Here is a 55,899-nt window from a genome sequence, read left to right on the forward strand (position 1 = left end):
ACCACACGAGGCTGACCGCGCTCGGCACCAGCAGGACGCCGGTGACGAACTGGCGGATGGTCCGGCCGCGGCTGATCCGGGCGAGGAAGACGCCGACGAACGGCGTCCAGGAGATCCACCAGGCCCAGTAGAAGACCGTCCAGCCGCGCAGCCACGTCGCCGTCGCCTCGCCGCCGCTGGCCTCGGTGCGGGCGGCCATCCGGGCCAGGTCCGCGGCATAGCTGCCGACCGCGCCGGGGACCAGGTTGAGGATCAGCACGGTCGGCCCCGCCACGAAGACGAACACGGCGAGGACCAGGGCCAGCACCATGTTGACGTTGGACAGCCACTGGATGCCCCGGGCGACGCCGGAGACCGCGGACGCGACGAACGCGGCGGTCAGCACGGCGATGATCCCGACCAGGACGCCGTTGCCGACGTCCCCGGCCCAACCCAGGATCTCCACGCCGCTGCCGATCTGCAGGGCGCCGAGGCCGAGGGAGGCCGCCGACCCGAACAGCGTCGCGAAGATGGCCAGGACGTCGACCACCCGGCCGGCCCAGCCCTCGGTGCGGCGCCGGCCGAACAGCGGCTCGAACGCCGCGCTGACCAGCTGCCGGCGGCCGCGGCGGAACACGCCGTAGGCGATGGCCAGCCCGACCACCGCGTAGATCGCCCACGGGTGCAGCGACCAGTGGAACAGCGTCGTGGCCATGGCGGTCTGCACCGCCTCGGGCGTCTCGGCGGCCACCGTGCGCGGCGGCGGTGAGACGTAGTGCGCGAGCGGCTCGGCGACGCCGTAGAACATCAGCCCGATGCCCATCCCGGCGCTGAACATCATCGCGATCCACGAGACGGTGCGGAACTCCGGCGCCTCGTCGTCGCGGCCGAGCGGGATGCGGCCGTACCGGCTGGCCGCCAGCCACAGCACGAAGACGACGAACGCCGAGGCGAGGGTGACGAACAGCCACCCGAGGTTCGACTCGATCCAGACCAGCGCGGTGCTGCTGGCCGAGCCCAGGCCGGCCGGGCTGACGAACCCCCAGGCGAGGAAGGCGAGGGCCAGGACCGCGGCGACGGCGAACACGGCGCGGTCGAGCCGGCCCCGCGCGTCGGCCGCCGGGGGTGGCGGCTCGGCGATGGCGGGGTGCGGGTCTGCGGAGGACGGGACGAGGGCCGGTCCGGCCGCCGCGCCGTCGGGGTGTCCGGGTGGGGTGGAGCTCACTGGTACCCGTCCGCGCGCAGGCGCGGGCGAACCTCCGTTCGGTGTGCGGTGGGGGGACGGCGTCCCCGGCGGGAGCGGTGTGCGGTGGGGGGACGGCGTCCCCGGCGGGAGAGGTGTGCGCACACGGTCAGCACGCGAGCCCCGCGGAACCAGGGTCGGCGCGATCCGGCGGTCGCGCAAACGGGCCGGTGGCCCGGCCGCCCCGCGTCCACCGGTCGGAGGACGCGCGGCCGCGCCGGGATGACGCGGACCGGCCGCCGGGTTGTTGAACCTGCAAGCACATCGTCCGCACGAGGAGAGCGCCCGCATGACCACCTACGCCGTCACCGGAGCCACCGGCCACCTCGGCCGCCGCGCCGTCGAGGAGCTGCTCGACCGCGGCGTCCCGGCGTCCGACGTCGTCGCCGTCGTCCGCCGTCCCGAGGCCGCCGCCGACCTGGCCGGCCGCGGCGTCCAGGTCCGCCACGGCGACTACTCGCGGCCGGACACCCTGCCCGCGGCCCTGGCCGGCGTCGACCGGCTGCTGCTGGTCTCCGGCAGCGAGCCGGGGCAGCGGGTCGCCCAGCACGAGGCCGTCGTCGAGGCGGCGGTCGCCGCCGGGGTGCAGCGGATCGTCTACACGTCGATCGCGCGGGCCGACACCTCGGCCAACCCGCTCGCCCCCGAGCACCGCGGGACCGAGGCGGTGCTGCTGAAGGCGGACGTCCCGGTGACCGTCCTGCGCAACAGCTGGTACCTCGAGAACTACACCGCGCAGCTGGACCGGTACCTCGCCACCGGCGAGATCGTCGGCGCCGCGGGGGAGGGCCGGGTGTCGATCGCCCCGCGCGCGGACTACGCCGTCGCCGCCGCGGCCGCGCTGCTGGCCGACGAGGAGGGCACCGTCGTCCTCGAGGTCGGCGGCCCGGGCGTGACCCTCGCCGAGCTCGCGGCCGCCGTCACCGAGGCCACCGGGACGACGGTCCGCTACCGCGACCTGCCGGCCGACGAGCTCGTCGCGACCCTGCAGGGCGCCGGCCTCGACGCCGGCACCGCCGGGTTCGTCGCCGCCATCGACACCTCGATCGCGAACGGCGAGCTCGACACCGGCGACGCCGACCTCGCCGCGCTGCTCGGCCGGCCGGTGACCCCGCTGGCCGACGCCGTCCGCGCCGCCCGCCCCTGAGCCCCGCGGCCGCGCGCCGACGACTCGATGGTCATCGGATGTGTGCACGCGTCGCAGGCGTGTCCGCGCGTGTCCCGTGCACGCAGGCGATGATCGACTCCTGACGGCGCCGGCTGACCCGGTCCTCAGTCCGCGGGCACCGAGTGGTGCTCGTGGGTGACCAGCCAGCGCCCGCCCACCCGGCGCAGCCCCACGGTCAGCCGCACCTCGAAGCCCTCGGTGCCGGCCGCGCCGACCCGGAGCAGGCCGTGCGCGAAGGCGACGCCGTCCCCGGCGACCACGGTCAGCCCGGAGACGTCGAACAGGCCCTCGCCCTGCGCGTCCCAGAACAGCCGCCACTGCCGCAGGTAGTCGTCGATCCCGGTCACCACCATCGGCGGCGGGACGTCGAACAGCACGACGTCGCCGGTGTGCACGGCGGTCACCGCGTCGACGTCGGCGCGCCGCACGGCCTGCGCCCACGCCGCCAGCACCCGGCGGACCTGCACCTCGTCGGAGTCCATGCAGGGCGGACCGCCGGCGAGCCCGGATCTCATCCCCCCGGGTGGGGTCCGCCGCCCGGCTGCACCCCGTCCGCGCCGGTGCCGATGACCGGGGGCGTGAACCCGATCGCGTGCCGCGCCGTGGCGCAGGCCGGCCTGGTCGCGGCCACCGCCTCGGCCGACGACGAGCGCGCCTGGCCGCTGCTGCTGGTGGCCGGCCGGCACACCACCGCCGCCGACCTCGTCCTGTCCGACGCCCGCCTGGCCGCCGAACTCGCCGCCCTGCCGGTCTGACCGTGTCCCGGCCCCGCCGGGGTCGTTGAGCCTCCCGTGATCCCGGACAGCGCCCGCACGGCCGCCCGCCGCGCCGAGGACGTGCTGGCCTGGGCGCCGAGCGGCCGGATCGCCGTCCCGCTCATCGTCGCGCTGGTCGTCGTCGCCGACCTGGTCGGCGTCGGCACCGTCACCCTGCTGCTGCTCGGCGTCTCCGACGACGGGGACGACGCCGGCCGCGGCCCCACGCTGCTCGCCGCGCTGGCCTACCTGCTCGTCGCGCTGCCCGCCGCCACCCTCGCCGGGCTGCGCCGCCAGCGGGCCACCACCGCCTGGCTGCTCGCCGGCCGCGACCCCACCCCGGCCGAGGCCGCCCGCGCGCTGCGGCTGCCGGTGGACGCCGCGCTGATCGCCGCCGTGGTGTGGCTGGCCGGCGCGGTCCTCGCCGGCGCCGTCGCGGCGGTCACCTTCCCCGACCCGCTGGTCGGCCTGCGGGTCGGCGTCGTCGCGCTGCTCGGCGGCGCGGTCACCGCCGGCGTGGTCTACCTGCTCGTCGCCCGCGCCGCCCGCGCGCTCACCACCCGCGCGCTGGCCGCGCACCCGCCGGCCGGCCGGCTGGCCCTCGGCGTCCGCCCGCGCCTGCTGCTCACCTGGGGCCTGACCAGCGCGGTCCCGCTGCTCGGCGTCGTGCTGCTGTTCGCCGACCCGAGCAACCCCGGCGGCCCCGGCCGCACCGCCGTCGTCTTCCTCGCCGTCGTCGCCGTGCTCGTCGGCGGGCTGGCCACCCTGCTCACCGCCCGCGCGGTCGGGCAGCCGCTGCGCGACCTGCGGCAGGTGGTGCAGCGGGTCGGCGCCGGGGACTACACCGCGAGCGTCACCGTCGACGACGCCGGCGAGATCGGCCTGCTGCAGGAGGGCGTCAACACGATGGCCGCCGGCCTGGCCGAGCGGGAGCGGCTGCGCGACCTGTTCGGCCGGCACGTCGGGACGACGGTCGCCGCGCGGGCGCTGGCCGAGGGCGCCTCGCTGGGCGGGGAGCTGCGGCCGGTGGCGGCGCTGTTCGTCGACGTCGTCGGGTCGACCGCGCTCGTGCGGCGCACCGGCCCGGAGGGGATGGTCGGCCTGCTCAACCGGTTCTTCGCCGTGGTCGTCGCCGCGGTCGAGGCCGAGGGCGGGCTGGTGGACAAGTTCGAGGGCGACGCCGCGCTGTGCGTGTTCGGCGCGCCCACCGCGCACCCGGACGCCTCCGGTGCCGCGCTGCGCGCCGCCCGCCGGATCTGCGCCGACGTCGCGCGCGCCGGGGAGGTCGACGTCGGCGTCGGCGTGGCCTGCGGGCCGGCGTGGGCCGGGCAGGTGGGCACCGCCAGCCGGCTGGAGTACACCGTCATCGGCGACCCGGTGAACGAGGCCGCCCGGCTCACCGAGCTGGCCAAGGACCGGCCGGGGCGGGCGGTGGCCAGCGAGGCCGCCGTCCGGGCCGCCGGCGGCGGCGAGGCCGCGCACTGGGTGCCCGACGCGGAGGTGGAGCTGCGCGGCCGCGGTGAGCCGACCCGCACCTACGTGCGCGCGAACACCTGACCGTCGGGGCCGTGCGAGCGGACGACGACGAGCACGTCCTCGCTCTGCAGCGTGCCGATCAGCGGGTCGTCGAAGCGCAGCGTGCGCCCGCCGCGGGTCACCGACAGCACGATGTCGCGCAGGTCGCGCGGGCCCAGGCCGACCTCGCCGGAGGAGACCACGCGCTGGGAGAGGTCCAGGCCCTGCCCGCCGGTGAGCAGGTCCTCGACCACCGAGACCACCCGCGGGCTGTCGGTGGACAGGCCCAGCAGCCGGCCCGACGTCGCCGAGGTGGTGATGACGGTGTCGGCGCCGGACTGGCGCAGCAGCTGCGCGTTCTCCTCCTCGCGCACGGAGGTGGTGATCGGCACGCTCGGGTTGAGCTGGCGCACGGTGAGGGTGATGAGCACCGAGGCGTCGTCGCGGTTGGCCGCCACGATCACCGCGCGGGCCCGCTCGACGTGCGCGCGGCGCAGCACGTCGGTGCGCCCGGCGTCGCCGACGATGCCGGTCAGGCCGATCGAGTTGGCCTCGTCGATGGCCCGCTGGTCGCCGTCGACGATGACGATGTTCTCCAGCGGCGTGCCGGTGGCCCGCAGCGAGCGGACGGCGCTGCGGCCCTTGGTGCCGTAGCCGCACACGATGACGTGCTGACGCACGCGGGACCTCCAGCGTCGGATGCGGAACTCCTCGCGCGAGCGCGCGGTGAGCGCCTCGAGCGTGGTGCCGATGAGGACGATCAGGAACATGACGCGCAGCGGCGTGATGAACAGGATGTTCACCAGCCGCGCGCCCTCGGTGATCGGCGTGATGTCGCCGTAGCCGGTGGTCGAGAGGGTGACCGTGGAGTAGTAGATCGCGTCGAGCAGCGAGATGCCGACCTCGTCGCCGTCGCGGTAGGAGTCGCGGTCCAGCCAGACGATGAACACGGTCAGGGCGAGGAAGAACGCCGCCAGCACGACCCGCTGCCACACCTGGCGGACCGGGGACTGCTCGACGTGCGCGATCTGCACCCCGGTGTGCGGGTCCTCGCCCGGCCCGTGTCCGCCCATCACGTCCGGCGACGATAGCGAGCGGGGGCGGTGCGCACCGGGATGCCGGCGCGCACCGCCCCGATCGGGTCAGCCGCCGGCCACCGCCTCGCGCTCGCGGGCGGCCAGCTCCCGCTTGAGCACCTTGCCCGCCGCCGACACGGGGATGGCGTCGATGAAGACGACGTCGCGCAGCCGCTTGTAGTGGGTGACCCGGTCGTTGACCGCGGCCATCACCGACTCGGCGGTCAGCGCCGCCCCGGCGTCGTCGGCCCTGCGGACGACGTAGGCCACCGGCAGCTCCCCGGCCGCCTCGTCGGGCCGGCCGACGACCGCGGCGCCGGCCACGCCCGGCACGCCGAAGAGGATCTCCTCCAGCTCGCGCGGGAACACGTTGTAGCCCTTGTAGAGCAGCATGTCCTTGGTGCGGTCGACGATCGCCAGGAAGCCGTCCTCGTCGAGGATGCCGACGTCGCCGCTGTGGAACCAGCCGTCGGCGTCGATCGCCTCCGCGGTGGCCTCGGGCCGGTGCGCGTAGCCGCGCATGACCTGCGGGCCGCGGATGCACACCTCGCCGCGCTCGCCGGCGGGCAGCGGGTCGCCGCCGCCGAGGGGCCGGATGGTGATCTCGGTGTCGAAGATCGGCACGCCGACCGTGCCGGCCTTGCGGGTGCCCGAGCGGAACGTCGGGTTGCCGGTGGCCATCATCGTGACCTCGGTCAGGCCGTAGCCCTCGCCGATGACCGCGTTGGGCAGCAGCGCCTGCAGCCGCTCGATGAGCGACACCGGCAGCGGCGCGGCGCCGCTGGAGACGCCGCGGACGTGCGACCAGTCCTGCTCGGCGAAGCCGGGCACCTGCAGCAGCGCGACGAACACCGGCGGGGCGCCGCCGATGCTGGTCACCCGGTAGCGCTTGGCGTCCTCGACGTACCTCACCGGGTCGAAGCGCATGTGGATCACGGTGGTGGTGCCGCCCATGACCATGCCGTTGAGGTAGCCGATCGCGCCCATGGCGTGGAACCACGGCGTGAGGTTGATCAGCACGGCCTCGCCGAGCCGGGTCGGGCACTCGTCCTCGCCGAGCACCTGGCGGATCGTGACGTCCCCGGCCTCGTCGAGCTCGGGCAGCGACCCGGAGGTCCAGCACGAGGACTGCAGCACGTTGGTGACCACGTTGCGGTGCGGCAGCTCCACGCCCTTGCTCACCCCGGTCGTGCCGCCGGTGTAGGCCAGGTGCGCGAGGTCGGCGGCGGGGTCGAGCCCGGCGTCGAGGTGCCGGTCGGTGGGGTCGGCGGCCAGCAGGTCGGCCAGGTCGACGTCGGTGGCCTGCAGGCCCTCGAGCCGGGCGGCGAAGTCGAGGGCGTGCCCCTCCCCGGTGACGACGACGGTCTGCACCGGCGTGGCCTCGAGCGCGCCGCGGACGAACGGCAGCACCTGGTCCCAGGTGACCAGGACCTTGGCGCCGGCGTCGGTGAGCTGGGCGGCGAGGTCGGCGGCGGGCAGCAGCGGGTTGGTGGGGGAGAAGACGGCGCCGGCCATCACCACGCCGTAGTAGACGGCCGGGTACTGGCGGCAGTTCGGGATGTGCACCGCGACGACGTCGCCGCGGCCCACGCCGTGGTCGGCCAGCCAGTTGGCGACCGCGGCGGCCCGCGCGCCGAGCTCCTCGAAGGTCAGCTCGACGTCGTGGTCGACGAACGCCGTCCGCGTGCCCCAGCGGCGCACCGCGGCGCGCAGGATCGACCCGACCGGCACCGGCGGGTACTCCAGCGAGCGGGGCAGGCCCGGCGGCCAGCTGGCGGCGGGCTCCTGCGCGGCGTCAGTGGGCGCAGGGTGCGTGGCGGTCATGCGTGTCCTTCCGTCCGGAACAGGGCCTCGTCAGCGTGGTACAGCTCACATCCGCTGTCACGCAGCGTTGTGCACACCGGCGGCTGTGCACACCGCACAGCTCGGCGTCAGACGGCGGGGTCGGAGACCAGCGAGCCGGCGCGGTGCTCCTCGCGCAGCGCGGTCTTGAGCACCTTGCCGCTGGGGTTGCGCGGCAGCGCGGACACGACCGAGTACTCGCGCGGGTGCTTGTAGCGGGCCAGCCGCTCGCCGCACCAGGCCGACAGCTCGGCGGGGGTGGGCGGGTTCTCCGGGTCCCGCGGCGCGATCACCGCCAGCGGCGCCTCGCCCCAGCGCGGGTCGGGCACCCCGATGAGCGCGACCTCGGCGACGCCGGGGTGCGCGGCCAGCGCGTCCTCCACCTCGGCGCAGTACACGTTCTCGCCGCCGGTGATGATCATGTCCTTCTTGCGGTCGACGACGTAGAGGTAGCCGTCCTCGTCCTCGCGCACGAGGTCGCCCGAGTGGAACCAGCCGCCGGCGAACGCCTCCGCCGTCGCCTCGGGCTTGCCCCAGTACTCCTCCATCACCATCGGGCTGCGGTAGACGATCTCGCCCACCTCGCCGCGCGGCACGTCCTGCATGGCGTCGTCCACGACGCGGACCTCGACGTTGAGCATCGGCGTCCCGACCGAGCCGATCTTGCGGATCGAGTCCTCGCCGCGGAGCAGGCAGGTGACCGGGCTGCACTCGGTCTGGCCGAAGGCGGTGACCACCTCGGCCTGCGGGAACGTGTCGATCATCGCCCGCAGCAGGGTGGTCGACGCCGGCGCCGCGCCCCAGGAGATCCGCTTGAGGCAGGACAGGTCGCGCTCGGCGATCCCCGGCACCGCGACCACCGCCGCCCACATCGCGGGCACGAGGAAGAGGTTGGAGATCCGCTCCCGCTCGATGAGGTCGAGCACCGCCACCGGGTCGAAGCCGCCCGAGGCGAGGATGACGTGGGTGCCGCCGAGCAGCAGGGGCGGCAGCCCGCCGGCCAGCCCGGCGATGTGGAACAGCGGCGCCCCGGGCGCCCCCACCCGGTCGTCCGGGCCCACCCCGAGGGTGGCCACCTGGCTGAACACGTGCATCAGCAGGTTGTGGTGGGTGAGGACGGCGCCCTTGGGCCGGCCGGTGGTGCCGGAGGTGTACATGATGAAGGCGGGCGCCGCCTCGTCGACCTCGACGTCGAGCGGCTCGGCGGACGCCGCCGCGAGCGCGTCCTCGTAGTCCTGGCCGATGGTCAGGACGGTGTGCACGCCGGGTGCCTGCTCGCGCGCCTTCGCCGCGACGCCGGCCAGCGCGGGATCGACCACCAGGGCGGCCGCCCCGCTGTCGGTGAGCACGTAGGCCACCTCGTCGGCGACCAGGCGGAAGTTGACCGGGACGACGATCGCGCCCAGCCGCACTCCGGCGAGGTAGGACTCCCAGACCTCGATCCCGTTGAGCCCGAGCACGGCCACCCGGTCGCCCCCGGCCACGCCCCGGTCGGCCAGCGCCCGCGCCAGCCGGGTGACCCGCTCGTCGAGCTCGGCGTAGGTGCGGCCGGTGCCCGAGAAGCGCACGGCCACCGCGTCGGGAGTGCGCCGGGCCCAGCGGGCGAGCTGGTCGGCGATCGTCATGCCGCGCCCCTGCAGCCGGGGGGTCGGGTCGTCCACGGGTTCCTCCTGCGCCGCCGCCGGGTGTGACCTGCGTCATGCTGGCGGGGCGGCGGGGGGCGGTCAACCCTGACCGTCAGGGCACCCGGGCGACCGCCCCGACGAGCATCGGGTTGACCAGGACGGCGTCCGCGGCGGCGGCCTCGGCGCGCAGCCGCCGCTCGAAGTCCTGCGGTCCCACCTCGGCGGCGGTGGCCGTGCCGGTGCGCTCGAGGACCGGAAGCAGGCTGGTGACGTCGCCGGCGACGATCGCCCACCCGGCCGCGTCGCCGCCCCGCTCCAGCGGCTGGGCGGAGGTGAGCACGGGGTCGGGCAGCCCGGCGGCGCGGAAGACGCCGGTCAGCCGCAGGCCGGCGTCCAGGGGGACGCCGGAGCGGCCGAGCGCGGTGCGCAGCCACCCGTCGTAGGTGGTCAGCAGCGGCAGCGGCGGGTGCGCGGCCCGGCTGGTGAGGACGACGTCCTGGAAGGCGACCACCCCGCCCGGGCGCACCAGCGCGGCCGTGCGGGCGACCAGCGCGACCGGGTCGGGCAGGTGCAGCAGCACCAGCCGCCCGAGGACCGCGTCCACCGGCGCGTCCGGGGACCAGGTCGTGACGTCGGCCCGCACGAACTCGACGTGGGCGGAGCCGGCCTCCGCCGCCCGCCGCCGGGCCACCGCCAGGTGGCGGTCCGAGGCGTCGACGCCGACCACCCGGCCCGTGGGTCCCACCCGCTCCGCGGCGGCCAGCGCGGCCACCCCGGGGCCGCAGCCGAGGTCGACGACCGACGCGCCCGGGGCCAGGCCGGCGCCGTCCAGCCACGCGGCGGTGGCCGGGGCGTAGAGGCGGGCGAGCACGTCGAGCCGGGCCAGCTCGGGGTCGGTGTCGCCGAGGACGTAGCCGGTGCCGGGTCCGTCGCGGGTGCCGCTCGTCATGCACCCGCATGGTGGCCCGGGCGCGGCCGCGCCGTCAGCCCTCCGCGGGCGGCGTCAGCATCCGCGCGGCGAGCCCCTTCCAGAGCGTGAGGTGCGGGTCGGTGGCGGCGGGCCGCTCCTCGAAGGCGTACACGCAGGCCACCCCGCGCATGCTGGTGAACAGCAGCTCGCACACCTCGGCGTAGCGGGGGGCCGAGGCGATCCGCGGGCCCCAGATCCCGTCGGCCACCCGGCGGATCGCCGCGCGCAGCCGGCGCTCCTCGACCCGCAGCGCCGCCCGCAGCTGCGGGTCGGTGCGGGCGGCCACCCACAGCTCCATCGCCGCCCAGAACGGCGGCTCCTGGAACGTCGCCCACATGAGGTCGATCGCCCGGTCGATCCGCTCGGGCCCGGCCGGCTCGTCGGCCATCACCGCCGCCGCGCGCTCCTCCACCCCGGCCAGCAGCGTGCTCGACAGGTGCCCGGCGGCGGCGACCAGGAGCTCGGCGCGGGAGGGGAAGTGGTGCAGCAGCCGGCCGCGGGACACCCCGGCCCGGGCCTGCACGGCCAGGGTGGAGGCGCCGGCGTACCCGGACTCGACCAGGCACGCGACGGCGGCGTCGAGGATCAGCGCCCGGCTGTCGGCCGTGCGGGTCGACCGGCTGCGCGGGCCGTCGTCCGGGAGGGGGTCGGCGCTCACTCGCCGCAGGCTAGGGCCCCGGCGCGCCGCTGAACAGTCACCGTTGACCGTCGAGGGTGACCGCTGTCACGCTGCGGCCCGTACTGCTCGACGACGAGGAGGTACCGGGTGGACTTCGACGACACCCCCGAGGAGGCGTCCTACCGGGCGCACGTCCGCACCGTGCTCGACGGGCACGCGTCCGAGCTGCTGCACGTCTCGCCGGGGGAGCCGGTCGACGCGCGCTCCCGCGAGGCGGAGCTGCGGGCCACCCAGCGGGTGCTGGCCGAGGCGGGGCTGGTCGGCGTCACGTGGCCGCGGGAGTACGGCGGGCAGGGCGGCACGCTGGTGCAGCAGGCGATCGTGGTGCAGGAGCTGGCCCGCGCCCGGGTGCCCACGCTGATCAACCACATCGGCATCGGCATGTGCGGGCCCACGGTCATCGCGCACGGCAGCGACGACCAGCGCTCCCGCTACCTGGCCCGGCTGCTGCGCGCCGACGACGTCTGGTGCCAGCTGTTCAGCGAGCCGGGCTCCGGCTCGGACCTCGCGGCGCTGCGCACCTCCGCCGTCCGCGACGGCGACGACTGGGTGGTCAACGGCCAGAAGGTGTGGACGACGCTCGCGCACGTCGCCGACTTCGGCATCCTGCTCACCCGCACCGACCCGGCCCGGCCCAAGCACGCCGGGCTGACGATGTTCGTCGTCGACATGCACGCCCCGGGCGTGACCGTCCGGCCACTGCGCCAGATGAGCGGCGGCGCGGACTTCAACGAGGTCTTCTTCGACGACGTCCGCATCCCCGACGCCGAGCGGCTCGGCGAGCCCGGCGAGGGCTGGCGGGTCGCGCTCACCACGCTGATGAACGAGCGGGTCGCGATCGGCGGCGCCGGCAGCGACATCGGCCCGGCGCCGGAGTCGCTGGCCGCCCACGCCCGCGACCGGCTGCCCGCGCTCGACCCCGCGCGGCAGGCGCTGGCCCGGCAGGCGGTGGGGAAGGCGCTGGTCGCGTCGCTGGCCGCCCGCTACACCGGTTACCGGCGGTTCACCACGCTGTCCCAGGGCGGCGTGCCCGGCCCGGAGGCCAGCGCCGGCAAGCTCGGCGGCACCGCCGCGGCCCGGCTGGTCGCCGACGCCGGCGTCCGGCTGCTCGGCGACGACGCCGTGTACGGCGCCACGGCCGACGGCGACGACACCTGGCAGCGCGCGCAGGCCTACGTGCCGGGCATCGCGATCGCCGGCGGCACCGACCAGGTGCTGCGCAACATCCTCGGCGAGCGGGTGCTCGGCCTGCCGCCGGAACCCCGCACCGACAAGACCGCGCCGTTCTCCGGAGGTGCCCGGTGAACTTCGACCTGTCCGACGACCAGCGCGCGGCCGCCGCCGGCGCGCGCGAGTTCTTCACCGGCTCGGTCACCCCGGCCGCCGCCCGCGCGGCGCTCGAGGGCGCCGGCGTCCCGGGGCCGGGGCGCAAGGCGCTGGCCGACATCGGCTTCCTCGGCATCACGGTGCCGGAGTCCGCGGGGGGCGCGGGCGGGAGCGTGCTCGACCTCGCCGTCGTCGCCGAGCAGGCCGGCGCGGTGCTGGCCGGGCCCTCGCTGGTCACCGCCGCGCGCGCCGCGGTGCTGCTGGAGTCCGCGCCCGACCTGGCCGCGCAGCTGGCCGACGGGTCGGCCGCGCTCGCCGTCCTCGACGGGCCGGTCACCGGCTCCGCGCCCTCGCTGGACGCCGCCGACGCCACGCTGTTCCTCGGTCTCGACGACGGCGCGCTCGTCGCCGGCGAGGGCGAGGTGACCCCGGGCCGGCCGATGGACGCCAGCCGCGGGTTGGCCTCGGTGCGGATGACCTCCCGCCGGGTGCTCGCCGAGGACGCCGGGCAGCTGTGGGCGCGGGCCCGCCAGGTGGGCGCGGTGGTCCTGGCCGCCGAGGACCTCGGCGCCGCCGACCGCGCGGTGCAGATGGCCGTGGAGTACGCCCGCCAGCGCGAGGCGTTCGGCCGGGTCATCGGCTCCTACCAGGCGGTCAAGCACATGCTGGTCGACGCGTGGGTGGGCGTGGACCAGCTGCGCTCGCTGGTGTGGTGGGCGGCGTGGGCGGCGGACTCCTCGCCGGCCGAGCTCCCGCTGGCCGCGGCCGCGGCCGCGGCCTACGCCGCCGAGGTCGCCGAGCGGGCCACCGAGACGGCGATCCAGGTCCACGGCGGCATCGGGTTCACCTGGGAGCACGACGCGCACCTGTACTGGCGCCGCGCCAAGGTGGACCGGCTGCTGCTCGGGGACGCCGCCGAGCACCTCGACACCGTCGCCCGGCTGGCCGAGGCCGGCGCCCTGGGATGACGTTCGAGCAGCTCCGGTACGAGGTCGCCGACCGCGTCGCCACGATCACGCTGGCGCGGCCCGACCGGCTCAACGCCTTCACGCCCGTGATGGCCGCCGAGCTGGGCCGGGCCGCGGCGGCCGCGGACGCCGACGAGGCGGTGCGGGTCGTCGTCGTCACCGGGGAGGGGCGGGCGTTCTGCGCCGGCGCCGACCTGGGCGCGGGCTCGGGGACCTTCGCCGACCGCGACCACGGCGAGGGGCCACCGGTGCAGGGCACGGTCGACGGCGTCGCGCGGGACTGGGGCGGGGTCGCGTCGCTGCCGTTCGCCGCGCTGCGCAAGCCGGTGATCGCCGCGGTCAACGGCCCGGCGGTCGGCATCGGCGCGACGATGGTGCTGCCGATGGACGTGCGGATCGCCGCGGAGTCCGCCCGGTTCGGCTTCGTCTTCGCCCGGCGCGGCATCACCCCGGAGGCGGCGTCGACGTGGTTCCTGCCGCGGGTGGTCGGCATCAGCCAGGCGGTGGAGTGGGTGGCCACCGGCCGGGTGTTCGGCGCCGCCGAGGCGCTGCGCGGCGGGCTGGTCAGCCGGGTGGTCCCCGATGCCGGCCTGCTGCCCGCCGCGCTCGGCCTGGCCCGGGAGATCGCCGACAACACCTCCGGGGTGGCGGTCGCCGCGGCCCGGCAGATGCTGTGGTCGATGCTCGGAGCGCCCTCGCCGTGGGACGCGCACCGGCTCGAGTCGCGGGTGCTGGCCGAGCTCGGCCGCGGTCCCGACGCCGCCGAGGGCGTGGCCGCGTTCCTGGCCAAGCGCCCGCCGGCGTTCGCCACGCCGCTGGGGGAGGGCCCGCCGGCCGGCGTCCCGCCCTGGCCCGCACCGCCCGACGACGTCCGCCCCTGACCCGAGGTCCCCGCGATCACGGCGACGGGGGCGGTGCGGGCCGCGCGCCGGGCGGGCAGCACCGAGGACAGCAGCCCGGCCAGCGTCGCGACGACGACGATCCCGCCGACCTGCAGCCACGGCACCGCGACCACGACGTCGCCGGCCATACCCAGCACCGACGCGGTGCCGCTCACCCCGTAGACCCCGCCGAGGACGACGCCGAGCACCGCGGCCACCCCCGAGACCAGCACCGCCTCCCACGCGAGCAGCCGGCGCAGCTGGCCGCGGGTCAGCCCCATCGCGCGCAGCAGGCCGTTCTCCTGCCGCCGCTCCACCACCGACAGCGCCAGCGTGTTGCCCACGCCGATCAACGCGATGACCACCGCGACGCCGAGCAGGCCGGTGACCACCAGCAGCAGCACGTCGAGCACCCGGTCCATCTGCTGGCGCAGGCTCACGACGCCGGTCACCTGCGCGTCGGGCACCGCCGTCCCGACCGTGTCGGTCACGGTGTCGACGACGGCGGCCTGCGCGTCGGCGCCGGCGTCGTCCAGCCGCAGCCACAGCCGGCCGACGGCGGCGTCCGGGGCGAGGGCGGCGAGGTCGGCGCCGTCGAGCAGCAGCGGCGCGTCCCCGTCCACGACCTCCGCGCGCAGCGTCAGCGCGCGGCCGTCGAGGGACAGCCGCACCGGGTCGCCCGTGCCGACCGACCAGGAGTCGGCCAGCCACTGCGGGACGAGCGCCTCGCCCGGCCTCGGTAGCCGCAGGTCGGCCGTCGACCGCAGCGCCGGGACGGCGGTCGCGGCGTCCACGCCGTAGGACCGCAACGGCTGCCCGTCGGGCCCGACGGGCTCGGCGGTGGTGAGCGCGGTGCCGGTCGCGACGCCGTCCAGGTCCCCGAGCCGGTCCAGCAGGGACGCCGGCAGCTCCCCGCCCAGCCCCTCGACGACGACGTCGGCGGGGTAGGCGGCGGCCAGCCCGGCGGTCGCCGTCGCCCGGGTGGACGCGGTGCCCACCACCATCGCGGTGGTCAGCGTGACGCCGATGAGCAGCGCGGTCGCCGTCGCGGCCGTGCGGCGGGGGTTGCGCGTGGCGTTCCCGGCGGCCAGCCGGGCCGGCACCCCGCCGACGCGGGACACCAGGCGTCCCGCCGCGCGGACCACCGGCGGCACCCCGCGCTGGGCGAGCAGGACCACGCCCAGGAAGCTCGCCACGCCGCCGGGCAGCGCGAGGAACACCGTGGACACCGCCACGCCCAGCGCGAGCAGCCCCGCCCCGGGCACGAGCAGCAGCAGCCCGAGCACCAGGCGCAGCACGCCCGGGCGGGAGCGCAGGGGTGCGGGGTCGAGGGGGCGCAGCGCGGCCAGCGGCGCCACCCGGGTCGCCGCGTGGGCCGGGGCGAGCGCGGCCAGCAGGGTGGTCAGCGTGCCGACGGCCAGCCCCGCGAGGACCGCGGTGAGCGGCACCGCGAGCCCGGACAGCGGCACGGGGGAGTCCACGCCGCCGGCGAGCGCGGAGACCGCGGCGGCCAGCCCCACGCCGGCCCCGACGCCGACCGCCGAGGCGCCCAGCCCGGTGACCGTGGCCTCGGCCAGCACGCCGCGGCGCACCTGCCGGGCGGTGGCGCCGACGCAGCGCAGCAGGGCCAGCTCGCGGCTCCGCTGGGCGAGCAGCACGGCGAAGGTGTTGGCGATGACCAGCCCCGCGACGACGACCGCGACGGTGCCGAACACCAGCAGCACGGCGGCCAGCGCGGTGGCGTTGCCGAGCATCGACGCCGCGCGGTCCTCGGCCTGCCCGGTGCCGGTGCGCACGGTCAGCGCCTGCCCGGCGAGCGCGTCGCGCACCGCGGCGGCCAGGGCGTCGGCGTCGGTGCCCGGGGCGCCGGCGACCCGCAGCTCGACCGGGTCGGCCGCGCCCCAGTCCCGGACCTGCGCGGGGGTGGCCCAGGCGCGGCCGTGGAGGCCGGCCTCGGGGTCGCCGCCGAGGTCGACGACGCCGGTGACGGTCACGGGCGTGGCGGTCGGCGTGCCGTCCGGGGCGGTGCCGGTCACCTGCAGCACGTCGCCGACGTCCGCGCCGACGCGCTCGCTGACGGCCACCTCGCCGGGCCGGTCGGGCAGCGCGCCGTCGGCCAGCCGCTGCCAGCGCAGCGCCGGGTCGTCGGCGACCGCGCCGACCAGCAGGTACTGCGCGCCGGTGCGGCCGGGCGCGACCGCCTGCACCGAGGTCTCCCACTCCAGCGCCACGGCGCGGACGCCGTCCAGGGCGGTGAGCGCGGGGACGTCGTCGAGCAGCGGGCCGCCGTCGTCGGAGGTGACCACGGCGTCGGCGCCGAGGTAGCGGGCGCCGGCGGCGGTGAGCACGGTGCTGCGGGTGGTCTCGTTGAGCACGAGCGTGGCGACCACGAAGGCGACCGCGAGGACCACGGCCAGGCAGGACGCGACCAGCCGCGGCAGGTGCGCGCGCAGGCTCGCGAGGGTGGTGGACAGCACGGTCAGCCGCCGAGCCCGCGGAGCGCCTCGAGCACGGACGCGGCGGTGGGCCGCTCGACCTCCCCGGCGGGGCGGCCGTCGGCGAGCAGCACGACCCGGTCGGCGTAGGAGGCCGCGGTCGGGTCGTGGGTGACCATGACGACGGTCTGGCCGGTCTCGCGGACGCTGCTGCGCAGCAGGTCGAGCACCTCGGCGCCGGCGCGCGAGTCGAGGTTGCCGGTGGGCTCGTCGGCGAAGACGACGTCGGGGCGGGGGAGCAGCGCCCGGGCGATGGCCACCCGCTGCTGCTGGCCGCCGGAGAGCTCCGAGGGGCGGTGCCGCAGCCGCTCGCGCAGGCCCAGCCGGGCGATCACGGCGTCGAACCAGGCCGGGTCGGGGCGGCGGCCGGCCAGCTGCATCGGCAGCACGACGTTCTCCCGCGCGTCGAGCACCGGCAGCAGGTTGAAGGCCTGGAAGACGAAGCCGATCCGGTCGCGGCGCAGCCGGGTCAGCGCGTCGTCGCGCAGGCGGGTCAGCTCGGTGTCGCCGAGGAACACCTGGCCGGAGGTGGCGGTGTCCAGGCCGGCGAGGCAGTGCATGAGCGTGGACTTGCCCGAGCCGGACGGGCCCATGATGGCCGTGAACCCGCCCCGGGCGAACGCGACGTCGACGCCGTCCAGCGCGCGGACGGAGGTCTCGCCGGAGCCGTAGACCTTGGTCAGGCCGGTGGTGCGGACGGCGGCGGACGACACCGACGCCGGCGGCTCGCCGGGGACGGTCATGACGGGGACGGACACGGGGGACCTCCGGGGATCGCTTCTGGGGACGACGGAGACCCTCGCGGTCGGCGCCGTCGTCCCGCGTCGTCGTCAGCGGTGATCCCGCGTCCGCCGTCCCTGCCCCCGCGGGCGGACCCCGGCGTCGTCCCCCGGTCGTGCGTCCCCGTGCCCCGGCGGCAGAAATGGCCATTTCCGCCGCCCCCGGGACGGGCCTCAGGCGTCGCGGAGCAGGTCGGCGGGGGAGACCAGCCCGGTGCGGTAGGCGAGGACGACGGCCTGCACGCGGTCGCGCGAGCCGGTCTTCGCCAGCACCCGCCCGACGTGCGTCTTCACCGTCGCCTCGCTGACGAACAGCCGCTGCGCGATCTCGGTGTTGGTGGCGCCGAGCGCCATCTGCACGAGCACCTCGCGCTCGCGCGGCGTCAGCTCGCTCAGCCCGGTCGCCGGCGCGGGGGCCGCCCCGGCGCCGCGGAGCATCGGCGCCACGTGCTGCAGCAGCCGCCGGGTGGAGCTGGCCGCGATCACCGAGTCGCCGGCGTGCACCGTGCGGACGGCGGCGAGCATCTCCTCCGGCGGCGCGTCCTTGAGCAGGAAGCCGCTGGCCCCGGCGCCGATCGCGGCGACGACGTACTCGTCGAGGTCGAAGGTGGTCAGCACGACCACCCGCGGCGGGTCGGGCAGCGCGGTCACCTGCCGGGTCGCCTCGATGCCGTCGGTGCCGGGCATGCGGACGTCCATCAGCACGACGTCGGCCGCCGTGGCGCGCAGCAGGTCCACCGCGGCGGCGCCGTCGCCGGCCTCCCCGACGACGGTCAGGTCGGGCTGGGAGTCGATGACCATGCGGAACCCGGCGCGGACCATCTGCTGGTCGTCCACCAGCGCCACCCGGATCACCGCGCACCCCCGAGCGGCAGGACCGCGTGCACCCGCCAGCCGCCGCCGGCGCGCGGGCCGGCCTCCAGCCGCCCGCGGTGCAGCTGCGCCCGCTCGTGCATGCCGCGCAGCCCCTGCCCGTGCCCGTCGCCCTCGGCCAGGGCCGCCGCGGCGCCGCGGCCGTCGTCGAGCACCGACAGCTCGAGGGAGTCCGGGCGCCAGTGCAGCCGCACCCACGCCCGCCCGTTCGGCCCGGCGTGCTTGAGCACGTTGGTCAGCGACTCCTGGACGATGCGGTAGGCGGCCAGCTGCGGACCGGCCGCCATCGGCCGCGGTTCGCCCTCCACCAGCAGGTCGACGTCGAGCCCGCTGGCCCGGACGTCGTCGACGAGGACCGGGACCGCGGCGACGTCGGGCTGCGGCGCGTACTCCTCCGCCCGGTCCTCCCGCAGCACCCCGAGCAGGGCGCGCATGTCGGTGAGCGCCTGGCGGCCGGTGGCGGCGATCGCCTCCAGCGCGCCGGTGGCCGCGGCGGGGTCGGTGCGCCCGGCGTAGCGGCCGCCGTCGGCCTGGGCGATGACCACCGACAGGGAGTGCGCCACGACGTCGTGCATCTCGCGGGCGATCCGGGCCCGCTCGGCGGTGGCGGCCAGCCGCATCTCCTGGTCCCGCTCGATCTCCAGCAGCCGCGCGCGCTCGGCCAGGCCGGCGATCTCGCCGAGCCGGGAGCGGCGCAGCCGGCCCAGCGCCCAGGCCGCGACGACGGCGACGCCGATCGCGCCCACCGTGACCAGCAGCGCGTCGTCGGCGCCCGAGGACCACCAGCGCAGCGAGGCGAGGACGGCGCCGGCCAGGCCGAGGGCGAGCCCCGCCCGCGCCGCCCAGCGCGGCGCGTAGGCGGCCAGCGCGTGGACCATGAGCAGCGCGGCGACGTTGGCGGGCAGGAACTCGGTGCCCGCGACCAGCTCGAGCAGCCCCGCGCCGGTGACGACGGCGGCCGCCGGGACCGGGGCGCGGCGGCGCCAGGCCAGCGGGGCGACCAGCAGCACGCCGAGGAGGAACGCGACGCCCTGGGACGGCCCGGAGTACTGCGCGGGCACGACGACGGTGACCAGGCCGACCAGCGCGGCGAAGGCGGCGTCGACGGCGAACGGCCGGTCGCGCAGCGTCGCCGCCAGCTGCTCGAGGGGTGCGCGCTCGTCCATCGCGCCGAATCTAGGCAGCCCGGCACCCCGCGTCGTCCACCCGGGGGAGGACCCGCCCGTCGGACCGCAGGGGGAGGTGCTCAGTCCTCGTTCAGGTGCCGCAGCAGCGTCTCGCCGATGTCCCGCATCGCCGCGACCTGCTCGGGGGTGAGCTGGTCGAACAGGTGGGTGCGCACGCCCTCGACGTGGATCGGCGCGGCGCCCTCCAGGGCGGCGAAGCCCTCGTCGGTGAGGACGGCGAGCAGCCCGCGCCCGTCCTCGGCGCAGACCTGGCGGCGCACCCACCCGCGCTCCTCGAGCCGGGACACCGCGTGCGACAGCCGGCTCCGGGAGGACAGGCAGCGGTCGGCGAGCTCGCTCATCCGCATCTGCCGGCCGGGCGTCTCCGACAGCTGGACGAGGATCTCGTAGTAGGCGTGCGGGATGCCGGTGGCCCGCATGAGCTCGCGGTCGAGCCGGTCGTTGAGCAGCTGGGTGCTGTAGAGCCAGGCCCGCCAGGCCTTCTGTTCCTCGGCGTCGAGCCAGCGCGGCTCCCCGGCGGCGGCCCCCGCTCCGGGTGACACCTGTGTCGTCATGTCCGTCAGGGTACTGGCGGAATAGTCAAGCGCTCAACTACGCTACGGACCGCGGAAGCTCAATCGCTCAACCACCGAGAGGTCCCTCCCATGACCAGCACCACCGCCGTCCAGATCCCCGGCTACGTCGCCGGCACCTGGGACATCGACGCCACCCACTCCACCGTCGGCTTCTCCGTCCGCCACATGATGGTGAGCAAGGTCCGCGGCTACTTCACCCAGTTCTCCGGCGAGATCGTCACCGCCGAGGACCCGGCCGCCTCCTCGGTGACCGCCACCGTCGACATGGACTCGATCGACACCCGCCAGGAGCAGCGCGACGCGCACATCCGCTCCGCCGACTTCTTCGACGTGGGCAACCACACCGTCATGACCTTCCGCTCGACCGGCGTCGTCGCCGACGGCGAGGACTGGACCGTCCAGGGCGACCTGACCATCAAGGGCATCACCAAGCCGGTCACGCTGGCCCTCGAGCTCAACGGCTTCGGCCCCGACGCCTACGGCGGCTACCGCGCCGGCTTCAGCGCCAAGACCTCCATCTCCCGCAAGGCCTTCGGCGTCGACATCGACATGCCGATGGACGGCGGCGGCGTCGTCGTCGGCGACAAGATCGACGTCGAGCTCGAGATCGAGGCCGTCCTCCGCACCGCCTGACGGAGGACCTCCCTGCCCCCACCGCTCGCGGGCTCGCGGCGGGCCCCTGCAGGGAGGCCGTTGCAGCACGTCGCGAGGGCCCCGGACGCATATCCGTGCGTCCGGGGCCCTCGCGCGTCCGGGCACACCTCCGTGCGTCCTGGCTCACCGCCCGCGGTCGGCCAGGACGCCGCACGATCAGCCCACCTGATCGTGCGGTGCCCCTCCGGGGACACTGGGGTCATGACGACGTCCGTGCTCACCCGCGCCCGCACCCGGCTGTCCTCCGCCGCCCTCGTCGCCGTCGGGCTGGCGGCCGGCTTCGGCGTCGCGCAGGGCACCGGCGTCCGGGTGCTGGGCGGGGCGGTGTTCCTCGCCGGCGGGCTGGGCGCGGCCTGGCTGTGGGTGCAGCGCCGCGGCGTGGCGGTCGCCCTCGGGCTCGGCGCGCTCTACGTCGGCGCGTTCGTCCTGGCGCACGTGCTGGCCCTCGGCGCCGGGATGCCGGCCTGGCTGGCGGTGAGCCTGGTCACGATCGCCGCCGCAGGGGTGACGTACGCGGTGGCAGACCGGCCGCAGGCGGAGGTTCCCGCGCGCTGACCACCTAAGGTGGGTGGGAAGGTCGCGACCCCGGCGGCCGTTGTACGGGACACCGCGTGCGCCGCCGCCGCGGGATCCCCCCTGACTCTCCCTGAGGTGCCCTTCCGCATGCCCACCCGCGACGACCTGCGCAACGTGGCGATCATCGCCCACGTCGACCACGGCAAGACCACCCTGGTCGACGCCCTCCTCCGCCAGGCCGGTGCGCTCGGCCGCGCCAAGGGCGAGGGGACCGACGCCGACACGACGCAGGACCGCGTCATGGACTCGATGGACCTCGAGCGCGAGCGCGGGATCACCATCCTGGCCAAGAACACCGCCATCCGGCTGGCCGACGAGAGCGGCAACCCGGTGACGGTGAACATCGTCGACACCCCCGGCCACGCCGACTTCGGCGGCGAGGTCGAGCGCGGCCTGTCCATGGTCGACGGCGTCGTGCTGCTCGTGGACTCCTCCGAGGGCCCGCTGCCGCAGACCCGCTTCGTGCTCCGCAAGGCGCTCGGCAAGGGGATGCCGGTCATCCTCGTGGTCAACAAGACCGACCGGTCTGACGCGCGCATCGCCGAGGTCGTCGACGAGACCTACGAGCTGTTCATGGAGCTGCTCGAGGACAACGGCCTGGACACCGACGCCCTCGAGTTCCCGATCGTCTACAGCAACGGCAAGACCGGGCAGGCCTCGCTCACCCGGCCGGCCGACGGCACGAGCCCCGACAGCCCGGACCTCGGCCCGCTGGTGAAGACGCTGCTGGAGACCATCCCGGCGCCCACCTACGACGCCGAGGAGCCGCTGCGCGCGCAGGTCACCAACCTCGACGCCTCGCCGTTCCTGGGCCGGCTGGCGCTGCTGCGCATCCACTCCGGTGAGATGAAGCGCGGCCAGCAGGTCGCCTGGTGCCGCACCGACGGTTCGGTCAAGAACGTCAAGATCACCGAGCTGCTCGTCACCGAGGGACTCACCCGCACCCCGGCCGACAGCGCCGGCCCCGGCGACCTGGTCGCCATCGCGGGCATCGAGGAGATCATGATCGGCGACACCCTCGCCGACCCGAACGACCCGCGCCCGCTGCCGCCGCTGACCGTCGACGAGCCGTCGATCTCGATCACCATCGGCATCAACACCTCGCCGATCTCGGGCAAGTCGGGCAAGAAGCTGACCGCCCGGCTGATCAAGAACCGGCTCGACCAGGAGCTGGTCGGCAACGTCTCGGTGCGCATGCTCCCCACCGAGCGCCCCGACACCTGGGAGATGCAGGGCCGCGGCGAGCTCGCCCTGGCGATCCTCGTCGAGCAGCTGCGCCGCGAGGAGTTCGAGCTGACCGTCGGCCGGCCGACCGTCGTCACCAAGGAGATCGACGGCAAGCTGCACGAGCCGGTCGAGCGGGTCACGATCGACACGCCGGGCGAGTACGTCGGCACGCTGACCCAGGCGCTGGCCTCCCGCCGCGGGCGCATGGAGAACCTGGTGCACCACGACACCGGCTGGGCGCGGATGGAGTACGTCGTCCCCTCGCGCGGCCTCATCGGGTTCCGCACCGAGTTCCTCACCGAGACCCGCGGCACCGGCGTCCTCAACCACAACCTCGAGGGCTACGAGCCGTGGATGGGCGACATGCGCGCCCGCCCGACCGGCTCCCTGGTGGCCGACCGGCAGGGCGTGGCGACGTCGTACGCCATGTTCTCGCTGCAGGAGCGCGGCTCGATGATGGTCGCCCCGGGCACCGAGGTCTACGAGGGCATGATCGTCGGGGAGAACTCCCGGCCCGACGACATGGACGTCAACATCACCAAGGAGAAGAAGCTCACCAACATGCGGTCCTCGACCGCTGAGGAGCTCGAGCGGCTCATCCCGCCGCGGATCCTGAACCTCGAGCAGGCTCTGGAGTTCTGTGCCGAGGACGAGTGCGTGGAGGTCACCCCGGCCGCGATCCGGGTGCGCAAGGTCATCCTCGACCAGAACGAGCGCGGCAAGGCGAAGAACCGCAAGCCCAAGGCCTGAAGCAGGGACCTCCTCGCCCCCCACCGCTCGCGAGCTCGCGGCAGGCCCCTGCGAGGAGGCCGACGAGTCGGGAGCCCCCGTCCGGATCGCCGGGCGGGGGCTCCTGCGTGTCTCCGCGGACGTGCCGGCGGGCTGCCGTGACCGGATCGTGACCGGTGGTGATGACCGGCCGTCGGGGCGCGACAGGCCCGGCCGCGGCGCGCCGGGACCCCGCGGCGCGCCGACCTACCGTCGCCCGGTGGGCCCGGACGCGGGCCCGCAGCACGCTGAGCGGGAGGCGGGACTGCTGATGACGACCACGGAGGCGACGGGGACCACGGGGGTGTTCCGCGGGGGCATCGACGTGCGCGTGAGCCTGCGGGCCGACGCCGGGTCGGGGGAGAACGCCTTCGACGGGGCCTGGTTCCCCCGCGGTCGCGACCTCGCCGTCGAGGTGCCCGAGCTGATCGCCGCGCTCGACCGCCGCGGCGTGCGGGTCGAGCGCTTCACCTACGCGCTGGACTCGTGGCTGCCGGCGCCGCGCAAGGTCCTCGTCGACGGCCGGGTGGTGCGCACCGGCGGCTTCCGCAGCATGGACCCCGGCGTGGTGTGCCTGAGCTGGGCCGGCGGCAACCGGCGCGCGGACCTGCTGGTCGTCCCGCCGGAGACCGACGTCATCACCGGCGTGCGCGCGCTGCGGCTGTGCACCCGGCGCGGCCTGCCCCGGTCGCCGCAGATGGTGCTCGCCGCGGCCCGCTCCCAGCCGCTGCCGCAGGTGCCCGACCTCCCGGTCGTCACCCGCGCCGTCTGACGCCCGCCCGCCGGTCCGCCTCCCGCGCGCGGAGGGCGGACCGGCGTACGCCGTCCGCGAACCGGGTGGACGGCGGGGGAGCGGCTCCGCTGGGGTGGGCCCGTGCGACTCCTCGTCCTCGGCGGCACCCACTTCCTCGGCCGGCACGTGGCGACGGCGGCCCTCGACCGCGGCCACGAGGTCGCCACGTTCAGCCGCGGCGTCACCGGTGCGCCGCCCGGCGGCGTGCGCCCGCTGCACGGTGACCGCGACGACCCCGCCGCCCTCCCGCGCGCCCTGGACGGCTGGACGCCGGAGGTCGTCGTCGACACCTCCTGCCAGACCCGCGCGGCCGCCGACTCCGCCGCGGCCGCCCTGGCCGGCGTGCGCGGCTACGCGTTCGTCGGCAGCCTCAACGCCTACTCGACGTGGCCGCCGGGCCCGGTCCGCGGTGAGGACGACCCCACCTGGGACACCCCCGACGACGACTACGGCCCGAACAAGGCCTACGCGGAGCGGGTGCTGGGCGCGGCGCTGCCGGGGCGGTTCCTCACCGCCCGCGCCGGTCTCATCCTCGGCCCGCACGACAACGTGCGCCGGCTGCCGTGGTGGCTGCAGCGGATCGCCCGCGGCGGCCGCGTCGTCGTCCCCGGCGCGCTGGAGCAGCCCATCGCGCTGGTCGACGCCCGCGACCTGGCCGGCTGGCTGGTCGAGATGGCCGCGCGCGGGCAGGACGGCCCGGTCAACGCCACCGGCCCGGCCGGCATGACGACCCTGGGCGGGCTGCTGGAGACGTGCCGGGAGGTCACCGGCAGCGACGCGGAGCTCGTCCCGGTGCCGGAGGAGGACCTGCTGGCCGCGGGCGTGGAGCCCTGGCTGCACCTGCCGTTCTGGTTGCCCCGGGACGTGGCGGCGACGGCGTGGGACGTCGACACGACCCGCGCGCGGTCGCTCGGGCTGCCCAGCCGGCCGGTCCGCGAGACCGTCGCCGACACCTGGACCTGGCTGCGGCGGGACCCCGAGCGGCTGCCCACCCCGCACGGCCTGCCCGAGCCCGGCCTCCCCGGGGAGCTCGAGGCGGCGCTGCTGGGCGGCCGCTGAGACGACGGGAGGCCCCGCCCGGCAACTGCCGGACGGGGCCTCCCGTGACGTGCTGCGGCCTCAGTCGCGCGGGTCGGCGGGGCGGCCGGCGCGGAGGCTGCGCTCGAGGTCGGCGACGTCCGCCGCGTCGGGCGTGTGCAGGTGCTCGTCCTCGGCCAGGCGCGCGGCCTCGGCGGCGAGGGCGTCGGCCGACTCCTGCGCGCGGTCCTTCCGGTACTGGCGGAAGGAGTGGGCGACGGCGGCGGCCCAGACCAGGTAGATCACCGCGTAGACCGAGTAGCGGACCGGGTCGGAGGCGTCGATCCAGTCGCTGCGCAGCAGCGTGCGGGTGTTGGTCAGGATGATCATGCCGCCGACCAGGGAGCCGAGCAGCCGCGGCGGCACGTGCCGCACCAGCCACGCGGCGATCGGCGCGGCCACCAGGCCGCCGGCGAGCAGGCCCAGCGCCCACACGAAGTCGATGCCCTGCGACCCGAGCGCGAGGAGGAAGCCCAGGCTGGCGGCCAGCGCGACGAGGAACTCGGAGGTGTCGATCGAGCCGATGACCTTCCGGGGCTCCATGCGGCCGCTGGCCAGGAGCGCCGGCGTCCCGACCGGGCCCCAGCCGCCGCCGCCCGTGGCGTCGACGAAGCCGGCCACCAGGCCGAGCGGGGCGAGGAAGCGCTTGCGCACCGGCCGGCCGATGTTGCGCCGGTCGATGCCACGCAGGGTGAAGCGGACCAGCAGGTAGACGCCGAGGGCGAGCAGGATGAGCGACATCACCGGGGCGGCGACCTCGGTGGAGAGGCTGGAGAGGACGTTCGCGCCGACGAAGGCGCCGACGGCGCCGGGGACGCCGACCTTGGCCACGACCTTCCAGTCGACGTTGCCGAACTTCCAGTGGGCGACGCCCGACATCAGGCTGGTGCCGATCTCGGCGAAGTGCACGGTCGCCGAGGCGGCGGCGGGGTTGGTGCCGAAGGCGAGCAGCAGCGTCGTCGAGGTGACGCCGTAGGCCATGCCCAGGCTCCCGTCGACGAGCTGGGCGCCCAGCCCGGCGAGGGCGAGCACGATCAAGGTCTTCACGGGGGCGGGGCTCCTGTCCGGCTGGGAGGCGGGCCGCGGGCGCGCGTCAGGGCGCGACTCGACGCGGGTCGTGCGAGGGGAGGGGCGCCCCGGGGGGCGCGGGCGTCAGCGGCCCGGACAGGTGGCCGTGCAGACGCGCAGCAGGTCGACGTGGATCCGCCCCACCAGGAGCACCGTCGTCGCCGCCACGAGGACTATGTCTACCAGATCGATCGGGTTATGCCAGCGGGGGTCGGTGAGACGGGGGTCACCCCGCAGCGCGTCGCGGGGTGACCCCCGGTCAGGGGAGCGGCGGTCAGCCGACGACGAGGCCGGTGAGGAGGTACGCCAGCGCGGCCACCGCGCCGGCGGCCGGCAGGGTGACGACCCACGCGACGACGATGTTGCCGGCCACGCCCCAGCGGACCGCCGAGAGCCGCCGCGTCGACCCGACGCCCATGATCGACGTCGTCGTGATGTGCGTCGTCGAGACCGGCACGGCGAACACGGTCGCCGTCGTGACCATGACGCCGGAGGCCACCGTCTGGGCGGCGAAGCCGCCGGCGGGGGTGAGCTGGATGATCCGCCGGCCCATGGTGCGCATGATCCGGAACCCGCCGGCGTAGGTGCCCGCGCTGATCGCGAGGGCCGCGGCGAGCACGACCCACAGCGGCACCTCGAAGTCGTCGATCTCACCGGCGGTGAACAGCGCCAGCGTGATGATGCCCATCGTCTTCTGGGCGTCCTGCAGGCCGTGGCCGAGCGCCATGGTCGCGGAGCTGACGATCTGCGCGTAGCGGAAGCCCCGGTTGGCCCGGGTGACGTTGGCCCGCCGGAAGGTCCACAGGATGACGAGCATGAACAGGTAGCCGAGGCCGAAGCCGACCAGCGGCGACACGACCATGGGGATGACGACCTTGTCGACGACGCCCAGCCACTGGACGTCGTGGGCCGCGGCCAGTGCGGCGCCCACCAGGCCGCCGATCAGCGCGTGCGAGGACGACGAGGGCAGCCCGAAGTACCAGGTGATGAGGTTCCACGCGATCGCGCCGACCAGCGCGGCGAAGACGATCTCCAGCCCGCCGGTCCCGGTCGGCGCCTCGATGATCCCGGCGCCGACGGTCTTGGCGACCTCGGTGGACAGCAGGGCGCCGACCAGGTTCATCACCGCCGCCAGCGCCAGCGCCACCCGCGGCGTCAGCGCCTTGGTGGAGACGGCGACGGCGATGGCGTTGGCGGCGTCGTGGAACCCGTTGGTGTAGTCGAAGGCCAGGGCGACGACGACGATGACGACCAGCGCGACGAAGGCCGCGTCCATCGACGCTCAGGACTCCTTCACGGCGATGGACTCGACGACGTTGGCCACCTTCTCGAAGGCGTCGGCGGCCTCCTCGAGCTGGTCGGCCACCTCCTTGAGCCGGAGGACCTCCAGCGCCTCGAACTCGCCGCTGTAGAGCCGGGACAGCAGCCGCCGGTAGAGCTTGTCGGCCTCGTTCTCGATCCGGTTGACCTCGATCCAGTAGTCGGGGAGGGCCTTCATCGTCTGCAGCCGCGGCATCGCCTCGGCGGTGGTCTCCGCGGCGCGCTGCAGCAGCGCCGTCTGCTGGCCCATCTCGGCCGGCAGGGTGCCCAGCCCGGTGAGGATCACCAGGTCGGCGGCGGCCTCCACGAAGTCCATGACGTCGTCGAGGTGGCTGGCCAGGCTGTAGATGTCCTCGCGGTCGAACGGCGTCACGAAGCTGGAGTTCAGCTGCCGGAAGATCGCGTGCGTGGACTGGTCGCCGGTGTGCTCGAGGTCGCGCAGCCGGTCGGCGAGCTCGGTGCGGCGGGCGTGGTCGTGGATGAACTCGCCCAGGACGTCGGTGGCCGCCACCAGGTTCTGCGCCGAGTCGCTGAACAGGGTGTAGAAGCTCTGGTCCTTGGGGGTCAGGCTGAAGGGCACGAAGGGACTCCGGATCGGCGGGGTTCGGGGAGGCGCCCGCCGCGGATGAGCGGTCGCACGGCCGTCGGGCAGCATAGGTACCCGTTCACGCGCGGTTCAGCTCAGGTTCACCCGCGGGCTGCGTCCGGCCCCTCCTGAGCGCCGGCGCCGAGCGCCTCCACCAGGTCGGCCCGGGCGCGGGCGACCCGCGAGCGGATCGTGCCCACCGGGCAGCCGGCCACCTCGGCGGCCTCGGCGTAGGAGAGCCCGAGCAGCTGGGTCAGCGCGAAGGCCTCCCGGCGGTCGGGGTCCAGCCGGGCCAGCAGGTCGGTGACGGCGGCGCCCTCGCCCACCCGGTCGGCGTCCTCGCCGCGGCCGAGGGCCTCCAGGTCGGCGTCGTCGCGGACCAGGGTCAGGCGCCGGCGGCGCCGCGAGCGGACGGCGTCGGCGCAGACCCGCCGGGCGATCGCCAGCAGCCACGTCCGCAGCGAGGAGCGGCCCTCGAAGCGGTGCAGCGTGGCGAAGGCGCGGGCGTAGGTCTCCTGGGTCAGGTCGTCGGCGGAGTCCCGGTCGCCGAGCGCGGCGCACAGCCGCCAGACGTCGGACTGGGTGGACCGCACGAGGGTCGCCGCGGCGAGGGGGTCGCCGTCGACGGCGGCCGCCGCGACCCGCGCGAGCTCGTCCACGTGTTCCCTCCGTCACAACCGGGCCTGTCCCGGGAACCGGACGGGCCCTCCGTGACGACTACGACGACATGCAGTGTGCCCCCTTCCGCGAGGCGGTCTCCGCGCGACTCGACGGCGAGCCGCTCGGCGTGCCCGCCGCCGACCTCGACCGCCACCTCGCCGCGTGCCCCGCGTGCGCCGGGTGGGCCGACGCCGCGGAGGCGGTGACCCGCCGGGCGCGGCTGGCCCCGGCGCCGCCGGTGCCCGACCTCACCGCCGCCGTCCTCGGCGCGCTGCCGCGGCAGCTGCCCGGCACCGCGGCGGCCGCGCGCGCCCGGCTGGTGCAGTCGGCGCTGCGGCTGGCGCTGCTCGCCGTGGGCGTGGCGCAGGCCGGCCTGGCGTGGCCGGCGCTGTCCGGCGGCACCGCGGCGATGAGCGCGCCGGTGCACGTGGCGCACGAGACCGGCGCGTGGAACCTCGCCGTCGCGGCCGCCTTCCTCGCCGTCGCCGCCGCGCCCCGGCTGGCCGCGGGTGCCCTGCCGTTCCTCGTGACCTTCGCCGTCCTGCTGACCGTCGCCACGGTGCGCGACCTGCAGGCCGGCCACGTGCACGCCGACCGCGCCGCCGCGCACCTGCTGCTGCTCGCCGGCGTCGTGCTCATCGCCGTCGTCGCCTGGCGGCAGCGGCCCCGGCGGGCGGCCGCGCCCGCGACGGCCCGGCGGGTGGTCGCGTGAGTGCCGCCGTCCCGGCCCGCCGCTCGCCGCGGCCGGCGCTGCTGCTGCTCGTGCTGCTCGCCGGCTGGCTTGGCCTCGGCGTGGCCACCGCCGGCCCCGCCGCCGCGCACGCCGAGCTGGTCTCCACCGACCCGGGGGAGGGCGCCCGCCTCGACGCGGTGCCCGGCCAGGTCACCCTGCGCTTCACCGAGGGCGTGTCCCTCGGCGCCGGCTACGCCCGCGTCCTCGGTGACGACGGCGAGCGCGTGGACACCGGGGCCGCGTCGGTGCAGGACGACACGGTCACCATCCCGCTGCGCGGCGGCCTGCCCGACGCCAGCTACGTCGTCACCTACCGGGTGGTCTCGGCCGACTCGCACCCGGTCAGCGGGGCCTACGCCTTCGTCGTCGGGGACGGCGAGCTCGCCGACGCCGGGGCGGTGGCCGCCGACCCCGACGCCGACCCGTTCGTCGCCGCCGCGCTGCCGGCCGCGCGGGCCCTCGGGTTCGCCGGCGAGGCCGTGGGCCTGGGCGTGCCCGCCTTCCTGCTGCTGTGCTGGCCGGCCGGCTGGGCCTCGCGGCGGATGCGGCGGCTGACCACGGCGGGGCTGGGAACGGTCGCCGGGGCCGCGGTGCTCACCTTCGTGCTGCAGGGCCCGTACGCGGGCGGGGTGGGGCTCGGGTCGGTGCTCGACCCGGCGCTGCTGTCCACCACCGGCTCCTCCGCCTACGGCCTGACCACGCTCGGCCGCGGCGCCCTCGCGCTGCTGCTCGCCGCGCTGCTGGTGCCGCTGTGGCGCCGGGGGACCGCACCGCAGCCGCAGGAGGCGGCGGGGCCGGTCGTCCTCGGCGCCGGCGTCGTCCTCACCACCGCGGCGGTCGGGCACCCGGTGGCCGGCAGCGTCCCGGTGTTCGCCACCGCCGTCACCGCGGTGCACGTCGCGGCCATGGCGCTGTGGCTGGGCGGGCTGGCCGCGCTGCTGGCCGGGCTGCTCCGGCCCGGCGTCGGGGCCGGGGAACTGGCCGCGGCGCTGCCGCGCTGGTCGCGGATCGCCTCCGGCTCCGTGGCGGCGCTGGTGGTCACCGGCGTCGTCCAGTCGGTGCGCGAGGTCGGCTCGCCGGCCGCCCTGGTCTCCACGACCTACGGCTGGATCCTGCTGGCCAAGCTCGCGCTGGTCCTGCTCCTGCTCGCCGCCGCCGGCGTCTCGCGGGTGTGGGTGCAGCAGCACCTCGGCCTTCCCCGGCCGCGGCCGGGCGGCCGCCGCCGGGTGCCCGCGCACGCCCTCGCCGCCCCCGGCGCCGGCGCCGAGGAGCCGGCGGTCACCGAGGCCGCCCGCGCCCGCGCCGAGGCGCAGGCCCGCGGCGCCGTCGAGGACGTCGCGCCGCTGCGCCGCACGATCCTGGTCGAGGCCGCCGTCGCCGCCGCCGTGCTGGTGCTGTCCGCGCTGCTCGTGGGCACCCCGCCGGCCCGCGCGACGGCCGCCCAGCCGGTCGACGTCACCCTGCCGCTGCAGTCGTCGGCGGGGGAGTCCGGCAGCGTCCAGCTGTCGATCGACCCGGCCCGCCCCGGCGCCAACACGCTGCACGTCTACCTGTTCGACGACGACGGGCAGCTGGCCCAGCCGGCCGACCTGCGCGTGACGCTCACCGAGCCGGAGCAGGAGATCGGCCCGCTCGACGTCGACCTCGAGCCCGCCGGCCCCGGCCACTGGGTGGCCGACGGGATGTCGATCCCGGGCGCCGGCACCTGGACCGTCGCCGTCAGCGTCCGGCTCGACGAGTTCACCGCCACCACCGCCAGCACCGACTTCCCGGTGCGCTGAGACCCCCTCCGCGGGACGACAGAAGGAGAACCGTGTCCCTCATCCTGCGACCGCTGGCCCGCGCCGGCGTCGTCCTGGCCGCCGTGCTGCCCGCCCTGGTCGCGTCCGTCGTGGTCGCCGCCACCGCGTCGGCGCACGTGACGGTCTCGTCGGCCGACGCCGCCGCCGGCGGCTACGGGAAGCTGACCTTCCGGGTGCCCAACGAGAGCGACACCGCGAGCACGGTCTCGGTGCGCATCTCGATCCCGGAGGACGAGGCGCTGGCCTCGCTGCGGACCCTGCCGGTGCCCGGGTGGACCGTCGTCACGACCTCCGCCGAGCTGCCCGAGCCGGTGGACAACCACGGGACGCAGATGACCAGCTACGTCTCGGTGGTCGAGTTCCGCGCCGACGCCGGCGGCGGGATCGCGCCCGGCCAGTTCCAGGAGTTCTCGCTGTCCGGCGGCCCGTTCCCGGACGCCGACACGCTGTCGTTCCCGACGGTGCAGACCTACAGCGACGGCACCGAGTCGGCGTGGATCGAGCCGACCGTCGAGGGTCAGGAGGAGCCGGAGAACCCGGCGCCGACCCTGACGCTGACCGCCGCCTCCGAGGATGCCGCCGCCACCGGCACCGCGGCCGCCACCGACGGGCACGCCCACGACACCGGGGTGAGCAACGAGCCGGCCGGGCTGGCGCTGTTCCTCGCCATCCTGGCGCTGGCCGTCGGGCTCGCGGGCGTCGTCCTCGGGTACCGCGCGGGCCGACGTACCGTGTCCTCGTGACCGCTCCCGGACGCGGCCGGAGCGCCGCGCTGCTCCTCGCCGCCGGCCTGGCGCTGTCCGCCTGCGGCTCCGACGACGGGGACCAGGCGGCGGCCGCCGAGGGCCACTCCCATGCCGACGGGGACCACTCGGGCGGGTCCCTCGCCACGGTCGAGGGGCCCGACGACACCTACGCCGGCCTCGACCTGCCCGACCCCTACCAGCGGCCCTCGTTCACCCTGACCGACCAGACCGGCGCGTCCTACGACTTCGCGTCCGTCACGGCGGGGCGCCCGACGCTGCTGTTCTTCGGCTACACGAACTGCCCCGACATCTGCCCGACGACGATGGCCGACGTCGCCCTCGCCCTGCGCGACACCGACCCGGCGCTGGCCGAGCAGGTGCAGGTGGTGTTCGTGACCACCGACCCGGCCACCGACACCCCGCAGGTGCTGGGGGAGTACCTGGACCGGTTCGACGCCGACCTGTCCGCGCAGTTCGTCGGGCTGACCGGTGACCAGGACGCGATCGACCAGGCGCAGCTGTCGGCCGGCGTGCCGCTGGCCGAGGAGGACGGCCGGCTGCACAGCTCGCTGCTGCTCCTCTACGGCGGCGACGACCAGGCGCACGTCGCCTTCGACGCCGGCAACACCGCGCGGGACATCGCCGGCGACCTGGCCCTGGTCGCCGACGCCGCGTGAGCGGCGCCGTGCAGCGGGCCCGGGCCGCCGGCGCGCGGCTGCTGGTCGTCCTGGCCGGCGTGCTGGCCACCCTCGCGCTCGCCGGGCCGGCGCGGGCGCACGTCGGCGGCGAGGTCGCCGGCAGCGACTTCGCCGGCCGGGTCACCTCCGTGCAGCCGGCGGTGCCCGGGGTGAGCGTGCGCGTGCTGGACTTCGGGGACTCCCTGGAGCTGGTGAACTCCACCGGCACCGAGGTGACCGTGCCGGGCTACTCCGACGAGCCCTACCTGCGGATCGGCCCGGACGGCGTCTGGCGCAACGCGCACAGCCCGGCCACCTACATCAACCTCGACCGGTTCGGCCGGGTGACCCTCCCCGCGGACGCCGACCCGCGGGCCGAGCCGGAGTGGGTGCGCGTCTCCACCGAGCCGCATTACACCTGGCACGACCACCGCACGCACTGGATGACCGAGGGGCAGCTGCCCCCGGCAGTCGCGGCCGACCCGGACCGCGCGCAGACGGTGTTCGCCTGGACCGTCCCGCTGCGGCACGGCGACACCGCGGTGACCGTGCGCGGCGTGCTCACCTGGAGCCCGCCGCCGTCGACGGCGCTCACCTGGGGGCTGCACCTCGTGCTGGCCGCCGCCGTCGCGGCCGCCGGCCTGCTGGCCCGGTCGCCGCGGCCGCTGGGCTGGGCGCTGGTCGCGGGCGGCGCCGCCGCGCTGTGGCACGCGGCGAGCACGCCCGAGCCGCCGGTGACCGTGTCCTCGCACGCGGCGGCGGTGGTGTCCGCGCTGCTGCCCGCGGTCACCGCGGCGCTGGTGGCGGTGCTCGGCTGGGTCGCCGCCCGCCGCGGGCGGGGGGTCATGGCCGGGCTGTGCGCGGTCGTGCTCGGCTGGCTGCTGCTGGTGCAGGGCCTGCCCGACGTCGACGTGCTGTGGAGCGCGCACGTGGCCGGCGCCGGCCCGGAGCTGCTCGCCCGGGTGGCGGTCGCCGTCCTCGTCGCGGGCGGGACCGGGCTCGTCGTCGGCGGGCTGGCCGCCGCCCGGCGCTTCCGCGACCCGGAGCGGTCCACGCCGCAGGAGCCCGCGCCGGAGCCCCAGCCGGTCAGCTGACCGGCCGGGGCCGGGGGCCGGTCCGGCTAGGCGGTGCCGTCGGGGACCGGGTGCAGGTGCGGGCGGGCGCCGGAGAGCATCTCGTTGGCCCGGTCCAGGTCGGCCTCGAAGTCGACCTCGACGGCGGCCCAGCGCGAGATGTCCACCGGGCGGAACCGCAGACCGGCCTCGATGATCGCCGTCTCCATGCCGCGCTCGAAGTAGTCCTGGTCGGCGCAGCCGTCGAGGTGCTCGACCAGCACGGCCTTGTCGGCGGAGGAGACGTGGTTGATGCCCACGGCCTCGCCCAGGCCGCCCGTCACCGTCTTGGACAGCTCGGCGATGAAGCCCTCCCCGTCGAGGGTGTACTTGACCTCCTCGTCGGCGACGGTGGAGGTGTCGACGCACACGAAGCTCTCGTCGGCCTCCAGCGCGGGCACCACGGCCTCCAGCACGGCGGCGTCGAACACGACGTCGCCGTTGAGCCACAGCACGCCGCCCTCGCGGGTGGTCCGCAGGCCGCGCAGCAGGCTCTTGGAGGTGTTGGTCCGCGCGAAGTGCGGGTTGTAGGCGAAGCGCAGGTCGGGTGCGGCCTGCATGAGCAGCTCGCACTGGAACCCGACGACGGCGGTGACGTCGACGGCGGGGCCGAGGACCTGCGCGAGCGTGTCCAGCTGGCGGTGCAGGATGCTGCGGCCGTCCACCAGCGGCGTCAGCGGCTTGGGCAGCGGGCGCCCCAGCCGGGTGCCCATCCCGGCGGCCAGGATGACCACCTGCGGCGGGAAGGGCTGCGTGCGGGCGGCCGGTCGGGCTGCTCCGGTCCTGCGGCCGGGTACCCGGGTCTGCACGAGGTCAGCGATGCGCACTGTCGTCCCCTCCTCGGGTCGGGGCAGCCGCGCCGGCGGGGCCGCCGGGCGGGAAGAACAGGTCGAGGACGCGCCCGGTGGCGTTGCCGTCCTCCAGGGCGGTGTAGGTCTCGCGGAAGGACCGGTAGCGGTCGGCGTGCTCCGCGGTGACGGCGTCCAGGTCGGCGAGCGCGTCCACCAGCTCCCCGCTGGTCGTCACGATCGGCCCGGGCGCGACCTGCTCGAGGTCCATGTAGAACCCGCGCAGCCGGTCGCGGTACTCGTCGAGGTCGTAGGGGAACAGCAGGATCGGCTTCCCGGTGACGGCGAAGTCGAACATCGTCGACGAGTAGTCGGTGACCAGCACGTCGGCGGCCAGGTACAGGTCGCGGATGTCCGGGTACGACGAGACGTCCTGCACCGGCATCCCGTCGATCGACTCGAGCCGGTCGGAGACCATGTTGTGCAGCCGCAGCAGCAGCACGTGGTCCTTGCCGAGCCGGTCGGTGAAGTCGGCGAGGTCGACCGGGAAGTGGAAGTCGCGCTCCCCGGTGCCCTCGAAGACCAGGTCGTCGCGCCAGGTGGGGGTGTAGAGGACGACGCGGGCGTCGTCGTCGATGCCGAGCCCGGCCCGCACCCGCGCGCGCACCGCGTCCCGCCGGGGGCTGGAGAGCAGGTCGTTGCGGGGGTAGCCGGTCTCGTGCACCGGCCCGCGGAAGCCGAAGGCCTGGCGGAACCGGCCGGTGCTGTAGGGGTTGGGGGAGAGCATCGCGTCCCAGCGGGCGATGTCGTGCTCCAGGTAGGCCAGCCGGCCCTCCGGCGCCCAGAGGACGTCGTTGTGGATCCGCTTGAGCGGGGTGCCGTGCCAGGTCTGCAGGTAGAAGGCGCCCGGGCGCTTCTCCCAGTCCAGCGGCACGTGGTCGTTGGACACGACGACGTCGGCGGCCTCGAGCGCGGCGATGCTCCCGGGGCTGCCGAACGGGACGGTCTCGACGTCGGCCGGGAAGGCGGACTCGGCGACCGGCGCGGTCAGCCACGTGTGCGTGACGTCGTCGCCGCGGGCCACCAGCGCCTCGTAGACGGCGCGCGGGCTGTCGGAGAACAGGCCGCGGAAGCTGGTGTAGACGATCCTCATCGACCACCTCCGGTCAGGACGGGCAGCAGCAGGTCGGCGAGCTCCTGCCAGGACGAGACGACGGCGAGCACGCCGGCCTCCTCCAGCGCGGCCTCGCGCTCGGCGCGCTCGGCGGGCTGGACGAACAGCAGGTTGCCCACCGTGGGACAACCCGCGCGGACCGCGGAGAGCACCCCCGGGACGGAGTCCTCCACGGCGAGGCCCTGCTCCGGGGCGATCCCCAGGCGCTCGCAGGCGTACAGGTAGACCGCCGGGTCGGGCTTGCTCGTGGGCACCGGCAGCGAGTCCTCGGCGCTGAACCGGGCCGACGGCGGGATGAGCCCGTCCAGCTCCGTGGCGGTGAAGCAGGCGGCCAGCCGGGCCAGCGCGCTGGAGCTCACCGCGGCCAGCCGCAGGTGCGGGGCGAGCGCGGTGAGGGCGGCGCTGGTCGGCCCGTGCGGGCGCAGGTGCTCGCCGAGGTGGGCGGTCACCGCGCGCTTCTCCTCGGCCACCCACGGCTCGACGTCGACCTCGGGGCGGCCGGCCTCGGCCGCCAGCCGGTGCGACGTCGTCCGGAAGTTCATCCCGGTGGTGGCCAGGCGCAGCTCCTCCGGGGTGAACCGGCGCGCGTCGCCGAGCTCGGCGAGGAAGCGGTTGGTGACCTCGGCGGAGGCGACGAAGGCCGGCTCCTCGGAGGGGAACAGGTTGCCGTCGGCGTCGCAGAGCAGCGCGGTCAGGCCCGCGACGACGTCGCGGGGGAGGACCGCGGCCGCCCCGCCGGTGCGGGGCGCGCTCACCGGGCGCTCGCGGCGGTGGCGGCGGCGACGGTCTGGCGGACGCCGTCGCACCGGAGCCGGCGCACGGCGCCGGCCAGCTCGTCGGCGAACCCGGGGACCGAGCCGAGGTCGCCGAAGACCGATTCGTCGGCCAGCAGGAGGCGCGGGTCGTCGCCGCCGGCGCGGGCCAGGGCCTGCAGGTGCGGCCCGCGGTCGTCCTCGATCGGCAGCGACCGGCCGTGCTCGTCGACCCGCTGCAGGTACCGGACCCAGCCGGCCAGGGCGAGGGTCAGCAGCGCGTGCGGGCGGTCCTCGGCGAGGGCCTGGCGCAGCGAGGGCAGCAGGTGGTGCGGCAGCTTGGTCGACCCGCGGCGGCACAGACGGGACAGCCGGTCGGCGATCGCCGGGTTGGCGAAGCGCTGCAGCAGCGTGGCCTTGTACTCGAACAGGTCGATGCCCTCCGGCACGGGGATCAGCGGGGTGACCTCGTCGTCCATGAGCCGGGCGGCGTACGCGGCGAACACCGGGTCGTCCATGAGCACGTCGATCCGCTCGTGCCCGGCCAGCGTGCCGAGGTAGCCGAGCGCGGAGTGGCTGGCGTTGAGCAGCCGGGTCTTCATCAGCTCGTGGTCGGTGACGTCGCGGACGAACCGGACCCCGACGGCGTCCAGCGGCGGCCGGCCGTTGCAGAAGGAGTCCTCGATCACCCACTGGGAGAACGGCTCGGTGAGGACCGGCCAGCGGTCGTCGACGCCGTACCGGCGGGCGAGCGCCTCGCGCTCCTCGGGCGTCGTCTGCGGGGTGATCCGGTCGACCATGCTGCTGGGGAAGGCGACGCGGTCGGTGATCCACCGGGCGAGGACCTCGTCGCGCAGCGCGGCGAACCCGGTGACGGCGGCCCGGGTGGCGTCGCCGTTGCGGTGCAGGTTGTCGCAGGAGACGACGGTGAACGGCGCCGCGCCGGCCCGGCGGCGCCGGTCGAGCGCCTCGACGAGGAACCCGAAGACGGTGCGCGGGGCGCCGGGGTGCGCGAGGTCGTGCCGGACGTCGTCGTCGGGGGTGAAGACGCCGGTCGTGGGGTCGAGCAGGTACCCGGCGTCGGTGATCGTCATGGTCACCACGCGGGTGCGCGGGTCGCGGAGCCGGTCGAGGACCGCGGCCGGGGCGTCGGGGGCGAACAGGTAGTCGGTGAGGACGCCGACCACCCGGGCGCGTTCGCCGTCGGGGCTGCGCTCGACGACGGTGTAGAGGTTGTCCTGCGGTGCGAGGGCCTCCCGCAGCCGCCGGGCGCGCAGGCCGACGCCCACGACGCCCCACTCCGTGGAGATCCGTTGCTGGGCGACCTCGTCGAAGTAGATGAGCTGGTGGGCGCGGGAGAACCCGCCCACGCTCAGGTGCACCACCGACGGCGTGAGCGACGCCCGGTCGTAGGTGGGGACGGTGAGCCGGGCCCCGTGCTGCTCGAGCGTCGCCGCGGTCAGCGGCCGGACGCGGCCGACGGGCAGTGCCGTCGGCTGCGCGGCCGTGCCGGCCCGCGGGAGGTGCCGCGGGGAGCGCTCGGGCTGTGCCATCGAGGCATCGGTCCTTCCTGTCCGTGCTCGGCCGGCGCACGGCCGGCCGCCCGCGCGCAGCGGGGAACGATCATGGGACCACGCCGGGGTTCCCGGACGCACATCGAGGGGCGCACCTCGAGGGGCGGACGGGCTCGGCGGGGCGGTGCTGCGGTGGGTCGCGCCGGTGGGTCGCGACGACGCCCGCGAAACGTGGGCACGCGGGCGTCGGCGGGGCCGGCGTCGGCCCGGCGGTCTCGTCGGACCGGCGCGGGCTGCTGCACACCGGAAGACCGGACATCCCCACGCGGTCGCCGTCCCAAACCCACCCTGCCACTCGTGACACAGCGCACACGGCGTGTCACCGACGGACACGCCGCACTCCGGGTCACGGCGAGGTCACGGTGTGTTTGGATCGATACAACTCGATCGGGCCCGGACGGGCCGCTTCCCACGAGCGAGCGGGGTACGCGCCTTGGCCAGTCACCGGAGTGATGCGGGTCTGCTGACCCGTCCCGTCAGTGGCTCCCCCGCGGCGGTGCCCGGTCCCCGGACCGGCGACCCCCGGAGCGCGGCGGACCACCCGGTGTCCCCGCTGCGCGGCTTCCCGCCGGTCCGCCCCGCCGTCGTCCCGGTCCCGCGGTCCGCTGCCGAAGCCACCGCCGACGTCCCCGCGCCGGCCACCGCCGCCCTGCCCGTCCCCGCCGCGGCCGCCGAGCCCGCGACCGCCACGCTCCCCGCGCCGCGCGCAGGCCGTCGCGGCCTGCGCGACCGCCGGCCGCAACTGCTGCTCGCCGCGCTCGTGGCCGGCGCGATCGGCGCCGGGGTCGTCGGGGTGCCCGGCGGGTCCGGGGCGGAGTCCGGGTCCACGCCGGTGCTCGGTGCGCAGATGGAGCTGGCCACCGGCGAGGAGTCCCTCGAGGTCATGCCGATGGCCTCGATCACCGAGGCGGAGGCGCAGGCGCGCCTGCAGGAGGTCGCGGCCAGCCGCGCCGAGCGGGCCGCGGCCGAGGCCGCTGCGGCGGAGGCCGCCCGGGAGGCGGCGCGGCCCAAGGCCGTGCTGCCGGTCGACGGCGCGCGCTTCACCAGCGGCTACGGCTCGCGGTGGGGCACCTTCCACTACGGCATCGACCTGGCCGCCCCCATCGGGACGCCGGAGTACGCGGCCATGGACGGCGTCGTCGTCCGGGCCGGCGCGGCCAGCGGCTTCGGCCTGGCCGTCTACGTCCTGCACGAGAACGGCGACGTCACCGTCTACGGCCACATGGAGGAGATCCTCGTCGAGCCGGGCCAGTACGTGGAGGCCGGCGAGACGATCGCGCTGCTGGGCAACCGCGGCCAGTCGACCGGGCCGCACCTGCACTTCGAGGTGCACCGGGGCGGGATGAACGGCCGGAAGATCGACCCCGTGCCGTGGCTGGCCGAGCGCGGGGTCGAGGTCTGACCGCGACGCGCGGGACGACCCCCGCCGCAGGGGGCCGTTCCGGACGTCGTATAGTTCTGTTCGGCCCGAGAGAGACCGGGCGGGCCGAGGAACGGGGCTGTGGCGCAGCTGGTAGCGCACCACACTGGCAGTGTGGGGGTCAGGGGTTCGAGTCCCCTCAGCTCCACCCGTGTGACCAGGCCGTTCTCCTTCGGGAGGACGGCCTGAGTCGTCCCTGGTTGCAGTCGTGGTTGCAGTTGACGCCGGTGTCATGAGCAGCACGGCGCCCATGCGGTCGGCGGCCTCGCGGGCCAGTGCCGGCATGACGTGGCTGTAGATGTCCATCGTCGTGCGCATCTGGCTGTGGCCCAGCAGCTCCATGACCACCCGCGGGTGGACGTTCTCGCTGAGGAGCCGGGTGGCGGCGGTGTGCCGCCCGTCGTGTAAACGGACGTGGCGGACGCCGGCGGACTGCAGCAGCCGCCGCCAGTCGTCGTAGTCGGCCTTCTCGTCGATCGGTCGGCCGTTCGGCTGGGCGAAGACCAGGTCCTCGTCGTGCCACTCCGAGCCGGCCAGCATCCGTTCGCCGTTCTGGGCGGCCTTGTGCCGGTGCAGCTCGCTGACCAGGGGCAGCGGCGGGGCCAGGGTGCGGTGGCTGCGCTTGCTCTTGGGTTCCTCGTGGACCAGCCCGCCACCCCGGACGCGGTGGATGCTGCGCCGGACGGTGAGGGTGTTGTCGAGCAGGTCGACGTCCTTCCACTGCAGCGCCAGCGCCTCGGACTGGCGCAGCCCGAGGGCGAGGGCGACAGTCCAGCGGGCGGAGTTGCGGACGCGCGGCGCCGCCTCCAGCACCGCGCGGGCCTCGGCGAGGTCCAGGGCGGTGGCGACGTCGCTCGGGCGCTGGGCGGGCGGGTCGACGAGGGCGGCGACGTCGCGCGGGACGTGGCCGCGCTGGACGGCGACGGTGAGGGCCCGGGACAGGATCCGGTGGTGGCGCAGCACCGTGGCGGGGGAGTAGCCGGCGTCGAGCAGGGCCGTGTAGAGCTGGTCGAGGTGTTCCGGCCGCAGCCGGTCGAGACGGTTCCTGCCGATCCCGGGAACGAGGTGCCTGCGGACGGCGGACTCGTAGCTCTCCAGCGTTCGCCGGCGCACCCGGCGCGGCGCGCTGGTGGTCAGCCAGTGTTCGAGCCACCAGGCGACGGTGGGGGTGGAGGTCTCGCCGACCGTCCCGGTGTCGCGCCTGCGTTCGAGCTCGCGGACCTTCGCGACGACGACGCCGCGGGTCTTGCTGCTGACGTGCCGTCGGTCGGGTCTGCCGTCGAGCCTGAAGCCGACGGAGACGTAGCCGTGCCAGCGCCCGTCGGCGCCCTTGTAGATCGTCGACTCGCCGTTCGACGCGCGTCCCGCCATCGGCTACCCCTGGGTCGTGGGCCAGGAGCTCAGTCTGGCCGAGCGTTCGGACACGGACGGGCTCGCTGTGGACTCACGCCGCATCGGGCGACGTCGGATCGAGTTCGCGGAGACCTGGCTGGTCCGCGGCACTCCGGCCGCGCGCCGACTGACGAGCGGGCATGGTGCGGGGAGCCTCCAGTCCGCGGACGTAGCGCTCGAGCTCTGCCCGCGAGAGGCGGCAGCTCCGGCCGATGTGGACGGGCCGCAGCTCGCCGGCCTTCATCAGGGCGTAGAGCGTCGTCCTGCCGATTCGCAGCACCTGCGCGGCTTCCTCGGCGTCAGCAGGATCGGGTCGGCCGGCAGTACGTCCCGGAGTGGCTGGGGATCAGCCGTGTCGTCCGCCTCCACCCTGTTGCCGGATTCTGCGCCTGCTGCGGCGGCCTGCTGGGCGACGGTGGGGGAGGAGCCTCCCGTCGATCTCCAGTCCTCCTGACAGGAACGCGGACCGGAGATGACTCCCGGCGTACTGGAGCTCGCAGCCTCGCCCCGGTACTGGAGACCTCCCGGAGGTCGTCGTCAGCGCAGGTCCGGGGCTCCGGTCAGACGCGCACGCTGCCGATAGACCTGCAGCACGGGCTCGAGCGCCCGGGCCGGGCCGGGTAGGTCGCGGTCGTACACGCGGCCGCCCTCCAGCTGCCCGGCCAGCTCGCCGAGCAGCCGCGGCCAGTCTCGGCGGGTCGGGGCGACGGGAACGCGGACCTCGACGCGTCGCTCGACGACCTCCACCGCGGAGCGGCCGGAGGCGGCGGCTCTAGTCTGCTCCCAGGCGCGGTGTCGGCAGGTGGCTCAACACCACCTGGGGATCGGTCCACGGCTCCTCGAGGTGATCAGTCCACCGCACCACCCACAGGTCTCCGCCGCGGTCCGTCGCTCTCGACCGGCTAGCCCAGCGTCAGGCGCCCGTGCGGCCTTGGTGGCCGGCGTCTGCTCCGGCCGTTGGCGCCGCCGGGACTTCTTCGCTGCAGCGAGCCGGTGATTCGTCCACGGCCGCGACCGCCCGGTCACCGTCGGCATCAGCGGTTCCATGCGGGACCACGTCGTCACAGACCTCCTGCCGCGTCACCGTTCAAGACTCACCTGGCCGTAACGAAAGCTCCCAACACGGCCCAACGTGAGCGCGCGGCCGGGACTTGACGTCGCACTTGCATTTTGCAAGTGTCGCCGCATGAGCCTGTTCATCACCTGCCCGGTCGAGAACGTCGAGCGCGCCACCGCCTTCTACACCGCCCTCGGGTGGACCCTCAACGCCGAGATGTCCGATCACAACGTGTCCTGCTTCGCGATCGCGCCCGAGCAGTACGTCATGCTCGGCAGCCGCGAGATGTACGCGAGCGTCGGCGGCGTCGAGGAGCTGGTCGGCGGACCCCACACGCCCTCGAAGGTCACCGTCTCCTTCGACCTGGGCAGCCGCGAGGCGGTCGACGAGCTCACCGAGCGCGCCGGCGCCGCCGGCGGGCGGATCGGTGACACCGACGACTACCCCTTCATGTACCAGCGCCAGTTCGACGACCTCGACGGCTATCACTACTCGCCGTTCTGGATGAAGCCGGACGCCGATCCGACCGCGTGAGCGACCTCGCCGCGGCCCTCGACATCGTCGGAGCCCGGTGGGCACTCCTGATCGTGGAGCGGCTGCTCGACGGGCCGCAGCGCTACGGCGATCTGCAGCGCGACCTCGGAGTGCCGACGAACATGCTCGCGACCCGCCTGCGCGAGCTCGAAGCGGCCGGCGTACTCACCCGTCTGCCGCTCCATCACAACACCCGGGCCTACGCGCTGACCGATCGCGGGCTTGCCTTGCGCGCGGCGATCGTCGCGCTCGCCCGCTGGGGCGCCGAGCAGGCCTAGGTGCGGCGCGGAATCGCGATGCGCTACCAGGGGCTCAGCCGTGACGGGGCCTGTCTCATCGTGGGCCGCTCAGAGACGCCGTGCTGAGCATCCGCGCGGACTCGACCGCCCCGGGCGGTCGTCGCCACCCGTGCATTTCTCGGCGACCCGTGCACGTGTTCAGGTGGAACTGAATGTCTCCGCGGACCCGGCAAGGGCGAACGGAGGCTCCACCGCGCCTCCACCAGCGAGCAGGACGCGTCCGTCGGCGAGCAGGGCCGTTGCGGGAGACGAGCGGGCGACGCGCATGTCGTTGGTCCGGGTCCACGTGCCTGTCCCTTCGTCGTAGAGCTCGGCGTAGGGGACCGGCCCCCAGTCGTCGCGTCCACCGGCGATGAGGATCCTGCCGTCGAGTAGCGGCACCAGGTCGAATCCGCTGTCTCGGCCGAAGACCAGGTTCCCGGTCCCTTCCCAGGTCCCGGTGGCGACCTGATAGACCTCGGCGCTGCTCAGCACGCTGCTCGGCGCGCCCGATGGGCTGGAGCCGCCGGCGACCAGGACGTCGCCGCTGGGTAGCCGGGCGATGCCGGGGCAGCACACGTCGTCGTCCGATCGCGCGACGCTCATGGCCCCGGTGACGGTCCAGGAGCCCGTGGTGGGGTCGTACAGCTCAGCGCTGGTGAAGCCGTCCTGTCCGGCGTCTCCCCCGACGACGAGGACGCGGCCGTCGAGCAGCCGGGTGGCGCTGTGCTTGGTGCGGGCCGTCGCCAGTGATCCGGTCGTCGACCACTGAGCGGTGGCCGGGTCGTACAGCTCGGCGGAGGCGAGTGCGGCGAACCCGGTCGGAGTGCTCGTGCCACCGCCGGCGACGAGAACTCGGCCGTCGGCAAGCAGCACGGCCGTGTGCCCGTCCCGGGGCGAAGCCATGGGGACGGTCGGCGTCCACTGACCGGTCGCCGGCGAGAAGAGTTCCGTGGTCGCCAGCGGTGTGAACGGAGCAGAAGTGAACCCGCCGGTGCGCAGCACCCGGCCATCGGGCAGCAGGGTGAGCCCGAAGTGGGACGCGACGGCGCCGATGGCCTCCGCCGACGTCCAGGTGGACGTTGCCGGGTCATAGACCTCGCAGGTCGACAGGTTCGACCCGTTCGCGCCGGGGACCACGCCGCCGACGACGAGCACCCGGCTGTCCTGCAGGCGCACGGCGGTTGCCCGTTCGCGATCGGTCGGCATGGGGGTCGACAGTGCCCACCGGTTCCCCGGTGTCGGCGCCTGAGGCGTCACGGGAACGGAGGGCGCCGACGCCGGGCCGGCGCCGGCGCCGTTCACCGCGGTGACGGTGAACGCATAGCTCTGGCCGTTGACCAGACCGGTCACGTCGGTCCGTCCGAACGGTCCTGCCAGGCGGACCTCGCCGTCGGACCCGATGACGACGTGATCGGTGACCTGTGCGGCACCGTCGCCGTCCGACCAGGTGAGGCGAACGCTCGCCGGGCTCGCGATCGCGCGCAGCTCTGTCGGCGCTGGAGGCACCGCGAGCACGTCCGCGGCGGCGACGTCGGCGGCGTCGGCGGCGTCGGCAGGACCGCCCGAGATTCCTGATGTCATCGGTCCCCCAGGCTGCTCGTCCGAGCGGCGGTGCCGCTGCACGGAAACGGATCCTCACCGCGCCCGTCGGTTGCACTTCCTCGAGCGAGACCACTGCCGGACCCGGAGCGCTGCCTGTGGTAGCGAAGCGATCGGCCCCACCGCGACGCCGCCGACAGCTGTCCGAGCGTGCGCCCGATGCCGTCACGGCGGCATCACGTCGATGTCACGTGTCAGTCCTGATGGCACATCCGACAGCGACACAGCCAGCCGGTGCGTCGACGAGTTCTGTGCTCCACTGCGACGAGCAGGGGGCGTCTGCGCCTCCCGCGCAAGCCTGCCCCGTGCTGCTGCGGAGAGCGGCCATACGAGCAAGCGCCCGGCGCTGGGACTGTTGGTCCCTTCGCCAGGGGAGGCTCCGGCACGGTGGCCGGGAATCCGGGAGCCGCTCCCTCGGACGCTCGACGTCCGCTCGGTCCCGCTCCGCCGACGTGTCCCACACTGGGCCGCTCAGGAATGGACGGTCATGGCCGATGAAGCAGCCTGATCGACATCTTCCGGGTGGTCCATGCCGCGCGTTCCGGGTGCTCCGTGCCGTGCGGAGATGCTGATCGTTCCGGCGGCCGGCGGCCGGCGGCCGGCGTGCGCGTGAGCCGCCTCGGGCTGCGCTTCTCCCAGTGGGTGAGCATCCGCCCTTGGCCACCGCTGGGGACCACCGGTCCGACCAGCCACGCGCCGCTGCAGCTATGGGTCGGCTGTGAGCCCTCGGAGGACCGGGGCGGTCTCGCTGGGCCCGGGCATCTGATCGATCTCCTGCCGCAAGCGGCCGGCCCGCGCGGCGAACTCAGGAGTGGCCAGCAGACTTGCGGCCCGGTCGGCCACGGTGTCGGCGGTGACCTCGTCAGGCGACAGCACGACCCCCGCCCCAGCGGCAGCGACGTTGGCCGCGTTGACGGCCTGGTCCGGCAGGGCCTGCGGCAGCACCATCTGAGGGCGTCCCCGCGCCAGGCACGCGAGCGTGGTTCCGCTGCCCCCGTGGTGGACGACCAGATCCACGTACTCGAGCAGAGCCGCCTGCGGGACGAAGCGCTCCACGCGGACGTGCTCGGGCAGGGGCCCCAGAGCGCTCGGGTCGCTGTTGGGACCGACGGCCACCAGGACGTCGGCGTCCAGCGCGGCCAGGCCTCGGGCCGCCGTGCGCAGGACGGGCAGGGCGAGGAACGGCACCGTCCCGAGGGTGAGATACACCAGTGGGCGGGATCGGGGCGCGGTCACCCACGCCGGCATGGAGATCCCGAAGTCGTTCCAGGGCACCGGCCGCAGCGGAACGACGGGGAGCGGGGACACCGGCGGGCTGCGGTGCAGACCGGGCGGATAGATGTCGAGGTACCGGGCTCCGAGGACGGCCGTTCCCTCAGGCCGAGGGGCCTCCGGCATGGGCCAGTGCTGAAGCAGGGTGTCGGCAAGGCGCTCGTGCACCTGCCGGGGCAGCGGGCCCAGACCATGGCGGACGACTGGGATCCCGGCGACGGCGCCGGCCACAGCCGCCCCAAGGTTGGCCTCGTCGTACACCAGGAGATCCGCTCGCGCCCGCGTCACGACGTCGACGAGCTGGGGAGCCGTGGTCGCCGGCAGCACCTCGGCGAACAGCGCGTTGCCCAGACGCCACCGCTCAGCCGGCGGCATCTCCGCAAGCTGAGGCCGCGTCCGGAACAGTTCGCGACGAGCCCCGGCGACGTCACAGGCGAAGTCCTCGACCCGCCAGCCCAGAGCCCGCATGGCTGAGGCGAGCGGGTCGGCTGTCGCAAGCACGACGTCGTCGCCGGAATCACGCAGCGCGGTCGCCAGTGGCATGAGCGGATACAGATGGCCGAACGCCGGCAGTGCGGCGAGGAGGACCCGCATCCGGTGACGCTAGCCGGTCACAGGCCCTGGACGACCACCCTGACGTCCGGCCCAACCACGCTGGTGGCCGCGCACGTGCACAGCCCGTGGTTGAGGGGCGGGGCACAGGTGGTGTCCCTCCAGCCGCGATCACCGCAGGGATCTGTCCCTGAGTGGGCCGCTTGAGGACAGACCCAGCTCCGCGCCGGACCGGTCCTTGGCTCATCTGACCCAGCCGGCGAGGAACCCGGCGAGTTGGTGGGAGGCGTGGCGTTCCAGGGCCTCGCCGGTGATGTCGTAGCTCCCCAGGGTGTTCCCGGGCGGGCGTGGCGCAGCAGGCGCTGCACGTCGCGCAGTGGGATGCCGTGGCTGAGCCCCACGGTGCCGACCGTGCGGCGCCACGCTGCGCAGCCACAGCTCGACGTCGGCACGCCGCGCCGCCAGCGGGTCGATGCCGCGGCCGGTGCACCACGGCACCCAGCGGGGCAGGTACGTGGCGTAGGTCCGCTGCGTGCTGGGCTTGTAGCGCGACAGCCACCAGGCCGCGAGGTCATCCCAGGCGGCATGGCCCGAGGCCGGCAAAGTGGCAGGACGCCGCGGCATGGCGCACCTCCGTCACTGTCAAGAGAAGCGCGCCTGACACCCCCCGCTCGGTCGGTCATGGGCAGAGGTCGGGCCCGAACAACGCGAAAGAGGGGCACCTGTCGCCTACCGGACTGAGCACTGCGAGCGGCAGCGAGTGCTACGCGCAGGTGTCCTCAAGCGGCCCACTACGGGACACGTTCGGGGTGTCCGAGCCAGGCCGACTGGGCCCGCGGATTGATTGCTCCACAGCATCCTGTACCCGAGCGCCTTGGCGCGCCAGGCTAGACAGGAGCGGTAGGGGTGGGGCGCGGGTCGAGCCCGGCCGCGCGGTAGATCGAGTCGAGCACACGCATCTGCGCCAGCGCGGCCGAGGCGTCCGTCGGGACCGACCCGTCGCCGCGCACCGCGTCCCGAAACGCCTCCAGCTGGTAGTCGTAGGTGGACCGGCGAACGGGGCGCTCGATCCGCACCCCCGCGGCCCCTCGGACTCGGATCCGCGCGACCCGCAGCTGAGGGTGGTACGGGCTGATGACCCGCATGCGCCCCGCGTCGCCGACGACGTCGAGATGTGAGTCGATCAGGCGACGCGACCACAGTGACGAGAGCACGGTGGCCCGGACGCCGCCGTCGAAGAGCAGTCCGGCGTCGACCCGTCGATCGATTCCGTTCGGCGCCGTAGCGCGCGCCCAGGCCACCTCCGGCTCCGAGTCGAAGAGCTCCCGCAGCACCCGCACCGGGTAGTAGCCGACATCGAGGAGGCCGCCACCGCCGAGCGTCAGGTCGTAGCGGATGTTGCCGCCGGGCGGCAGCGGGACGGCGAAGGCGGCGGCGGCCGTGCGGATCGTGCCCAGCTCCCCGGACGCCAGGATCGCGGCGAGTCGCTCCAGCGCGGGGTGGTAGTGCGAGTGGTACGCCTCCATGACCACGCATGAGGACGACGAGGTGGCCTCGAGAACCTCCTCAGCCTGGGCGGCGTTCGCCGTGAATGGCTTCTCGCAGAGCACGTGCTTCCCGGCCGCGACGGCCGCCAGGGTCCAGCGCCCGTGCAGAGCCGCCGGGAGCGGCACGTACACCGCGTCGACCGCGGGGTCGGCGAGCACGTCGTCATACGTGCGGTGCACGCGCGGGATGCCGTTGCGCTCGGCGTAAGTCGCTGCTCGTGCGGGGTCACGGGCCGCGAGCGCGACGACCTCCACGCCGGCGACCCTCCGGCTGGGCCCCAGCAGCGCCATCCGCACGATCCGAGCCGCACCCAACACACCGATGCGCACCGCGTCCATCTGCACTCCGCAGCACAGGGATGTCCACCGAGTGGCACGGCAACGCTAGACCCACCGGCGGCCTGTACACCAGCGATTGCAGAACTCATCGAGCCGCGCGGCGGTGCGGGGCAGCCCACATGAAGCATCGCGCCGATCCGGTCAGCGCCGACACGGGTCGGAGTGTCTCCAAGGCCGCCTTCAGTGACACGCGGGAGCGGTGGGCGCGCCGCCAGGGTCGGCCGCAGCATGCAGAGGCAGCTCCCGGTGGTGGCAGTCCTGGTTGCAGTTGCCGTGAACCCATGGCCGTTCGCCTACGTCCGCTGTTGTCTCGGAACAGCGTGATCGTGCTGCTCAGCGGCTTGGTGCGGACTTCGGCTAACGTCCGTAAACGCGATCATGACGGCCTGGCAGTGGGGGGGCAGGGGTTCGAGTCCCCTCAGCTCCACCTCGATGACCAGGCCGTTCCCCCTCGGGGAACGGCCTGAGTCGTCTCTGGTCGCAGTCGTGGGCGCCGAAGTCGTGCGCATCTGCCTGTGGCCCGGCTGTTCCCGCCCAGGAGCGACGTGGCGACGGTGTGCCGGCCGTCGTGCGGCCGGACGTGCGACAGCGCCGCGTCGAGGCGGAGGTCCGGCTCCCGACACCGACGACGGTCGGGCCGTCGCCTGACCGGCTCAGTGCGGTGCGCGAGCCGACCGAGGTCGCGGCGCGGCGGTGACGTCGGCCCCCGACCCGATGCCCTCGGTGTCCGGGGTGAGCGCTGCGAGGACGTCCTCATCGTCGTCGTGGGCGCGGCGGACGGCGGCGGTCAGCAGCCGGAGCTGGCGGTCCAGCGGCTCCTGCCGGTCCGGCGGTGCCACGGACTTGAGGTCGGCCAGCGCCGCGCACACCTTCCGGGTCACCTGCGGCTCCGACGCCCCCGCCAGGCGGATCTCGTCGAAGGCCAGCCGGACGTAGCCGTCCCAGCTGACGGTCCGCTCGAGCAGGCGCACCACGCCGTCCTCGTCGCGGTGTTCCCCGCAGGGCAGCGGGCGGGCGGCGATCTGGCGCAGCAGGTCGTGCAGCCGGTGCAGCGCCTGGACCGTCGTCGTGGGGTCGTTGAACGGCTGGGCGATCGACCGCACCGCGATGTCGACGAGCTTGCGGAAGCCGTAGGCGAGGTCCTCGGTGTGCACGCGCTCCGGGCCGAGCAGGACGTGGCGGGTGACGTCGGTGTCCCGGAGCCGACCGGCCGAGGGGCCGTCGGCGCTCACCGGCGACCGGGTGTCCGGGTGCACCCGGAACAGGGGCGCGCCGCCTACGACGAAGTCCCCGATGACGGGGACCAGCTCCAGCACGCAGTCCGCCCGCCGGGCCGCGGCGACCAGCGCCGGGCGGTCGACGCGGACCACGTTGCCGGGCCGCGCGGCGACCATCTCGTCCGGGCCGCCGGTGACGGCGGGACGCTCCCCGTGCTCGCGGACGATGAACTCGCGGCTCCGGTCGCCGACGAGGTCGATCAGGCCGGCGACCCGCAGGCCCTGGCCGATGTGGTGCACGAACAGGACGAGCACGACGATGCTGGCGAGCATCAGGAGGTAGCACAGCAGCATCGACAGCCCGGGCACGGTGCCGGTGTCGGAGCCGCGGATCTCGCGGAGGGTGAGCACCGCGACCAGGAAGCTCGCGCCGAACAACCCGATCGCCAGCTGGCTCCACCGGTCGGTGAGCAGCGCCCCCACGATGCGGGGCGAGAACTGCCCCATCGCCAGCTGGACCGCGACCAGGGTGACCGTCAGGACGAGGCTGGTCAGCGACACCATGGCGGTGGCGAAGGAGGACAGGATCGTCTGGGCGTCGGACGGCGTCCCGGTCAGGCTCTGCGGGACGAGCCGGTAGCCCGTCGCCTGGTCCACGGCGAGCGTTCCGACGACGAGGAGGGCGCCCGCGGCCAGGCAGCCGATCGGCAGCAGCCACAGGCTGGTGCGGACGAAGCGCTGGAGCCGCAGCCAACTCATGCGCTGGAGACCTGCGGGCCCGCCGCCCGGGTGGACGACTCGTACGTGGTCATGCTCTCCCCTCCGGGTGGACGGATGCGCTCGTGCGGACGCGCCCGACCCGGCGACCTCGCGGACCGCCCGGTCCTCCCATGGAACCGAGGCCGACGGGGGAGCACCATCGGCAGAACGCCCGATTCAGGCCCGGCAGGGCGACGGGAGCAGGGGCACGTAGAGGCCCTCGCGCTCGGCCCGCACCGCGGCGAGCGTCCTCGTGGGCGCATCGAGCTTGACGAGGATGTGCTCGAGGTGGGCAGCGACCGTACGCGGGGCCACGACCAGCGCGCGGGCGATCTGCTGGTTGGAACACCCGTCGACCAGCAACCCGAGCACCTCGAGCTCGCGCGGCGTCAGCCCCCGCAGGTCGGTGACGGGGGAGAGGACGACCGCCCCGAGCAGGTGCCCCGATGCCTCCGCGGGACTGGCCAGGACGGTCGCGCGGACGTGCCCGTCCGGGGCGTGGCGGCCTCCGCGCGGCCAGAGGAAGGACGCGAACACCCGGCCGTCGTCGATGCACGAGCGCGCGATGGTGACGACGGGCGATCCCTCGGCGAGCAGTGCGTCGCCGCCGAGGCCGGGCAGCGGGCGGGTGGCGCCGTCGCGGCACAGCACCGCGCCGGCGGCCGCCCCCCGCACCACCCGCGCCGCCGCGGCCAGCGAGCGCAACGGGTCGATGCCGTGTGCCAGGACAGGGGTCATCTGGTGCAACCGGCGCCGCACGACCGGGGAGGGTGATTCCTTGCCGCCGTAGAGAAGCGCGAGGAACCCGACGTGGCGCCCGCCTCTGTCGAACAGCGCAACGGCCAGGGCCTCGTGGAGGCCGGCGGGCATGAGGCACTCGGCCCACGTCGGCAGGTCTGCGGCCGGGTAGGGCAGGTCGGACACGCTCAACGGAGGGCGGGCGCGGTCGGTCCCTGTCACCTCGATGTCGTGCGCCATCTTGGGACCACCCAAGTACTCGAGAGCGCGGTGATCCAGGTCGGTGCTGGCCACGCACGTGTAGCTGCTGCTCATCGGCTCGGCGAGGGCCAGCCACGCGGCGTCGAACGGCACGAGGCGGCGAAGGCTCTGCACCATCTCTTCCGAGCGTTGGGGAAGAGGGCTGGTCGAGGCGGCGACCTCCGCCAGTTCGAGGCCCGCGGTCTCGGTCATGTGCGCTCCCGGGACCGCGACCGCGGCAGACACGCTGTCTGTTCAACGCTGCCGACGCCTGACCCCCGTGCGCCCGAGTACCGCGAAGCGGGACGGAGTAGTCCCGTTCCGGATGACGAAAGTGTCGCAGTTGTCTGCGGTGCCGGGTAACGGTGCCACCGACGGGGGTGCACCGCGGAGCACCGGCGGGGTCGTGGAGGTGCGCCGCCTCGGGTTCTTCCTCAGCCGCCGCAGGCGCGGACGTCACCCGGCACGACCTGCCGCCCGGGTCAGCCGGCTCTGCGCAGCCGGGCTGTGCAGGGTGCGCTGGGCGGCAGCGGCCAGGCCGATGCCCACCACGGCGGCGGCCGACGGCTTCGGTGACCATCGCAGCGCGGCGATGGCCCAGCCGACGGGCGCCTCGCGTTGCGGATCGGACTCACGACGCGGTGCTGTCGTCGCCGGCTCCGGTGACGCCTTCGCGAAGGCATCGAGCATCCCGGGGATGAAGGCGGCCATGTCCTGGGGCCCTCTGCTGGTGGTGAGGTTCCCGTCCCGGACGAGCTCCTGATCGAGCCAGGTGGCACCGGCGCTCACCAGGTCGTCGCGGATCCCGGGCCAGGAGGTGAGCGTCCGTCCGTCCACGAGTCCCGCCGATGCGAGCACCCACGGTCCGTGACAGAGGGTGGCGATGGGCTTGTCGCTCGCGGCGAACGCGCGGACGAACTCCCGTGCCGGGGCGGACTGCCGGAGGAGGTCGGGATTGATGAACCCACCGGGCAACAGCAGGCCGTCGTAGTCGCCGGGATCGGCTTCGTCGATCGTCTGGTCCACGCGGACCCGGCTGGCCGGCATGTGCAGGTTCACCCCGCGGATGCGTCCGCGCCGCAGGGACACGACGTCCACCTCGGCGCCGGCCGCCTTCAGGGCTCGTAGTGGAACGACCAGCTCGACCTTCTCGAAGCCGTCGGCCGCCAGGGCAGCGAGCCTGCGGCCCTTGAGCCAGCGTCTGGTGGGCATGTCGTCCCCCTGGTGCTCGATGGCGCAGAGATGACGGAGATCCCCTGGCAGCGGATGCCTCGATCAGGGCCGTCACGGAGTTGCTCTCACCCGGCCGGCTGCTCGGCGGTGAGCCACTTACCCGCGCCTGACAGCCGGACACGTTCCCGGGCGGACTGACGCGCGACCGGTCCGTCGTCCTGCTCCGACCGGCCGGAGCACCCGGCTGATCACGGTGAACGACATGTGGGCTCACGGCAGGTCCGCGCGCCGCCGGTGCCGCCGTCGGAGACGGCTCGGGCAGCGCGTTCGGGACGACGTCCGGCTCGGTGTCGGCCCGCGCCGCGCAGACCGACCTCGCGGGGCCGGCACGGCCCGGCAGTGCGGTCAGCTCTCAGCGGTGTGAACGTCTGCGCCCGTCAGAGCGGGACCGGGGGGACGTCGGGCATTGGTAGATCTGCCGATCTTTCGGCGGAGCGACGCGTGCAGCCCGGGTTGGGGTGGCCCCGGTGGGACGGCCGACGCAGAGTCGGGGGGCCGGTGAGCAGAGCCGGCCGCTGGGCGCCCCGTGGTGCTCTCAGGAGCCCCGGGGCCCGCGCGCCAGGAGGCGACCGGATGCGAGCGATGGTGTACCGAGGTCCCTACAAGGTCAGGATGGAGGAGAAGCAGCGGCCGAGGATCGAGCACCCCAACGACGCCATCGTGCGGGTGCAGCTCGCCGCGATCTGCGGCTCGGACCTGCACCTCTACCACGGCATGATGCCGGACACCCGGATCGGTCACACCTTCGGCCACGAGTTCATCGGCGTCGTCGACGAGGTCGGGTCGTCCGTGCAGAACCTGCAGGTCGGCGACCGGGTGATGGTGCCGTTCAACATCTTCTGCGGCACCTGCTGGTACTGCGCACGAGGTCTGTACTCCAACTGCCACAACGTCAACCCGAACGCCACCGCCGTCGGCGGCATCTACGGCTACTCGCACACGACCGGGGGGTACGACGGCGGCCAGGCCGAGTTCGTCCGCGTGCCGTTCGCCGACGTCGGCCCCTCGAAGATCCCGGACTGGATGGCCGACGAGGACGCCGTCCTGCTCACCGACGCGACGGCGACCGGCTACTTCGGCGCGCAGCTCGGCGACATCGTGCAGGGCGACGTCGTCATCGTCTTCGGCGCCGGGCCCGTGGGACTGGTGGCGGCGAAGTCGGCCTGGCTGATGGGCGCCGGCCGGGTCATCGTCATCGACCACCTGGACCACCGGCTGGAGAAGGCCCGCACCTTCGCCCACGCCGAGACGTACAACTTCACCGAGTACGGCGACATCGTCCTCGAGATGAAGAAGGCCACCGACTGGCTCGGCGCCGACGTCGCCATCGACTGCGTGGGCGCCGAGGCGGACGGCAACTTCATCCAGCACGTCACCTCGTCCAAGCTCAAGCTGCAGGGCGGCTCCCCGGTGGCGCTGAACTGGGCGATCGACTCCGTCCGCAAGGGCGCGACGATCTCGGTGATGGGCGCCTACGGCCCGCTGTTCAGCGCCGTCAAGTTCGGCGACGCGATGAACAAGGGCCTGACGATCCACACCAACCAGGCCCCGGTCAAGCGGCAGTGGCCGCGGCTGTTCGAGCACGTGCGCAACGGCTACCTCAAGCCCAGCGAGCTGGTCACCCACCGGGTGCCGCTCGAGGACATCGCCGAGGGATACCACATCTTCTCGGCCAAGCTCGACGGAATCATCAAACCCCTCGTCGTCCCGACCGCGGCGTGAGCGACAGGAGAACCCGATGACGTACACACCGCACAAGCCCCCGATCGCCGACTCGCCCGACGAGCTGAGGAAGCGCATCCCCGGCTGGGGCGTGGACCTCGATCCCAAGGACCGGCCGTCGGTGCCGAAGCTGCAGTTCCAGGAGGACTTCACCGGCGCGCACTGGGAGTTCCCGGAGCGGCAGCCGGAGAAGTACCCGCGCGAGCGCTCGGTCGAGCACGGGATGCTCACCCCGGTCTTCGGGACCGCCCAGCCGCCGTCGGGCGTCGCGGGTGTCATCCGTCGCTACGCCTACCACTACAGCGAGGGCCGCACGGCGCACTGGCTGCTGCTCGTCCTCGCCGACCGGGTGGATGCGTGGGAGCACCACCTGAAGTCCTTCCTCACCCTCCGCCCCGACAACCCGATCACCGAGACCGGGGTGAAGGCCGAGTTCACCCACCACGGCCTGCGGTCGCGGGTCGGGCAGCACCGCACGGACCTCAAGCACCAGGTACTCGACCCGGTGATCGTCGGTGGTCCGTGGATCGCCGCGGCGGGGGCGGTCTACGCCGGTGCCCGGAGCGTGTCGAGGTCGCTGGCGCACGTCGGGTCCGACGGGCACCGGCCGGTGCACTGAACCGGTGACGGCTCGCCCAGGGAGACGGACGGACCAGCGCGACCTGGGGAACGGCATGCCGTCGGACGGGTGCCGAACGGGCCGCCCACCCCGCGGTCCTCGGGGCCGCGCCCGCCCGGTCCCGCCCCGCGCGACGCGGGGTGGGGCCGGTGTGCGGGGGCGCCCGCGAGCTGCTCCGGGTGGACACCGCCGGGCAGGTCCGGTGGGGCCGGGGCGACGCGGCCGGCGGCGTGCGCGACGCGGCGGTGCGGCCGGTCGGTGAACCGGTCACGGCCGCTGCCCTGACCATGCGTTCCGGCCGGCTCGTGGCGGCCGGGAGCGGTTTCGCCTGCTCATCCCGGACGGCGCGGTGCGCGTCCTGCTGGACCTGGAGGAGCCCCGCATGACCGCATCCACGATGCGCACCGTGTCCCTGCCCGACGGCACCGCCGCCCCGGCCCTCGGCATGGGCACCTGGTACCTGGGTGAGGACCCCGGCAGGAACGACGCCCAGCTGGACGCCCTCCGCACGGGCATCGACATCGGCCTGACGCTGGTCGACACCGCCGAGATGTACGGCGACGGCGCCGCCGAGGAGCTCGTCGGCCGGGCGATCGCCGGCCGGCGGGACGACGTCTTCCTGGTCAGCAAGGTGCTGCCGCACCACGCCACGCGCCGGGGCACGGTGGACGCCTGCCAGCGGAGCCTCCGCCGACTGGGCACCGACCGCCTGGACCTGTACCTGCTGCACTGGCGCGGCCGGGTCCCGGTGGAGGAGACCGTCGCCGCCTTCGAGTCGCTGGCCTCCCGCGGGCTCATCCGCTCCTGGGGCGTGAGCAACCTCGACGTCGCCGACCTCGACCAGCTGGTCGGGCTCCCCGGCGGCAACCGGGTCCGGACCGACCAGGTGCTCTACAACCTCGGCCGGCGCGGCCCCGAGTACGACCTGATCCCCTGGTGTCGCGGCAGGCGCATGCCCCTGATGGCGTACTCGCCCGTCGACCACGGCCGGCTCCTCGAGCACCGGGCCGTCCGCGACCTGGCCGCGGAGAAGGGGGTCACCCCGGCCCAGCTTGCCATCGCGTGGGTGCTGCGGCTGCCCGACGTGTTCGCCGTCGCCAAGGCCTCGACCCGCGCGCACGTCATCGAGAACCGCGCGGCGCTGGAGATCGACTTCAGCCAGGCGGAGCTGGAGCAGCTCGACCGGCTCTTCCCCCCGCCGTCGGAGAAGGTCCCGCTCGACGTCCTGTAGGACCGGCCGACGAGCCGGTCGCGAGGGCCTGCCCCACGATCCCGCAGCCGGCGGGTTCCTCGTCGTGACGGAGGAGCTCGGCCGGCGCCGAGCAGGACGGCGGCCCCGCAGTCAGTGACTGCGG

General features: G+C 75.0%; 48 protein-coding genes, 1 tRNA gene and 3 pseudogenes (1 of these 52 only partly in view). 23 read left to right on the forward strand and 29 right to left on the reverse strand.

Going from position 1 to position 55,899, the window contains the following annotated elements; genetic code table 11:
- Nucleotides 1-1,204, reverse strand: partial view of a BCCT family transporter gene (locus tag ACI8AA_RS07205; protein WP_457043809.1) — the 5' portion only. The gene continues 647 nt to the left of window position 1, outside the view; 1,204 of the gene's 1,851 nt are visible here — the first part of the coding sequence; it begins with the start codon at nucleotides 1,202-1,204; the stop codon falls past the left edge of the window.
- Nucleotides 1,205-1,511: 307 nt separating this feature from the next.
- Here ACI8AA_RS07205 and ACI8AA_RS07210 point away from each other — a divergent pair, with 307 nt between their 5' ends.
- A complete protein-coding gene (locus ACI8AA_RS07210) occupies nucleotides 1,512-2,369 on the forward strand; it encodes an NAD(P)H-binding protein (protein WP_457043810.1) in 858 nt (285 codons plus the stop codon).
- A 125-nt stretch (nucleotides 2,370-2,494) separates the two neighbouring features.
- Here the strand turns inward: ACI8AA_RS07210 and ACI8AA_RS07215 are convergent, their stop codons facing one another.
- A complete protein-coding gene (locus tag ACI8AA_RS07215; protein ID WP_457043811.1) occupies nucleotides 2,495-2,872 on the reverse strand; it encodes a YybH family protein in 378 nt (125 codons plus the stop codon).
- 96 nt (nucleotides 2,873-2,968) lie between these two features.
- Here ACI8AA_RS07215 and ACI8AA_RS07220 point away from each other — a divergent pair, with 96 nt between their 5' ends.
- A complete protein-coding gene (locus tag ACI8AA_RS07220) occupies nucleotides 2,969-3,145 on the forward strand; it encodes a hypothetical protein (RefSeq protein WP_457043812.1) in 177 nt (58 codons plus the stop codon).
- A 36-nt stretch (nucleotides 3,146-3,181) separates the two neighbouring features.
- A complete protein-coding gene (locus ACI8AA_RS07225; RefSeq protein WP_457043813.1) occupies nucleotides 3,182-4,702 on the forward strand; it encodes an adenylate/guanylate cyclase domain-containing protein in 1,521 nt (506 codons plus the stop codon).
- Here ACI8AA_RS07225 and ACI8AA_RS07230 read toward each other — a convergent pair.
- From ACI8AA_RS07230 to ACI8AA_RS07250, 5 genes are all read right to left on the reverse strand, one after another.
- Nucleotides 4,681-5,733: a potassium channel family protein gene (locus ACI8AA_RS07230; RefSeq protein WP_457043858.1), complete on the reverse strand. Its 1,053-nt coding sequence runs from the start codon at nucleotides 5,731-5,733 to the stop codon at nucleotides 4,681-4,683. The genes ACI8AA_RS07225 and ACI8AA_RS07230 overlap by 22 nt on opposite strands.
- A gap of 69 nt (nucleotides 5,734-5,802) precedes the next feature.
- Nucleotides 5,803-7,560: a class I adenylate-forming enzyme family protein gene (locus tag ACI8AA_RS07235; RefSeq protein ID WP_457043814.1), complete on the reverse strand. Its 1,758-nt coding sequence runs from the start codon at nucleotides 7,558-7,560 to the stop codon at nucleotides 5,803-5,805.
- 107 nt (nucleotides 7,561-7,667) lie between these two features.
- Nucleotides 7,668-9,239 (reverse strand): long-chain-fatty-acid--CoA ligase, encoded by a 1,572-nt coding sequence (locus ACI8AA_RS07240; protein WP_457043815.1) that lies wholly within the window; start codon nucleotides 9,237-9,239, stop codon nucleotides 7,668-7,670.
- A 76-nt stretch (nucleotides 9,240-9,315) separates the two neighbouring features.
- On the reverse strand, nucleotides 9,316-10,152 hold the full coding sequence (locus tag ACI8AA_RS07245; protein WP_457043816.1) for a class I SAM-dependent methyltransferase: 837 nt from the start codon (nucleotides 10,150-10,152) through the stop codon (nucleotides 9,316-9,318).
- A 34-nt stretch (nucleotides 10,153-10,186) separates the two neighbouring features.
- Complete coding sequence (locus ACI8AA_RS07250; RefSeq protein WP_457043817.1) at nucleotides 10,187-10,831, reverse strand: TetR/AcrR family transcriptional regulator; 645 nt, start codon at nucleotides 10,829-10,831, stop codon at nucleotides 10,187-10,189.
- A 108-nt stretch (nucleotides 10,832-10,939) separates the two neighbouring features.
- On the opposite strand from ACI8AA_RS07250, the gene ACI8AA_RS07255 reads away from it, so the two are divergent.
- Genes ACI8AA_RS07255 through ACI8AA_RS07265 form a run of 3 tightly spaced genes read left to right on the forward strand, consistent with a single transcriptional unit; the run spans nucleotide 10,940 to nucleotide 14,027 of the window.
- Nucleotides 10,940-12,157, forward strand: coding sequence for an acyl-CoA dehydrogenase family protein (locus tag ACI8AA_RS07255; RefSeq protein WP_457043818.1), 1,218 nt, complete (start codon nucleotides 10,940-10,942; stop codon nucleotides 12,155-12,157).
- Nucleotides 12,154-13,146, forward strand: coding sequence for an acyl-CoA dehydrogenase family protein (locus ACI8AA_RS07260; protein WP_457043819.1), 993 nt, complete (start codon nucleotides 12,154-12,156; stop codon nucleotides 13,144-13,146). The genes ACI8AA_RS07255 and ACI8AA_RS07260 overlap by 4 nt, the downstream gene beginning before the upstream one ends.
- A complete protein-coding gene (locus tag ACI8AA_RS07265) occupies nucleotides 13,143-14,027 on the forward strand; it encodes an enoyl-CoA hydratase-related protein (RefSeq protein ID WP_457043859.1) in 885 nt (294 codons plus the stop codon). Before ACI8AA_RS07260 ends, ACI8AA_RS07265 begins: the two co-directional genes overlap by 4 nt.
- Nucleotides 14,028-14,068: 41 nt before the next feature.
- On the opposite strand, the pseudogene ACI8AA_RS07270 reads toward ACI8AA_RS07265, so the two are convergent.
- From ACI8AA_RS07270 to ACI8AA_RS07290, 5 genes and pseudogenes are all read right to left on the reverse strand, one after another.
- Nucleotides 14,069-15,781: pseudogene (locus ACI8AA_RS07270) on the reverse strand (FtsX-like permease family protein); the annotation flags it as partial.
- A 725-nt stretch (nucleotides 15,782-16,506) separates the two neighbouring features.
- Nucleotides 16,507-17,280, reverse strand: a complete 774-nt coding sequence (locus ACI8AA_RS07275) for an ABC transporter ATP-binding protein (protein ID WP_457043820.1) — start codon at nucleotides 17,278-17,280, stop codon at nucleotides 16,507-16,509.
- Between the two features lie 195 nt (nucleotides 17,281-17,475).
- On the reverse strand, nucleotides 17,476-18,156 hold the full coding sequence (locus ACI8AA_RS07280; RefSeq protein ID WP_457043821.1) for a response regulator: 681 nt from the start codon (nucleotides 18,154-18,156) through the stop codon (nucleotides 17,476-17,478).
- The gene (locus tag ACI8AA_RS07285; protein WP_457043822.1) at nucleotides 18,153-19,340 is read right to left on the reverse strand and encodes a sensor histidine kinase; all 1,188 of its coding nucleotides are present in this window, start codon (nucleotides 19,338-19,340) and stop codon (nucleotides 18,153-18,155) included. The genes ACI8AA_RS07280 and ACI8AA_RS07285 overlap by 4 nt, the downstream gene beginning before the upstream one ends.
- Nucleotides 19,341-19,420: 80 nt before the next feature.
- On the reverse strand, nucleotides 19,421-19,915 hold the full coding sequence (locus ACI8AA_RS07290) for a MarR family winged helix-turn-helix transcriptional regulator (RefSeq protein WP_457043823.1): 495 nt from the start codon (nucleotides 19,913-19,915) through the stop codon (nucleotides 19,421-19,423).
- A 90-nt stretch (nucleotides 19,916-20,005) separates the two neighbouring features.
- On the opposite strand from ACI8AA_RS07290, the gene ACI8AA_RS07295 reads away from it, so the two are divergent.
- The 5 genes from ACI8AA_RS07295 (at nucleotide 20,006) to ACI8AA_RS07315 (ending at nucleotide 25,013) form a co-directional block, all read left to right on the forward strand.
- Nucleotides 20,006-20,569, forward strand: coding sequence for a YceI family protein (locus ACI8AA_RS07295; protein WP_457043824.1), 564 nt, complete (start codon nucleotides 20,006-20,008; stop codon nucleotides 20,567-20,569).
- Nucleotides 20,570-20,791: 222 nt separating this feature from the next.
- Nucleotides 20,792-21,145 carry a hypothetical protein gene (locus ACI8AA_RS07300; RefSeq protein ID WP_457043825.1) on the forward strand — a complete coding sequence of 118 codons (354 nt, stop codon included), beginning with the start codon at nucleotides 20,792-20,794 and terminating at the stop codon, nucleotides 21,143-21,145.
- 108 nt (nucleotides 21,146-21,253) lie between these two features.
- Nucleotides 21,254-23,143, forward strand: a complete 1,890-nt coding sequence (typA, locus tag ACI8AA_RS07305; RefSeq protein ID WP_457043826.1) for a translational GTPase TypA — start codon at nucleotides 21,254-21,256, stop codon at nucleotides 23,141-23,143.
- A 289-nt stretch (nucleotides 23,144-23,432) separates the two neighbouring features.
- On the forward strand, nucleotides 23,433-23,933 hold the full coding sequence (locus ACI8AA_RS07310) for a DUF5994 family protein (RefSeq protein ID WP_457043827.1): 501 nt from the start codon (nucleotides 23,433-23,435) through the stop codon (nucleotides 23,931-23,933).
- A gap of 102 nt (nucleotides 23,934-24,035) precedes the next feature.
- Complete coding sequence (locus ACI8AA_RS07315) at nucleotides 24,036-25,013, forward strand: NAD-dependent epimerase/dehydratase family protein (RefSeq protein WP_457043828.1); 978 nt, start codon at nucleotides 24,036-24,038, stop codon at nucleotides 25,011-25,013.
- Between the two features lie 60 nt (nucleotides 25,014-25,073).
- Here the strand turns inward: ACI8AA_RS07315 and ACI8AA_RS07320 are convergent, their stop codons facing one another.
- From ACI8AA_RS07320 to ACI8AA_RS07335, 4 genes are all read right to left on the reverse strand, one after another.
- The gene (locus ACI8AA_RS07320; protein WP_457043829.1) at nucleotides 25,074-26,078 is read right to left on the reverse strand and encodes a sulfite exporter TauE/SafE family protein; all 1,005 of its coding nucleotides are present in this window, start codon (nucleotides 26,076-26,078) and stop codon (nucleotides 25,074-25,076) included.
- A 295-nt stretch (nucleotides 26,079-26,373) separates the two neighbouring features.
- On the reverse strand, nucleotides 26,374-27,375 hold the full coding sequence (locus tag ACI8AA_RS07325) for an anion permease (RefSeq protein WP_457043830.1): 1,002 nt from the start codon (nucleotides 27,373-27,375) through the stop codon (nucleotides 26,374-26,376).
- A 6-nt stretch (nucleotides 27,376-27,381) separates the two neighbouring features.
- Nucleotides 27,382-27,999, reverse strand: a complete 618-nt coding sequence (locus ACI8AA_RS07330; protein WP_457043831.1) for a DUF47 domain-containing protein — start codon at nucleotides 27,997-27,999, stop codon at nucleotides 27,382-27,384.
- Nucleotides 28,000-28,106: 107 nt separating this feature from the next.
- The gene (locus ACI8AA_RS07335; RefSeq protein ID WP_457043832.1) at nucleotides 28,107-28,664 is read right to left on the reverse strand and encodes a sigma-70 family RNA polymerase sigma factor; all 558 of its coding nucleotides are present in this window, start codon (nucleotides 28,662-28,664) and stop codon (nucleotides 28,107-28,109) included.
- Between the two features lie 68 nt (nucleotides 28,665-28,732).
- On the opposite strand from ACI8AA_RS07335, the gene ACI8AA_RS07340 reads away from it, so the two are divergent.
- Genes ACI8AA_RS07340 through ACI8AA_RS07360 form a run of 5 tightly spaced genes read left to right on the forward strand, consistent with a single transcriptional unit; the run spans nucleotide 28,733 to nucleotide 33,717 of the window.
- Nucleotides 28,733-29,377 (forward strand): zf-HC2 domain-containing protein, encoded by a 645-nt coding sequence (locus tag ACI8AA_RS07340; RefSeq protein ID WP_457043833.1) that lies wholly within the window; start codon nucleotides 28,733-28,735, stop codon nucleotides 29,375-29,377.
- Nucleotides 29,374-31,179: a copper resistance CopC/CopD family protein gene (locus ACI8AA_RS07345; protein WP_457043834.1), complete on the forward strand. Its 1,806-nt coding sequence runs from the start codon at nucleotides 29,374-29,376 to the stop codon at nucleotides 31,177-31,179. The genes ACI8AA_RS07340 and ACI8AA_RS07345 overlap by 4 nt, the downstream gene beginning before the upstream one ends.
- Before the next feature lie 32 nt (nucleotides 31,180-31,211).
- Nucleotides 31,212-31,943 (forward strand): YcnI family copper-binding membrane protein, encoded by a 732-nt coding sequence (locus tag ACI8AA_RS07350; RefSeq protein ID WP_457043835.1) that lies wholly within the window; start codon nucleotides 31,212-31,214, stop codon nucleotides 31,941-31,943.
- Nucleotides 31,940-32,623 carry an SCO family protein gene (locus ACI8AA_RS07355; RefSeq protein ID WP_457043836.1) on the forward strand — a complete coding sequence of 228 codons (684 nt, stop codon included), beginning with the start codon at nucleotides 31,940-31,942 and terminating at the stop codon, nucleotides 32,621-32,623. Before ACI8AA_RS07350 ends, ACI8AA_RS07355 begins: the two co-directional genes overlap by 4 nt.
- On the forward strand, nucleotides 32,620-33,717 hold the full coding sequence (locus tag ACI8AA_RS07360; RefSeq protein ID WP_457043837.1) for a hypothetical protein: 1,098 nt from the start codon (nucleotides 32,620-32,622) through the stop codon (nucleotides 33,715-33,717). The genes ACI8AA_RS07355 and ACI8AA_RS07360 overlap by 4 nt, the downstream gene beginning before the upstream one ends.
- Before the next feature lie 26 nt (nucleotides 33,718-33,743).
- On the opposite strand, the gene ACI8AA_RS07365 is transcribed toward ACI8AA_RS07360, so the two are convergent.
- From ACI8AA_RS07365 to ACI8AA_RS07380, 4 genes are read right to left on the reverse strand one after another with little or no spacing between them, the layout of a single operon-like run.
- Nucleotides 33,744-34,562 (reverse strand): phosphocholine cytidylyltransferase family protein, encoded by an 819-nt coding sequence (locus ACI8AA_RS07365; RefSeq protein WP_457043838.1) that lies wholly within the window; start codon nucleotides 34,560-34,562, stop codon nucleotides 33,744-33,746.
- Nucleotides 34,549-35,676 (reverse strand): CDP-glycerol glycerophosphotransferase family protein, encoded by a 1,128-nt coding sequence (locus ACI8AA_RS07370; protein ID WP_457043839.1) that lies wholly within the window; start codon nucleotides 35,674-35,676, stop codon nucleotides 34,549-34,551. The genes ACI8AA_RS07365 and ACI8AA_RS07370 overlap by 14 nt, the downstream gene beginning before the upstream one ends.
- On the reverse strand, nucleotides 35,673-36,452 hold the full coding sequence (locus tag ACI8AA_RS07375) for an HAD family hydrolase (RefSeq protein ID WP_457043840.1): 780 nt from the start codon (nucleotides 36,450-36,452) through the stop codon (nucleotides 35,673-35,675). Before ACI8AA_RS07375 ends, ACI8AA_RS07370 begins: the two co-directional genes overlap by 4 nt.
- The gene (locus ACI8AA_RS07380) at nucleotides 36,449-38,002 is read right to left on the reverse strand and encodes a mannitol dehydrogenase family protein (protein ID WP_457043841.1); all 1,554 of its coding nucleotides are present in this window, start codon (nucleotides 38,000-38,002) and stop codon (nucleotides 36,449-36,451) included. The genes ACI8AA_RS07375 and ACI8AA_RS07380 overlap by 4 nt, the downstream gene beginning before the upstream one ends.
- Nucleotides 38,003-38,567: 565 nt before the next feature.
- Here ACI8AA_RS07380 and ACI8AA_RS07385 point away from each other — a divergent pair.
- On the forward strand, nucleotides 38,568-39,425 hold the full coding sequence (locus ACI8AA_RS07385; RefSeq protein WP_457043842.1) for a M23 family metallopeptidase: 858 nt from the start codon (nucleotides 38,568-38,570) through the stop codon (nucleotides 39,423-39,425).
- A gap of 93 nt (nucleotides 39,426-39,518) precedes the next feature.
- A tRNA-Ala gene (locus tag ACI8AA_RS07390) sits at nucleotides 39,519-39,591 on the forward strand.
- A gap of 197 nt (nucleotides 39,592-39,788) precedes the next feature.
- On the opposite strand, the pseudogene ACI8AA_RS07395 reads toward ACI8AA_RS07390, so the two are convergent.
- The 3 genes and pseudogenes from ACI8AA_RS07395 to ACI8AA_RS07405 all read right to left on the reverse strand — a co-directional run.
- Nucleotides 39,789-40,814, reverse strand: a pseudogene (locus ACI8AA_RS07395) (tyrosine-type recombinase/integrase); the annotation flags it as partial.
- 73 nt (nucleotides 40,815-40,887) lie between these two features.
- Nucleotides 40,888-41,121 (reverse strand): annotated as a pseudogene (locus tag ACI8AA_RS07400) (helix-turn-helix domain-containing protein); the annotation flags it as partial.
- Nucleotides 41,122-41,372: 251 nt separating this feature from the next.
- Complete coding sequence (locus ACI8AA_RS07405) at nucleotides 41,373-41,582, reverse strand: hypothetical protein (protein WP_457043843.1); 210 nt, start codon at nucleotides 41,580-41,582, stop codon at nucleotides 41,373-41,375.
- Between the two features lie 439 nt (nucleotides 41,583-42,021).
- Here ACI8AA_RS07405 and ACI8AA_RS07410 point away from each other — a divergent pair, with 439 nt between their 5' ends.
- Nucleotides 42,022-42,426 carry a VOC family protein gene (locus ACI8AA_RS07410; RefSeq protein WP_457043844.1) on the forward strand — a complete coding sequence of 135 codons (405 nt, stop codon included), beginning with the start codon at nucleotides 42,022-42,024 and terminating at the stop codon, nucleotides 42,424-42,426.
- Nucleotides 42,423-42,704 carry a winged helix-turn-helix transcriptional regulator gene (locus ACI8AA_RS07415; RefSeq protein ID WP_457043845.1) on the forward strand — a complete coding sequence of 94 codons (282 nt, stop codon included), beginning with the start codon at nucleotides 42,423-42,425 and terminating at the stop codon, nucleotides 42,702-42,704. The genes ACI8AA_RS07410 and ACI8AA_RS07415 overlap by 4 nt, the downstream gene beginning before the upstream one ends.
- Nucleotides 42,705-42,863: 159 nt before the next feature.
- Here ACI8AA_RS07415 and ACI8AA_RS07420 read toward each other — a convergent pair whose 3' ends face one another.
- The 6 genes from ACI8AA_RS07420 to ACI8AA_RS07445 all read right to left on the reverse strand — a co-directional run bounded on the left by ACI8AA_RS07420 (nucleotide 42,864) and on the right by ACI8AA_RS07445 (nucleotide 52,182).
- Nucleotides 42,864-44,330 (reverse strand): kelch repeat-containing protein, encoded by a 1,467-nt coding sequence (locus ACI8AA_RS07420; RefSeq protein ID WP_457043846.1) that lies wholly within the window; start codon nucleotides 44,328-44,330, stop codon nucleotides 42,864-42,866.
- Between the two features lie 681 nt (nucleotides 44,331-45,011).
- Nucleotides 45,012-46,172, reverse strand: coding sequence for a glycosyltransferase (locus tag ACI8AA_RS07425; RefSeq protein WP_457043847.1), 1,161 nt, complete (start codon nucleotides 46,170-46,172; stop codon nucleotides 45,012-45,014).
- Nucleotides 46,173-47,017: 845 nt separating this feature from the next.
- Entirely contained in the window at nucleotides 47,018-48,016 is a 999-nt protein-coding gene (locus tag ACI8AA_RS07430; RefSeq protein ID WP_457043848.1) for a Gfo/Idh/MocA family protein, read from the reverse strand.
- A 653-nt stretch (nucleotides 48,017-48,669) separates the two neighbouring features.
- Nucleotides 48,670-49,992, reverse strand: a complete 1,323-nt coding sequence (locus tag ACI8AA_RS07435) for a DUF2254 domain-containing protein (protein ID WP_457043849.1) — start codon at nucleotides 49,990-49,992, stop codon at nucleotides 48,670-48,672.
- 177 nt (nucleotides 49,993-50,169) lie between these two features.
- The gene (locus ACI8AA_RS07440; protein WP_457043850.1) at nucleotides 50,170-51,183 is read right to left on the reverse strand and encodes a response regulator transcription factor; all 1,014 of its coding nucleotides are present in this window, start codon (nucleotides 51,181-51,183) and stop codon (nucleotides 50,170-50,172) included.
- 243 nt (nucleotides 51,184-51,426) lie between these two features.
- Nucleotides 51,427-52,182, reverse strand: coding sequence for a type 1 glutamine amidotransferase domain-containing protein (locus ACI8AA_RS07445; protein WP_457043851.1), 756 nt, complete (start codon nucleotides 52,180-52,182; stop codon nucleotides 51,427-51,429).
- A gap of 594 nt (nucleotides 52,183-52,776) precedes the next feature.
- On the opposite strand from ACI8AA_RS07445, the gene ACI8AA_RS07450 reads away from it, so the two are divergent.
- The 3 genes from ACI8AA_RS07450 to ACI8AA_RS07460 all read left to right on the forward strand — a co-directional run bounded on the left by ACI8AA_RS07450 (nucleotide 52,777) and on the right by ACI8AA_RS07460 (nucleotide 55,775).
- Complete coding sequence (locus tag ACI8AA_RS07450; protein ID WP_457043852.1) at nucleotides 52,777-53,925, forward strand: zinc-dependent alcohol dehydrogenase; 1,149 nt, start codon at nucleotides 52,777-52,779, stop codon at nucleotides 53,923-53,925.
- 16 nt (nucleotides 53,926-53,941) lie between these two features.
- A complete protein-coding gene (locus tag ACI8AA_RS07455) occupies nucleotides 53,942-54,544 on the forward strand; it encodes a hypothetical protein (RefSeq protein ID WP_457043853.1) in 603 nt (200 codons plus the stop codon).
- Nucleotides 54,545-54,926: 382 nt separating this feature from the next.
- Nucleotides 54,927-55,775, forward strand: coding sequence for an aldo/keto reductase (locus tag ACI8AA_RS07460; RefSeq protein ID WP_457043854.1), 849 nt, complete (start codon nucleotides 54,927-54,929; stop codon nucleotides 55,773-55,775).
- Nucleotides 55,776-55,899: the final 124 nt, after the last annotated feature.

It is taken from the genome of Geodermatophilus sp. SYSU D01180 (assembly GCF_054050415.1).

Bases quoted from the DNA above. Each gene is read 5' to 3' on its own strand.
- ACI8AA_RS07210 (WP_457043810.1), top strand. From the start codon at position 1,512: ATGACCACCTACGCCGTCACCGGAGCCACCGGCCACCTCGGCCGCCGC.
- ACI8AA_RS07215 (WP_457043811.1), bottom strand. From the start codon at position 2,872: ATGGACTCCGACGAGGTGCAGGTCCGCCGGGTGCTGGCGGCGTGGGCG.
- ACI8AA_RS07230 (WP_457043858.1), bottom strand. From the start codon at position 5,733: ATGGGCGGACACGGGCCGGGCGAGGACCCGCACACCGGGGTGCAGATC.
- ACI8AA_RS07235 (WP_457043814.1), bottom strand. From the start codon at position 7,560: ATGACCGCCACGCACCCTGCGCCCACTGACGCCGCGCAGGAGCCCGCC.
- ACI8AA_RS07245 (WP_457043816.1), bottom strand. From the start codon at position 10,152: ATGACGAGCGGCACCCGCGACGGACCCGGCACCGGCTACGTCCTCGGC.
- ACI8AA_RS07265 (WP_457043859.1), top strand. From the start codon at position 13,143: ATGACGTTCGAGCAGCTCCGGTACGAGGTCGCCGACCGCGTCGCCACG.
- ACI8AA_RS07285 (WP_457043822.1), bottom strand. From the start codon at position 19,340: ATGGACGAGCGCGCACCCCTCGAGCAGCTGGCGGCGACGCTGCGCGAC.
- ACI8AA_RS07290 (WP_457043823.1), bottom strand. From the start codon at position 19,915: ATGACGACACAGGTGTCACCCGGAGCGGGGGCCGCCGCCGGGGAGCCG.
- ACI8AA_RS07295 (WP_457043824.1), top strand. From the start codon at position 20,006: ATGACCAGCACCACCGCCGTCCAGATCCCCGGCTACGTCGCCGGCACC.
- ACI8AA_RS07300 (WP_457043825.1), top strand. From the start codon at position 20,792: ATGACGACGTCCGTGCTCACCCGCGCCCGCACCCGGCTGTCCTCCGCC.
- typA (WP_457043826.1), top strand. From the start codon at position 21,254: ATGCCCACCCGCGACGACCTGCGCAACGTGGCGATCATCGCCCACGTC.
- ACI8AA_RS07310 (WP_457043827.1), top strand. From the start codon at position 23,433: ATGACGACCACGGAGGCGACGGGGACCACGGGGGTGTTCCGCGGGGGC.
- ACI8AA_RS07325 (WP_457043830.1), bottom strand. From the start codon at position 27,375: ATGGACGCGGCCTTCGTCGCGCTGGTCGTCATCGTCGTCGTCGCCCTG.
- ACI8AA_RS07340 (WP_457043833.1), top strand. From the start codon at position 28,733: ATGCAGTGTGCCCCCTTCCGCGAGGCGGTCTCCGCGCGACTCGACGGC.
- ACI8AA_RS07370 (WP_457043839.1), bottom strand. From the start codon at position 35,676: ATGAGGATCGTCTACACCAGCTTCCGCGGCCTGTTCTCCGACAGCCCG.
- ACI8AA_RS07380 (WP_457043841.1), bottom strand. From the start codon at position 38,002: ATGGCACAGCCCGAGCGCTCCCCGCGGCACCTCCCGCGGGCCGGCACG.
- ACI8AA_RS07410 (WP_457043844.1), top strand. From the start codon at position 42,022: ATGAGCCTGTTCATCACCTGCCCGGTCGAGAACGTCGAGCGCGCCACC.
- ACI8AA_RS07425 (WP_457043847.1), bottom strand. From the start codon at position 46,172: ATGCGGGTCCTCCTCGCCGCACTGCCGGCGTTCGGCCATCTGTATCCG.
- ACI8AA_RS07430 (WP_457043848.1), bottom strand. From the start codon at position 48,016: ATGGACGCGGTGCGCATCGGTGTGTTGGGTGCGGCTCGGATCGTGCGG.
- ACI8AA_RS07435 (WP_457043849.1), bottom strand. From the start codon at position 49,992: ATGAGTTGGCTGCGGCTCCAGCGCTTCGTCCGCACCAGCCTGTGGCTG.
- ACI8AA_RS07440 (WP_457043850.1), bottom strand. From the start codon at position 51,183: ATGACCGAGACCGCGGGCCTCGAACTGGCGGAGGTCGCCGCCTCGACC.
- ACI8AA_RS07445 (WP_457043851.1), bottom strand. From the start codon at position 52,182: ATGCCCACCAGACGCTGGCTCAAGGGCCGCAGGCTCGCTGCCCTGGCG.
- ACI8AA_RS07450 (WP_457043852.1), top strand. From the start codon at position 52,777: ATGCGAGCGATGGTGTACCGAGGTCCCTACAAGGTCAGGATGGAGGAG.
- ACI8AA_RS07455 (WP_457043853.1), top strand. From the start codon at position 53,942: ATGACGTACACACCGCACAAGCCCCCGATCGCCGACTCGCCCGACGAG.
- ACI8AA_RS07460 (WP_457043854.1), top strand. From the start codon at position 54,927: ATGACCGCATCCACGATGCGCACCGTGTCCCTGCCCGACGGCACCGCC.